Consider the following 57,195-nt stretch of genomic DNA (forward strand, 5'->3'; position numbering starts at 1 on the left):
CCCACGTCCAGCTTGTAACGGATTGAAGTGGAGGACAGGGGCCGTGCGAGTCATCCGAGAGGGGGACGCGCGCGGCCTCTGTCTTTCGCGAGCTGGGATGGCATCCGCCGGGCGATATGTACACCCGCCACGGTGCATTTCAATTGCATCACGAGATGCGAGGGAGGCGCCGCGGATGCGTTTGATTTGGACCATGGGATGGATGGCATTGCTCCTGGCGACGGGTTGCGCCGCGCAGCGGATGGATTGGAGCCTGCCGGAACGGGAGGCCATCTACGACCGGCCACTGGAAGAGGTGTGGCCGTCGGTGCGCCAGTACTTCGTGGACGCGAAGCTGAGCTTCCGTGAGGCCCCGGATGTCCGTGTCTTGCAGACGGAGTGGAGGGAGGAGTTCGGCGGCTCGAAGATCTCCGGCTACTGGCATCGGTACATGGTCATCGGCAAACGGGAGACGCCGACGAAGAGCAAGCTGTGGATCGTCCGCATCACGCGCAGCGCGAACAAGACGCTCTCCACGCCCGGCAGTCAGCTGGACTGGGGCGTGAGCCGCGGCATGGGCAACGACCTGCAGCGCCGGTTGGACCCCTTCCCCGCGCCTGGCGGTCCCGAGACGCTCGAAGGGGGCTTCGGCCTCACCGTGGAGGATGACGAGGACCGGCTGGCGATGCCGCGGGGAGAGAACGCCATCGTCGCGGAGTCCGCGCACGGCACCCGTGACCTGAGCATGGAGTGGAGGGTGTTCCGGGCCATCGCTCCGGTCCTCGCGTCGAAGGATACGGACTCCCCGGCCGCGCCCGCACGGCGGGTGCCGAACTCACCTGGGGCGAAGGATGCGCCAGCCTTCACCGAATGCGGTCAGTCCATCCTCGGACTGGAGGCGCAGGCGAAGGCGGGTGGGGTGATGCTGCTGGGAGAACTGCACGGGACGCAGCAGGTGCCGCGCTTCGTCGCGCAGGCCGCCTGCCAGCTCAGCACCGCCGGGATGCCCGTGTCGGTGGGGCTGGAGCTGCCGGTGGAGAGCGAATCCCGCATCACTGCCTTCCTCCAGAGCCAGGGGCAGGAGCTGGACTGGCTCAAGCTGATGGAGGCGCCCTTCTGGCGCAGCCCCTACCCGGATGGCCGTGGCAGCGAGGCGGTGGCGAACATGCTGGAGCAGCTGCGGCAGCTGCGGTCGCGGGGGCTGGACGTGACGGTGTTCGTCTATGACCAACCGAAGCTCACGGGGCAGCAGCGCGAGCAGGCCCTGGCCGCCACCATCCTGAAGGAGGTGGAGTCGGGGGGCGGCCGTTTCCACCTGGTGGTGAGCGGCAACATCCACCCGCGCACGGCGAAGGGCCTGCCGTGGGACACGCAGTACCGGCCCATGGGGATGCTCCTCGCCGCACGGCTGAAGCACATGGTGTCGCTGGACGTGGCCTATGACAGCGGCACGGCGTGGATCTGCGCGGCGGAAGAGAAGGGCGGGAAGCTGGAGTGCGGGGTGAAGGAGGCGAAGGGGAAGGACAATGGGGACCGCTTCTTCGTGCACGTCTGGGATTCAGCCAACAAGGAGGGGTACCACGGGGTGTTCTACGTGGGGCACGTGACGGCCTCCGCGCCCGCCATCCTCAAGGGGCTGGGGCGGCCTGGGGCGGATGACAACTCCGTGTTCCCGGCGGTCCTGGAGGAGGGTGGGGTGGCCTCCGCGCGACGCTGAGGGCGCTCCCGCGCTGGCGTCGCGGCGCGGGCAGTGGCATGGAGGTGGCCTGACTGGAGGCCGTCCCATGAGCGACACGCTGCCCGCGCTGCGGGCCACCCTGGCGGAACTGGTGGCGTTGGACACCACGTCCTCACGCCCCAACGCGCCCCTCATCGACTACGCTCAGGCGCGGCTGGAGGCCGCGGGCTTCACCGCCGAGCGTCAGCACTACACCGACGACGCGGGCGTGGCGAAGGTGAACCTGGTGGCGCGCAAGGGCGACGCCGACCGCGCCGCCCTGGCGCTGGTGGGCCACTCCGACTGCGTCCCCTACGACGTGGCCTGGAAGGACGCGCTGCGCCTCACCGAGCGCGACGGCAAGCTGTATGGCCGCGGCGCGTGCGACACCAAGGGCTTCATCGCCTGCGCGTTGCACACGGCCACGCGCAAGGACCTGCCGGCACTGCAGGCCCCCCTCCTGGTCATCCTCACCGCGGATGAAGAGGTGGGCCTGGTGGGCGCGAAGAAGCTGGTGTCCGCGGGCCTGGGCCGCGCGAAGCACGCCATCGTCGGCGAGCCCACGCGCCTCATCCCCGTGCGCGCCAACAAGGGCTACTGCCTGGCGGAGGTGGAGGTGCTGGGCAAGGAGGGGCACAGCGCGTACCCGGAGCTGGGCGCGTCCGCCATCTTCCGGGCCGGCCGCTTCCTGCACCGGCTGGAGACGCTGGCGAACACCGTGCTGCGCGAGGACCGCGACGAGGGCTTCCAGCCGCCTTTCACCACCGTGAACGTGGGCCTCATCCAGGGCGGCAAGGCGAAGAATGTCCTGCCGGGCTCCTGCCGCTTCACCGTCGAATGGCGCCCCATCCCCGGTCAGGCCGCCGAGCGTGTCCCGGAGCTGATGGAGCACATCCGGCAGGAGCTCGTGCGTGACGAACCCGCCTACGAGGCGCGCATCAACGTGCTGCGCATGGACCGCGGCGTCCACACGCGCGGCGACGCGGACGTGGTGCGCTTCCTGGAGGAGGTGAGCGGCAACGCCTCCGAAACGGTGTCCTTCGGCACGGAGGCCCCCCAGCTGACGGAGCTGGGCGCGGAGGCCGTGGTGTTCGGCCCGGGCGACATCCGCGTCGCGCACCAGACGGGGGAGTTCGTCCCCATGGAGGACCTGGTCCGCTGCGAGGCCGCGCTGACGCAAGCCGTGGCCCGCTTCTGCGCGGGCCGCTGAGGCAGGGCGTCAGGGCTGCTTCGCGTCGACGATCTCGACGTTGCGGAAGCCCTGGCAGGCCTCCTTGAAGCCGAGCACGTACTTCAGGGAGCGCAGCTCCAGCGTCAGCTTGCGCCACAGCTTGCGCAGCAGGTTCGGAGCCGGCGCGGGCACGGTGTCGACGAGCGTGCCCAGGTCGATGTAGTGCGTCGCCGTGCGGCCCATGCCCTCGAAGTCGTGCTCGAGGCTCAGGCTGAGCTGGCGCAGCGCCGGGTCCAGCTGCTCGTGCACCGTGTCGGTCATCAGGACGTACTCGGACACGGGCACGTCGTTCTTCAGCATCCGGTGCACCAGGATGACGTCCACGCCCGCCAGCTCCGTGAGGTGCTTCACCTTCTGGAAGGCCACCCCCCCGGCGTGGGCCACGAACTTGAGCGTCAGGGCGCCCACCTGCATGCACCCGTCGCACTGGCACATGCGGTCGACGACGAGCTCTTCCCGGCGGGCGAGGAAGGCGCGGCGGATGTCCGCCACCTGCCGCGCGACCGGCGTGGCGTCGTCGCTCACGGCGTAGAAGAAGGCCGCGTCGCCCTCCAGCTTGGCGAGCTTGAAGCGGCCGGAGGCGTCGATGACGGCCTCGAGCAGCCGCGCCACCGTGTCCTGCGCGTGCGCGAGGCCGAAGCGATGCTGCCGCATGAAGCGGGTGTAGCCACCGATATCCGCGATGAGCAGCAGCGCCTTCTCTATCGCCATGCGGCGTCCAGCCTAACCCAATCCGGGCTGGACGCTCCTTCCCGGCGGCGTCCTCAGTGTCGGGGCAGCGCGCAGGTGCCCAGGTCCCGCAGCATCTTGTGCGCCTCCGCCAGCAGCGCATGCCCCTTCACCTCCGGGGGGACCCGGGCGATGAGCTTCATGTCCGGTGTCAGCCGGTAGAAGCCCTTGGAGCGCTGCACCAGCCCCGCCACCTTCGCGCCGTCCAGCAGCGCGTCGCCGCCCAGCGCCAGGGACAACCGGGCGGGGCCCGCCTCCAGCGCGCGCAGGCGCAGCTCGCGCATGTCGATCTTCAGCAGCGTCACCTCGGAGAGGGCATCCACCTCGTCGGGGGCCTCGCCGTAGCGGTCCACCAGCTCCGCGCGCAGGTCCGTCACCTCGTCGGGGTGGCTGGCCTGACTGAAGCGCTTGTAGAACACCAGCCGCTGGTGCACGTCCGCCACGTAGTCGTCGGGGATGAGCGCCGGCATGGGCAGGTTGATGTCCGGCTCCACATGCACCTTGGGGGGCATGCCCTGCAGCTCCGCCACGGCCTCTTCCATCAGCTGCGCATACAGGTCGAAGCCGATCTCCGCGATGGCGCCCGACTGCTTCTCGCCCAGCAGGTTGCCCGCGCCGCGAATCTCCAGGTCATGGCTGGCGATGGAGAAGCCCGCGCCCAGCTCCGTGAAGTTCTGGAGCACCTCCAGCCGCCGCTGCGCGTCCTTCGTCACCGGACGGCGGGTGGGCACCAGCAGGTACGCGTACGCGCGCTCCTTGCTGCGGCCCACGCGCCCGCGCAGCTGGTAGAGCTGCGCGAGGCCGAACTGGTCCGCGCGGTTGACGATCATCGTGTTGGCGCTGGAGATGTCGATGCCGCTCTCGATGATGCTGGTGCACAGCAGCACCTGGAACTTGTGCTCCGTGAACTGGAGCATCACCTTCTCCAGCTGACCCTCGCCCATCTGGCCGTGCGCCACCCCGATGGAGACCTGGGGCAGCAGCTTCTTGAGCTCCTGCTCCATGGAGGGCAGGGACTCCACGCGGTTGTGCACGAAGAAGACCTGGCCTCCCCGGGCGATCTCCCGCTCCACGGCCTCCTTGATGACGGCCTCGTCGTACTTCATCACGAAGGTGCGGATGGCCCGGCGGTCCTGCGGCGGCGTGGCGATGATGCTCATGTCGCGCACGCCGGACATGCTCATGTGCAGCGTGCGGGGGATGGGCGTCGCCGTCAGCGTCAGCACGTCCACCTGCGTGCGCAGCCGCTTGAGCGCCTCCTTCTGCTTCACGCCGAAGCGCTGCTCCTCGTCCACCACCAGCAGCCCCAGGTCCCGGAAGGCCACCTCGCCCGCCAGCAGCTTGTGCGTGCCGATGACGATGTCGACCTTGCCCTCCTTGGCGCGCCGGAGGATGTCGCGGATCTCCGGGGGCTTGCGGATGCCGGAGATGACCTCCACCGTGACGGGGTAGTCCTTGAAGCGCTTCTTGAAGGAATGGAAGTGCTGCTGCGCCAGCACCGTGGTGGGCACCAGCACCGCCACCTGCTTGCGGTCCAGCGTGGCCTTGAAGGCGGCGCGCATCGCCACCTCCGTCTTGCCGTAGCCCACGTCGCCGCAGACGAGCCGGTCCATCGGCTGCGCCTTCTGCATGTCCGCGAGCACGTCCTCGATGGCCTTCGCCTGGTCCGGCGTCTCCTCGAACTCGAAGTCCGCCTCGAACTGGGCGAAGTAGCGGTCCGGCGGCTGGAACGCATAGCCGGGGTGCGCCTTGCGCGCGGCGGCCATCTGCAGCAGCTCCGCCGCCATCTTGAGCAGCTGCTCCTTGACGCGCTTCTTCGTCTTCTCCCAGCTCGTCGTGCCCAGCTTGTCCAGCTGGACCTTCTCCGGGTCCCCGCCGGTGAACTTCTGGATGAGCCGCATGCGGCCCACCGGCAGGTAGATCTTGTCCCGCCCCGCGTACTCCAGGACGAGGAAGTCCCCGGGCACGCCCTGCACCTCCATCTTCGTCAGGCCCGCGTAGCGCCCGATGCCGAAGTCGGTGTGGACGATGAGGTCGCCCTCCTTCAGGTCCTTGAAGCCCGCGGCGAACGCGTCCAGCTTCTTGCTGCGCTTGACGCGGCGGCGCGAGCGGACGCCGAAGATCTCCTCGTCCGCCAGCACCGCGAGCCGGCCCTCGGGGTCGACGAAGCCCTGGCTCACCTCGCCGGTGAACAGGTGCGCCCACACCGCGGGCTCGTAGAGCTTCGCGGCGTCCTGCATGGGTTCGGTGTGCACCTTCACCATCACCGACCGGTCCAGGAGCAGCCGCTTGAGGCGGTCCGCCTGGCTGAGCGTCCCGCACGCCACCGCGCACGCCACGCCCGTGTCGCGCCAGCGCTGGAGCCGCTCCACCAGCGGGGTGAGGGCGCCCTCCTCGCCGTGGTGCGCGAGGATGGCCTCGCGCAGGTCCTGCGTCGTGCCGAAGTTGAAGGCCACGGGCACTTCCGACTGCGTGAGCGACAGCCCCCCGCCCTCCACCACGCGCAGGGCCTGGAGCTTCGCGGCCACGCCCTCGCGCGTGAGGAAGTGGTGCTCCGGCGGATAGGTGAGGTCCTGCCGCGCGTCCGCCTCCTCCACGCCCTTCGCCAGCTCCACCCACAGCTCGTCCTGGGCGCGGTCCAGGGCCACCGGATCATCCAGGTAGACGACGGGCTCCGGGGCCCACGCGCGCAGGTAGTCGAACACCGTGGCCAGCCCGCCGTCGAAGAAGCCGGGCAGCAGGCCCTCCAGGCCGAAGCCGGGCAGGCCCTCGCGCAGCGCGTCCAGCCGCTCGCGCAGCTTGATGGTGGGCAGGTTGATGCGGTCGGCCACCGCGCGGGCGGCGGCCTCGGCGCGCGGGCGCGTGTCGTCGGTGAGCAGCAGCTCGCGCGCGGGCACCAGGTCCACGGACTTGAGCGCGTCCACCGTGCGCTGGGACTCCGGGTCGAAGACGCGGATGGATTCGATGGTGTCCCCGAAGAACTCCAGGCGCACCGGCCGCTCGTACAGCGGGCTGAAGACGTCCAGCAGGCCGCCGCGCACGCTGAAGGTGCCCTTGTCCTCCACCAGCGGGCTGTTCTGGTAGCCCATCAACGAGAGCTTCCGCGCCAGCGAGTCGCGGTCGAAGTCCTGGCCCACCTCCACGCGCTGGGCCAGTCCCTCCATCACCGCCAGCGGCAGCACGCGCCGGTGCAGCGCGCGCAGGGACAGCACCAGCGCGGGGAACGGCGTGCCGCGCGCCAGGTGGAACAGCGCGCCCAGCCGCTCGGTGATGGGGCCCGCTTCGGGCGACAGCTCATCGTAGGGCAGCACCTCGTCCGCGGGCAGGCGCAGCACCCGGGGCTCCAGCAGGCTGCCGGTGCCGCCCAGGAAGAAGGCCAGGTCGTGCGCGAGCGCGTCCGCCGCCTCCTCATCCGCGGCCACGCACACCAGGGGCACGCGAAGCTCGCGGTGCAGGCGGGCGAGCAGATGCCCGCGCGCCGCGCCCTTCACGCCTTGCGTCCGCGTGCGATGCCCGGCGCGCAGCGAGGCCAGCAGCCGGGCGAGGACATCACCCGGGGAGGAAGGGGGACTGCCCGGCCAGGACGCGCCGGAGGACTTCGGGGGAGAAGAGGTATCCATTCGAGGGCCCGGGTGGGGCCCTCGGCTAATTAGGGTGCGCCCTGTCTCAAAGCAACGCCGGATGCGGGCCCTGTCGGGTGTTCCGGAACAACGGGACGCTCGCTGGGCGGGGAGGCTCACGCGCGCCCGGGGCCAGGAAGGCCCACGGGCGTTCGCGTCTGGACATCAGGGCTTCGTGCAGGCCTGCGCCAGCCGCGTGTCCTTCCGGCTGGCGTCGGTGGTGGTCGCGGCCAGCGAGTCGCAGTCCAGCACATTGGACAGGCCCGTCAGCGGCTCCACCATCAGCACGCTCTTGGCGCGGTTCGAGGTGAACCGGAAGAGGATGGAGTTGTCCGCGGGGGCCGCCGCCGCCACGACCGCGGGCTGGCCGAGCGAGCCCCGCAGGCAGTCCATCTTGTTGAACGCCGGCCGGCCGGAGCCCGGCAGGAAGCAGAGGCCGTTCATGTCCGTGGCGCTCATGGTGGGCGGGATGATGATGTCCGGTCCCGTCTCACTGCAGCACGCGGGCGTGGTGCGGCACGTCTTGTTCACGCAGGCCGCGCTGGGGCACCTATCCACGCCCCAGTCATTATCCGGGGCGCTGAGGTCGTCTCCGCACCTCAGACGCTCCCAGCGGGCCACGGTGTGCCGTGCTCCGTCCGGCTGGAGGATGTTGTTCTCCACGACGAAGCGCACGGGTTGGTTGGTGCTGATGGCCAGCTGGCGTGCACGCATCGAGGACGACCACAGCTCGCGCGTGGCGGAGGTCTCTCGCTGCCCGCCAATGCGGCCCTGCATCCCCACCACCGCCAGGGAGACCATGATGCCCACCACCGCCACGGCGGTCATCATCTCCAACAGCGTCATGCCACGGGTGCGCTTCATCACGTCCCTCCCGCCGGATCCGCTGGCGGCCGACTCAGGCCCACCGTCATGTTGCGCGCCGTGACGATGAAGGTGTAGCGACGCCGTGTGTAGCCGTCCTTCGCGAGGCCCTCCTCATCCTGCCCTGACATGTCCGCGTCCCGGTTGGTCCGGCGGGTGCGGATGACCAGGGTCACCTCCAGCTCGCGCACCCGCTGCCGCAGGCGCCGGATGATCTCCGCCTTCACGTCGGGGTACGTGGACACGGCCGGGAGGGGAGCCCCCGTGGGGGACAACACGTCCGTCCTGCAGAAGTTACCGAGGTCGTACATCGCCTTGTCACACTCGGAGATGGCCGGAAAGGTCACGCCAGCGTTGACGCCGGGGTACCAATTCAGCACGTTCTGGTCGCTGCCGAGGTTGACGACCCCTTCGCGCACGGTCAGCTGCTCCACGTCGCGGCTCAACACGGACCAGTTCGCATCGCTCGGCGCCCGGACCTCCAGCGTGGGAATGCCCCCCCTCCAGTTCACCCGGTAGGCCGCGCCGCCCAAGCGCAGGGCCAGCCAGTTCTCCACGGTTCCCGCGGCCTTCTGCCACTGAGCGGCGTTGTTGCACGTCGGGGACGGCGCGTTCGCCCCGCCGTTGTTGACGGTGATGGAGGAAAGAGTGCCTGCCGCCCCGGGGTTGATGCCGGTGATGCTGACGGGGCATGCGAGCTTGTTCCCGCCGCTGACCAGGATGGCGGTGGCCGGGCCCGTGGGGGTGACCATGGCCGTGGAGGCCTGCGGCTTTGCGCAGAAGCGGGTGGTGTTGGCGGTGTCGCGGACGCTCGTCCCGTCACACTCCGCCAGGGTCACCATGCCATTCGTATCCCCCCAGTAGAGCTGGAGGGCGTCCGAGACCGGAAACCCGGCGGGCGGGGGCTCGAAGGTCGGATCCGCGCCCAGCGTGGTCCCGGCCCCCGTCTTCAGGTCCGGCTTGCGCCACACGGTGATGGCCGAGCGAACGTCATCGTCCTTGAAGGAGATGTGCGTGTTGCCCATGCCCATCCCCGCGCGGGACAGGTCCATGGTGAGCATCTCCTTCACGGCCCGCCCCGTGACCTGCGCGGTCATCGTCTGTTCCTCGAACAGGGCGCGCTTCTGCATCTGGGTGCCCACCACCAGACCCGTGGCGATCACGACGACCCCCAGGGAGCTGGCGATCATCACTTCGAGGAGCGTGAAGCCCCGTTCGTGCATGGAGGATGGTTTCATGGTGCCAATCGGGTCTGGAGAACCACCATCTGCCGGTCCGCGCGGACGCCGACCTCATCCCAGCTCACGGACACGCGCACGTTCACGAGGGTGCCCGGCGTGCCTCCCACCAGGTTGCGGGTAATGGCCGGCTGTCCCGCCATGCCCCCCTCGATGCTGCCGGGGATCCTGGAGTTGTCCACGTCGATGACCACCGTGTACCTGCGCGCAACGACCTTGGGATCCGCCGGGGGCACGGTCCTCTGGAACCCCTCCGCCGTCTGATACACGTCGAAGGTCCGGCTCTGCACGACATTGCAGTTCACGGAGCCCTGGCAGCCTGTCTGGAGGATGTCCTCCAGGGTCTGCTCCGCGATGATCTGCGCCTGGTTCGCGGTCAGGGTGCGGCGGTTGGAGCGGGTCGTCTGGCTCACCACGGTCATCGCCGCCGCCACGCCCACGAGCATGACGGCCATGGTGGCCATGACTTCCAGCAGGGTGACACCGCGTGAGGCGCGCTGCTTCATTGCGGCAGCCTCCCGTCGGGCAGCGGCTCCCACAACATGATCTGCGAGGTGGGCATTCCGTTCGCGCCTGCCTTGTTGTTCCACTTCTTCCCGCCCTTGACCTTCATCTTGCCCGTCGCGGTGAGCACGAAGAGGTGCTCGTCGTGAACCACCGGCGCGGAGATGGCATGGCCCTCCAGTTCGGTGGAGGTCATCGTGCCCGAGAGCTGGTTGGCCATGTAGGACTTGCCGTTCGCGTCGGCGTCCAGGTTGCAGATGTCCGCCGCCTGGCCCACCGCGGTCGCGGCATAGACGCTGTTCGAGCTGAGCGCCACGCCGCCCCACAGCTTCTGGCCCGGGGCCAGCTTCTCCACCCACAGGGGCTTGAGCTCCGCGCACCCCTTGGTCCCGCTGGGGTCCGTGTCCTCGAACGCCAGCAGGTGGTACTGGTACGTGGGGGGGCCGTTGGGGTTCGGCTCCTTGTAGCCGTCCGTGTACTTGTCCGGGCTGTCGCTCGTCCCGAAGAAGAAGCGCACCGCGGGGCCCGCGTCCGTGGTGACGAGCTTCACCGCCATGTTGGAGTAGAGCTGCTGCAGCTCCAGCTCCGTCTGGTTGGCGTTCGGGTTGTTCTTCAGCGCGGACGCCGCGTGGGCGACCATGCACTTCTTCACCTGGCTGCCCAGCTTCCGGCTGGTGCTCACGTCCTTGAGGTTGACGCGCCAGACGCTGCCGGCCGTGGTGGGCACGTACATGACGTCATAGGAGCCGTCCTGGTCCAGGTCCAGCATCGCGGTCTCCGCCGCGATGCCCGAGCCCTGCTCGAAGGTGATGACGCCCGCGTTCTTGGCGGTGCCGTACTGCATCGGCTTGCCCGTCTTCATGTCGAGGATGAACACCGCGCCCGCGCGCTTGGTCGCCGGCTCGTAGTCGGTGCCCACCACCGCCGCCCAGCGCCGGTCCTTGTCAGCCGCGGAGCCCCAGGAGATGCGGGCGATGGAGGGGGCGTGCCGCGAGCCGGTGTTGTCCGGCATCAGCACGGAGGGGTCCGCCGTCTGCGCGGAGGAGAACGCGGTCGTCACGTCCACGTCCGCGAGGCTGAACTCCCACAGCGGGAGCGGGTACCAGGAGTTGGTCGGGTCGGTGATGTCGAGCGAGAAGACCACGGGGTTGGCCTTGCCCGTCGCGGAGACGAGCACCGTCTTGGCGCCCTTCTGCTTCTCCGCCGTCGACGCCGGCTTCCAGGTGTACTTGATGCTGTCGGCCCAGTCGTTCCGGTCACCCAGGTCCACGTTGGCGATGCTGGGGGACGCGTCCATCTGGGGCCGCACGAGCGTGCCGGAGTTGCGGAAGCGCACGTACTGGTTGCGGTACTGGCTCAGCATCATGTTGGGCATGTACGCGAACGCCTCGTTGCCGGTGCCGTACTTGCGCTGGGCCGGCGTGGAGGGGGCCGGGCAGTTCTCCGGCACGAAGTAGCCGCGGTACTGGTCGTTCGGGCGGCAGCCGTCTTTCAGGGCGTTGCGGAAGTCGCCCGTGTCGAAGGAGTGGAGCACGCCGCTCATCGTGCCCACGAAGGCCCGGGTGCTCCGGGTCTCCAGGGGCTTCATGAAGTTGTTGAGGTAGTCCGTCCGCTCGGCGGCCTTCGCGTTCTGGTACCAGTTGTCCTGGTACGGGGGCACCGCCACCGCCACGGTGGAGAGGTTGATGCCGCCCATGGGCCAGGGCCGGATCTTGTTGGTGCCGGAGGCCTTGGGGTTCTCGTAGCCGTACAGCCAGTCGATGAGGAACTGCCGGTCGCTGTAGGGGGCTGGATCCGCGGCCGCGGTCACCGTGCAGACGCCGTCGTGATTCATGTCGTACAGATAGCGGCCATCAATCTCGCTGTAGGTGTTGCAGTAGGAGGCGGGAAGCAGCGTGCCGCCCACTTCGGCCACGTCCTTGACCTCCTTGCGAACCCCCGCGTCGTTCATCGTGTAGAGCTTGCGGTTGAGCGGGTTGGAGGCGGCCAGCGACAGGGCCATCACGCGCCCGGCCTCCCAGCGCTGCTTCGGGGCCGTCTCATCGGGCTTCTCCGGGTCGTAGAGCGACTGGAGGTACATCCGACCGCGGATGGTGAAGTCCTTGGCGCCGTCATAGCCGCGGATGCCCGCCGCGGGCAGGCTGCCCTCGGCGTTCCAGTTCACGCCCCAGTTCTGACCCGGCGTCTCGTTCACGCCCCAGACGGCGACGTTGCCCAGCGTGCTGGGGCTGGAGCGCGCGTAGGCGCCGGAGCGCACCGCCTGATAGCCGATGTCCACGTCGTCGATGATGGGACGGCACAGCTCGCTGGGGCTGCTGATGTCCACCTTCCAGCACAGCTGCGAGCCGGTGAGGCCCAGCGCCAGGATGTCGATCTCCACCTCCTGGTCGGGGTACGGCGGCGTGTTGTTCAGGGGCACCGGGACCCAGCCGGGGGATTCGTTCTTCTGGTACTTGCCGTTGGCGTCCAGCACGCGGCAGTCCACGGCGATGGAATAGGTGATGGTGGGCTTCACGCTGCCGGCCGTGCACGCGCCGGGGATCTCCTCCGTCCAGCAAGGAGCCTTCGTGCAGCCCGCGCGGATGTTGCTGGGAGGGGGTCCCGGGGTCGCGTAGGGCGCGACGTCGTCCTGGCGGCGGAAGCGGACCTTGGTGATGGTGAAGTTCGGGCCCAGCGCGTCGCCCACGTCGCTCATGACGTCCGAGGACACGGTGGTGGACTTGGCGCCACCGCCGTTCTCCTTGTTGATCATGAACACGATGTCGTTGAAGTCGCGGTCACCGCCGCCGTTGAGGTCCTCGAAGCCGAGGATCCACCGGAAGGGGTCCGTGGTGGGTGCGCCCACGATGACGTGGGGCATGTAGTTCATCCGGTCCACTTCCGGCTTCAGGTTCCCCGGCTCCGTGCCGGGGCGCATGATGGTCACGCCCTCCTTGGGCATCTTGAGGTTCTTGTACGCGACCGTATCCAGGCGGTTGAGCGTGTCCTGCTCCAGCCAGCCGCAGGCCTTCTTCGTGGTGCCCGTGATGAGGCAGGCGGACGCGTCCGTCGGGGAGTTGCAGCTCTCGGAGTAGCTGCAGCCGATGTTGCGCTCCGCCACCTTGTTGTCCGCGGGCGCCTTGAAGTTCTGGTCCAGGTTCCAGGTGGCCTTGGAGAAGAACACGGAGATGGACGTCTGCAGGTGCAGCAGGCACTTGCCGTCCTCGGCGGGGTCACCCGTGTAGGGCTTGCGCTTGAGGCAGGGGGCGACCGTGTCGTTGTCCGTGTTGTGGCGGGCGTCGTAGTACACGACGGCGAAGAAGACGATCTCCTTGCCTCCCTGGACCAGGCCCAGGTTGACCCGGCGGTCTCCCGTGTTGATCTGCTGGTAGTTCGTGTACTCGGGATCCGAGGGCGGGGGCTGCGGGAGCTTGATGCCGCGGAAGTCGTACTGGGAGACGTTGTAGTCCGGGATGCCGTCGTACGTGTCCATGACGTCCGCGACGGGGCCCAGGTTGCGGTGGACGGTCTTGTCGCTGTCGTCATCCACCAGCAGGAAGACCATTCTTCCCAGGCCCAGGTTGTTGTTCTCGGGCGCAGCCGGCTCCAGCAGGTTGGGGATGTGCGGGAACAGGCCCTTGTCGGACGCGTCGTCGTCCGTGAGGTTGGAGGGGTCGCCGTTGCCCTTGACGGGCATCGTCGCGCCCACCCAGTCCACCGCGATGTTGTAGAAGCTGGAGTCCGCCCGGCCCGGGCGCGCGTCCGTGACGTCGGGCTTGGCCACGTAGGTCTTGGCGCAGTTGGCCCGCAGCGCCAGCTCGGGCTCGTAGTACTTCTTGCCTCCGGACGTGAAGGTCTGGCTGCAGCGCCGCGACAGGCCCACGTACTTGACGGGCAGGACGGTGTCGTCGTCCGGCGTCATGTTGTAGATGGCTTCGTGCAGGTCGAGGATGCCGTTGTTGTTCTTGTCGACCAGGTTGCCGTTGGCGTCCGCGTAGCCGCGGGCCTTCACGTCATCCATGTACATGTAGCCGAGCGAGTGGGACGCGCCGGCGGACTCGTACACGTAGTCGATGGTGACGGTCTGGTCGAACGGGAAGGTGATGTTCTCCGAGTCCAGCTTCTTGAGGTTGGTGTTGAGCTGGAGGCGGCCGTCATCGCGCAGGATGATGGTGTTGTTGGCGACGGTGAGGCCGTCCGGGCCCAGCTTGAAGTCGCCCTGCTTGTCGTTGGCCAGGTCGTCCTGACAGAGCTGCTGCGACGCCGTCATGGCGGGCGTCGCGACTGTCAGCACCAGTGCCGTGAGGGTTCGTTGAAAGAGCGTGCGCATCACTTCTTCCCCTGGTTCTTCGGCTGGGACTTCGCCTTCGCTTCCGCCTCGGCCTTTTCACGCACTTCCCGGGCCGCCACCTGTTGCTCCATCTGCTGCCGCAGCAGCATCCGGCGCGGCGGAGCCGCGGGCACCGTCACGGTGGCCAGGAAGCTCGTCAGCGCATCCAGGTCATCCGGAGGCAGCAGGCGTGTGTCGCAGTTGGTCTTCGGGTTGATCGCGTGGGGACTCCTCACCCACGTCCGTACCTGCGTCAGGTTCTGTCTGCGGAGCACCTGATCCATGTAGGGCCCGACGGGCTCACGGGAGCCAAGCAGGCTCTTGGGCTTCTCCGTCGGGGTCTGTGCCTGGTGGCACTGCGCGCAGGCCTTGTTGAAGGCCAGTTCGCCTCGCTCCTGGGCGCTGGCGAGCGCCGGGAGCAGGAGCAGCAGGGGAGTCAGGCGTTTCATGATGGGCTCGTGGGGGGCGGCGAAGTTACGGAAGCGTGGTGGTCGTCGAATCGTCGGGCGCCTTCTGGTCCGTCGGATTGTTGTAGGTCATGTCCGGGCCGCAGCCCTTGGTGATGCAGCCCGGCGTGAAGACGGAGGTGCCGTCGGCGTTGTTGACCAGCGCCTGGGTCATCACGCGCGTCGGACGGCCGTTCGCGCTGGTCACCTCGCCCACGGAGAGGATCCACACCTGACGGTTGGCGTCGACGCTGGAGTTTTCGTCGTCGATGTCGTCCCGGACGAAGACGCGGTAGCGCACGTTGCGCTGCTCCGGGTAGACGACGCCGGCGGGGATTTCCGTCGCGTCGAGGTCGGCGACGCGGAGGCTGTATTCGTTCCAGTTGCCCGCGCCTGCTCCGGGCAGCAGCTCGTACCAGGGCGGATTGGCGGTGGCCATGCCGGGGATGTCCGTGACTGGGACGGCCCCCCCCAACGCGTTGGGCAGGTTCAGGGTGGGCTGAGGGGAGTTGGCCGCCATCATCAGGCGCACCGCCTCGCGGCCTTCCGCGAGGCCCGCCTCGGCGGCGAAGAACGCCTGCTTCCTGCGGCGGGTGTCCGCCTGGCTGTCGGCCTCGCGGCCCACCACGCTGAAGCTGAGCATCACCGCCATGGTCACGACGGCAACCACTCCCAGTGCGAGCAGGAGCGTGAAGCCGCGGGGCCGGCGGCGGAGGGTTGGGCGAAGCACCATCGGGGACTCCTTCGCATGCCCCTGGGGGGAGGCACGGCTTGGGAGCCCGGAACAGCAATCCCCGTGCCGAAAGATTCAGCACTCAACCCGCTGGAATAAGGGATGTCCGCGAGTGGGGGGGTACCGTCTGACGTCAGGGGACTGCGCAAAGTTTGCGAGCCCCCTCATTCTTGCGAGGTCGCGGCCCTCTTTCGGGCCGCGACGGTGCTAGCGCTGGCCGCCGCGAAGGGCGGCGCGCAGGCGGAGCATGTCGTCCAGGACGCCCGGATCCACCAGCTCCAGGGCGGCCTTCTGGGACAGGCCGCGTGGCTGCTGGCGGTACTCCTCTTCGTCCTCCTCGCCGCCGCCCTTTCCGCCCTTGCCGCCGTCGCCACCCTTGCCGCCGCCCTTGCCGTCGCCGCCCTTGGGCATCAGCGCCACCGGCTGCGAGATGCCCGACTCCAGGCGGGGGAAGGCATTGGCGTCGGCGCGCACCGAGGCGAAGACGCTGACCATGGACAGGCAGAACACGATGGCGACGGTGAGGGTCTTCATGGCGGCTCCAATTCTCCCAGGCTTCACGACGCCCATGCGCCAGCGGTTATTCACGCGGCCCGCTACTTCGCCTTGAAGGTGCGGATGTATCCCACCAGGGCGTCGATCTGCTCCGGGGTGAGCTTGTCCTTGTAGGCCTTCATCTTGGGGTTGTCGGAGGAGCCGTTGGCGATGACCCCGCGCAGTTCGGCGTCCGACTCCGCCTTCTGCCAGGAGGCCCGGCTCATGTCGGGGATGGACTCCTTCTTGCCCATGCGCGTCTGGGCACGGCCATCCGCGCCGTGGCACCCCTTGCAGCTCTTGTCCCAGAGCGCCGCGGTGTCGTCGGCGAAGGCAGCGGCTGGGGCGCACAGCAGGAGGGGGAACAGCAGGGACCACCGCGTCGTCATGCACCGTCTCCGGGAGAAAGGGCGCCAGTATAGCGACCCCCGCGCGCTCAGGAACCGGCGTGGGGCCAGAACGCAGGAGACGGGCGATCCGGGGGCTGGAGCCAGACGGACTCCAGGAAGCGCACCGCGTTCTGGTCCGCCCGGTCGTTCCGGGTGAACGCCGCCTGCGCGCCCCCGAGCACCGCCAGCGTCGCGAGCCCCGCCGCCCAGGCCTTGGGGGAGGCGCCGTGTCCGGACGCGTCCCGGCCCAGCGCGAGGAAGACGCATGCCGCCACGGCGAGGAGCGCCGCGAACAGCACCGCGCCCGCGAGCGCGGTGGGCAAGCCCCCGAAGGCGAGCAGGTTGGGCGGATGGTAGCCGCCCAGGAGCAGCGGCCGGGCCAGCGCGAGCACGGGGGTGGAGACGTCGTCGGGGATGTAGTTGATGAACGTGGCCAGCCCGGTCATCAGCACCGACGCCGAGCACAGCATGGCCGCCATGCCCGACAGCGCGGGCCGCCCGGCGCCGCGCAGCCGCTCCAGCACGAGCCCCGCGGGCAGCAGCAGGAAGGGCACCAGGCCCGTGAGGTGGCGTGGCCCGGTGGTCCAGCCCCACGAGTCATAGGTGAAGGACGACGTGAAGTACGTGTAGCCGGCGAGCGTCACCGCGGACATCCAGAAGAGGGCGCGCGCCTCCGGGGAGGTGCGGCCCTGACGCTGGAGCAGCCCGAGCCCAGGCAGCGCGAGCAGCAGGAAGGGCGACAGGGTGAAGAGCCCCCGGAGCGGGGAGAAGAACGACAGCGTGAAGGCGCGGGGATCCGGCGTGCGGATGCCCAGGAAGCCGCCCAGGTGCCACGGCTGGTAGGCTGCGTCGTTGAGGTGCTTGTAGCCCGTCTCCAGCGGATGCCCGAACGTCGCCTGGTGGTAGAGCATCAGCGCCGCGATGAAGGGCAGCGCGCCCAGCACGGCGAGCCCCGTGGCCCGCCCCAGCTTGCGCAGCCGGACCGCCCAGGGGTCCGGCGTCCCCAGCAGCGTGAGGCAGGCGTAGAGGATGAGGCCCAGCACGCCCAGCGCGCCGGTGTACTCCGCCGCGACGGTGGCGCCCGCGCACGCACCGGCCACGACGTAGCCCCGGTCGCGCCACTCGCCACGGGCCAGCCGCCACAGCGCGTAGAAGCCCGCGAAGAGCAGCACCGCCGTCGTCTGGTGGCTCATGAAGAGCAGCGAGTAGCTGAACGCGAGCGAGCCCAGCGCGTACGTCACCGTGACGCCGTCCGCGACGAGGGGCGACAGGAACGCGCGCAGGAAGCGGCGCACGAGCCACAGCAGGCCCAGCGTGGGCAGCACCGTGAGGAAGAGGCGGCTGAAGAAGACCAGCGGCACCTCCGGCACGGCGTAGCGGTGGCCGCCGCCCACGGCCCTCAGGGCCGCGTACACGGGCACCGCGGCGAAGGACAGCAGGGGCGCCTTGGACGGGTAGTACTTCCCGTTCATCACCGACAGGTCGCCCACCGGGCCGTAGTCGCGCAGGGCCTGGTTGATGTCGAGCGTCCCGTCCTCCACCAGCGCTCGCGTCTGCCACAGCCGGCACAGCTCGTTGGGCGAGCGCAGCCCCGGGTGGTACGGGAAGAGGACCACGTAGAGCGCCGCCACCAGGGCCCACACCGCCCTCGGCAGGCCGGTGGCGCGGGGCGCGGGCGCTCCGGTGGGGAGCGCTGGGGCCGCGTCGGGGGGCGGCGGAGTGGGGTGGGGCGCGGCGCTCACTCGGGCGTCAGACGGCGCGGGCGACGGCGAACAGGCTCATGCCCACGGGCAGCTTCACCTGGCGTTCGGCCTGGGCGAACAGGGGCGCCAGCGTGTCGTAGAGCTTGAGCTGGAGCTTGGGCACCGCGCGGCGGCGCAGGAGGCGGCTGTTGACGAACCAGCCCGGCAGGCCGACCAGGTTCATCCACTCCAGCGTGTCCACGCGGAAGCCGTTCTCCTCCAGCACCGCGCGCAGCGACTCCGGCGTGTAGCGGCGGTAGTGGCCCACCGCCTCGTCGATGGCGCCGAACAGCTGCGGCAGCGCCGGCACGAGGATGAGCACGCGGCCATCCGGCTGGAGGATCTGACGGAAGCGGCGCACCGCGGACGCGTCGTCCGGAATGTGCTCCATCACGTTGGACAGCACGATGGTGTCCAGCTTCTCCGCCTTCAGCGACTCCCAGTCCGCGAGCGCCACGTCGGACAGGTAGGGGCGCACGTGGGGCTTGCCGCGGAAGAGGTTCTTCAGGCGGTCCACGTAGAAGCGCTCCACCTCCAGCGCGACGAGCATCTCCGCGCCGGCCTCCAGCTCGCGGGTGATGGTGCCGATGCCCGCGCCAATCTCCAGCACGCGGCGGCCCATGTGCTCGCGGAAGCGGCGGCCCAGCCACTGGTTGTAGTGGGTGGCGCCGTCCATGCGCTCCAGCGTGGAGTAGCCCTCGTGCTGGTTGTCCGCGTCGTCGCGCACGGTGGCGTAGCGCACCAGCGTGCGCAGGCGGGCCAGGTGCGCGGAGGCCGGGCGGCGCGGCACGGCCTGCAGGGGCGGCAGGGACACTTCCGTGAGGCGGAAGAGCTGCGCGGCCAGCTTCACCACCAGCTCCGCGTCCACCGCGTCGTCGTCGCTGGTGAGCTGGATGGAGCGCAGCGCGTCCGTGCGGAAGGCGCGCAGGCCGGTGAGCGGATCCGCCAGGGCCACGTCGGTGACGAAGCGGGTGATGCCGCCCAGCGCGCGCTCGGCCATCATCTCCGGCGACATGCCGGGGCGGCGGCCGAAGACGCCGTCGGCGGTGTCGTCGCGCAGGGGCTGCACCAGGGCGTCGTAGGTGTCCGGCGAATAGGCGGCGTCCGGATCCTGGAGCACCGTGAGCGTGCCGGTGACGTGGGGGAGCGCGGCGCGGATCGCCGCTCCCTTGCCGCCCTGGGCGGCGAGGACGTGGACATTGGGTCCGGGCGTGACGTCCACCGGTCCTTCACCCGCGAGGACGACCTGAGCTTGACCGGACAGGGCGTTGGCGAAGTGGGCGGCGGCGGAGGCCGTCGCCGGGGTGAAGGGGAGGACCACGGAAAGAGCAGGAACCATGGCGCCGCTCCCTACCACAGGCGCATCCAGGGTGCGCGTTCCCGGACGGGACCGGATGGACGAGGAGCATCCAGGCGGCGGCGGTCTGATGGACAACCCGCCCGGCCCGTTGCACGCTCCGGAGGGTATTCCCCCAGCGCGATGTGGGTGCAGGTCGGGTCCGGAGGTTTCCGGCCAGTGGAGACCGCCCGCGGCAGCCACTTCCGGAGAGACGCGACGTGGAAGGTACGGTGTTGGATCCCGCCGGTGGGGCTCCCGGCGCGACGCCCGCGAGCGTGATGCACCGGGTGCGGGGCGTGTGGCGCCGGAAGTGGGTGATGTTGGGGGTGGCGCTGGCCATCACCGCGCTCACGGCCGCGTGGACGCTGCGGCAGCCGCGCATCTACGCGGCCAGCACCTCGCTCATCATCGACGTCACCGCGCCGCGCATCCTCGATGGCGAGGTGAAGGAGGTGATGGGGGAGGAGCGCAGCAACTACTGGTTCAACAAGGAGTACTACGCCACCCAGAGTGAGATCATCACCTCGCGCGCGGTGGCCAGCCGCGTGGTGGACCGACTGGGGCTTTCGAAGGACGCGGCCTTCCTGGGCCTGCCCGCGAACCAGGACCCGGCGGCGCGCGCGAAGGCGCTGGAGGACGCGGACGCGGTGGGCCTCCTGCGCTCGCGCATCCAGGTGGTGCCCGGCAAGGACTCGCGGGTGATGAACATCGGCGTGGAGGACGTGGACCCCGTGCGGGCGGCGCTGCTCTCCAACGAGGTGGCCGCCGCGTACATGGCGGAGAACCTGGCGCTCAAGCTGCGCACCACGGAGGAGGCCCGCACGTGGCTGGAGGGGCGGCTGGATGAGCTGGGCCGTCAGTCGAAGGCCGGTGAGATGGCCGTCTACGACCTGAAGAAGGACGCGGACATGCTGTCCACGTCGCTGGAGTCGCGGCTGAGCATCGTCAGCGAGCGGATCAACTCCTACAACCTGAAGCTCACCGAGGTGCGCACGCGCATCGCGGCGCAGCAGGCGCGCGTGGACGCCATCCACCGGCTGCGCAAGGACGCGGGCAACACCGACGAGACGTGGGCGGAGGCGGTGCCCGGCGCCAAGGACGGGCCCATCCAGGACCTGAAGCTGCGCTACGGCGAGCAGAAGGCCGCGTGCGCGGAGCTGTCCGAGCGCTACCTGCCGGAGCACCCGAAGCTGCTGGAGTGCAACCGCAAGCTGGAGGTCGTGCGCGACGACCTGCTCAAGAGCCTGACCAACGTGGTGCGCTCGGCGGAGACGCAGCTGGCGGAGGCGCAGGGCGAGGAGCGCAACCTCAACAAGCTGCTGGATGAGACCAAGGCCGAGGCCTTCCTGGTGAACAAGAAGGCCATCGAGTACGGGCGGCTCCAGCGCGAGTCGGACAACAACCAGCGGCTGTATGAGCTGGTGCTCAAGCGGCTGAAGGATATCGAGCTGTCGGGCCTGCTGCGCACCAGCAACGTGCGCGTGCTGGACGCCGCGCAGCCGGTGATGGTGCCGGTGCGGCCGCACGTGCGGCGCAACCTGATGGTGGGCTGGGTGATGGGGCTCCTCCTGGGCCTGGGCGTGGCGCTGTTCCTGGAGATGCTGGAGAACAGCGTCACCTCGCAGTCGGACGTGGAGGAGGTGCTGGGCCTGGCGTTCCTGGGCGTGGTGCCGCGCATGGAGGCGGTGCGGGAGCCGCGCGAGCGCGACCTGTACGTGCACCGCGCGCCGCGCTCGGCGGTGGCGGAGTGCTGCCGCGCCGTGCGCACCAACCTGCTGTTCATGTCGCCGGACCACCCCTGCAAGACGCTGGTGGTGACGTCCAGCGGTCCGCAGGAGGGCAAGTCCACCACCTGCATCAACCTGGGCGTGGCCATGGCCCAGAGCGGCAACCGCGTGTTGCTGCTGGACACGGACATGCGAAGGCCCCGGCTGCACCGCGCGTTCGGCGTGCCCAACGACCTGGGCATCAGCTCGCTGGTGGTGGGCGAGGGCTCGCTGGACAAGGCGGTGAAGAGCACGGAGGTGCCCAACCTCTTCGTGCTGCCGTGTGGGCCGCTGCCGCCCAACCCCGCGGAGCTGTTGCACACGCGCGCCTTCGCGGAGCTCCTGCGCACGGCGGCGGAGAAGTTCGACCGCATCATCCTGGACAGCCCGCCGCTCAACGCGGTGGTGGACGCCGCGGTGCTGGCCACGCAGGCGGACGGCGTGGTGATGGTGCTCAAGGCGGGGCGCACGGACCGCGGTGCCGCGAAGCGCGCGCTGCGCTCGCTGGCGGACGTGCAGGCCCGGATGTTCGGCGCCATCCTCAACGACGTGGACCTGCGCCAGCCGCGCTACGGCGACACGTACCTGGGCTACCAGGGCTATGGCCCGACGCAGGACGAGCCGAAGGGCGGGGTGGCGCCGTCGTGACGGGCGCGGGCCTGCGGGTGCTGCACCTGGGGAAGTTCTACCCGCCCGCCTCCGGTGGAATGGAGGCGCACGTGCGCACGCTGGCGAAGGCGCAGGCCGCGCTGGGCGCGCAGGTGGAGGTGCTGTGCGCGAACCACTCAGTGGATGGCACCGGCACCAGCCACGAGTTCCACGGCCGCAGTCCCACCCGGGAGGACTGGGATGGTCCGGTGCGCGTGGTGCGCCTGGGCCGGCTGGCGTCCGTGGCCCGCATGGATGTGATGCCGTCGCTGCCCTTCGTGCTGCGGCGTGCGCTGGCGCGGGGCGTGGACGTGGTGCACCTGCATGTGCCCAACCCGAGCATGGTGCTGGCGCTGGATGCCGTGCCGCGCCTGCCCCCGGTGGTGGTGACGCACCAGAGCGACATCATCCGCCAGAAGGTCGCGGGCGCGCTCTTCCGGCCGTTCGAGTGGATGTTGTACTCGCGCGCCGCGCGGCTGCTGGCCACGAGCGAGGCGTACGTGCGCGGCTCGTCGCTGCTCTCCACGTTCAGGTCGAAGGTGCGGGTGTTGCCGCTGGGCATCGAGCTGGAGGCATACCTGCACCCGTCCACGGAGGCCCGCGAAGCCCAGGCCCGCTGGACGGCGGAGGCCGCGGGCGGGCCGCTGTGGCTGATGGTGGGGCGGCTCGTCTACTACAAGGGACTGTTCACGGCGCTGGAGGCGCTGGTGCACGCGCCGGGCAGGCTCGTCATCGTGGGCGAGGGACCGCTGGCGGAGGAGGGACGTGCGCGGGCCCGCGCGCTGGGCATCGAGGCGCGCGTGACGTGGGCGGGCTATCTGTCGCCGGATGCGCTCGCGGGCGCGTACCGGGCCGCCACCGCGCTGTGGTTCCCGAGCAACGCGCGCAGCGAGGCGTATGGCCTGTCGCAGGTGGAGGCGCTGGCCAGTGGGCTGCCCGTCATCAACACCGCGGTCCCGGATTCGGGCGTGGCGTGGGTGAGCCTCCACGAGCGTACCGGGCTCACGGTGCCGGTGGGGGATGCGCGGGCCCTCGCGGCGGCGGCGCGCCGGCTGGTGGAGGAGCCGGGCCTTCGGGAGCGGCTGGGGCGTGGAGCGCGGGAGCGGGCGCTAGGTGAGTTCGGCCACGACGTGATGGCGTCGCGCAGCCTGGAGTTGTACGCGGAGGCGCTTGGACGTCAGCCCCTGGCGGAGGTCCGGCCGGGTGCGTCCGTCCGGCACGTCGCGGGTGGGAGCTGAAGGTCCGCCCATGCGCGTGCTGCATGTGTCCAGCGGCAACCTGTACGGCGGCGTCGAGACACTGCTGCGCACGCTCGCGCTCGCCGGGACAAACCGGCGCGGCGGCGCGGAGCACGCATTCGCGCTGTGCTTCGAGGGGCGTATCGCGGAGGAGCTTCGCGCGGCGGGCGCTTCCTTGACGTTGCTGGGCCCCGCGAAGGTGAGCCGTCCGTGGCGGGTCTGGGAGGCACGCCGCGCGCTGATGGCGCTGCTGAAGCGCGAGGCGTTCGACGCGGTGGTGTGTCACGCGGCATGGCCGCAGGCGCTCTTCGGTCCGGTGGCGCGCACGGCCGGGGTGCCGCTCGTCTTCTTCCAGCATGACGCCCTCACGGGTGAGCACTGGGCGGAGCGCTGGGCGCGCGTCACCGCTCCGGACCTGGCGCTGTGCAACAGCCGATACACCGCGAGCACCTTGCCGAGGGTGTATCCGCGCACGCCGTGGCGCGTGCTTCATCCGCCTGTCTCGGATGGGGGCGCGGGGCTCACCCCTTCCGAGCGCGCCTCGCTGCGGGGCGAGCTGGGCGCGGACGCGGAGGAGGTCGTCATCGTCCACGCCAGCCGCATGCAGGAGTGGAAGGGACAGCGGCTGCTGCTGGAGGCCCTGGGGCGGTTGCGGCAGGTGCCTCGCTGGAAGGCGTGGCTCGTGGGGGGCGCACAACGTCCGGAAGAGGTCGCGTACGAAGCGGGCTTGAAGGCGCAGGCCGTGGGCCTGGGGCTCGGTGAGCGGGTGCGCTTCCTGGGCCAGCGCTCGGATGTCCCCCGGTTGCTTCGCGCGGCGGAGGTGCATTGTCAGCCCAACACGGGGCCAGAGCCGTTCGGACTGGCGTTCGTCGAGGCGCTGTACGCAGGGCTTCCGGTGGTCACCACCTCTCTCGGGGGGCCGCTGGAGATCGTCGACGCGTCGTGCGGCGTGCTCGTGCCGCCGAAGCCCGAGGCGCTGGCCCGCGCGCTGCTCGCGTTGATTCAGGATGGGGACGTTCGGCGGACCCTGGGCGCCGGAGGGCCCGCGCGCGCCTCGAAGCTCAGCGCCCCGGCCGCGTTCCTGGAGGGACTGGAGCACGCGGTGCGCTCCGTGGCTCGGGAGCGTGCTCCGTGAAGGGAACACGCTTCGCTTCCATGCCTCGCCCCCAGCTCCGGGGACCCGGTGTGCTGCACTCGCGCTATGTGCGCCGCGCGCTGGAGCCCGTGGCTCGGGCGGAACCTACGCCCGCCTCCGCGCCCACGGGGTTGCTGGGCTCAGGCCGGCTGGTGGTGGCCTTCATCGTGCTGCTCTTCGTCTGCCAGCTCGCGCTGCTGGTGGAGGCGCTGGCGCCGGTGCGTGTGGTGTTCCGCATCCTGGCGTTCGGCACGAGCCTCGCGCTGCTGGCGCTGGCGAAGGGGCCTCGGCTCAAGCACCCGGCGAAGCCCTTCCTGCTGGCCTCCGCGGGGCTCACCGCGCTGAACTTCTTCCACCCGGGGACCAACAGTCCGCTCGCCGCGGCAGCGCAGCTCGGCATCCAGGTGTCCGTGTTCGCGCCGCTGTTCTGGGCGAGCCGCCTGCGCATCGACGCGAAGATGTTCGGGCGCGTGGTCCTGCTGCTCTTCCTGTTCAACATGGCGAGCGCCGCGCTGGGCATCCTCCAGGTGTCCTTCCCCGGCCGCTTCCAGCCCGCGCTGTCCGCCATCGTGGAGAGCCAGGGCGAAGGCTACGTGCGCAGCCTCCAGTTCGAGACCGCGAGCGGTGAGCGGGTGTTCCGCCCCATGGGGCTGACGGATGTCCCGGGCGGAGCCTCCACGGGCGCCTTCTACGCCGTGCTGCTCGGCGGCGCGCTCCTGCTCAGCCGCGAGGGATTGCTCAAGAAGGGGCTGGGCGCGGCGGGCATCGGCATCGGGTTGAGCTGCCTGTACCTGGGACAGGTCCGCGTCGCGGCCGTGACGCTGCTGGTGTGCATGGTCGCCATGGGGCTGGTGCTCACCGTGAGTGGCCGGTGGGTGCGCCTCATGGCGCTGGCCGGCGTCGTGGGCGGCTTCGCGGTGGTGGCCTTTGGTTGGGCGGTCGCCGTCGGCGGCGACGCGGTGCTCTCGCGGTGGAGCACCCTCACCGCGTCCGGGCCCTCGCAGGTGTATCAGGCCAACCGGGGCCGCTTCCTCGACAGCACCTTCGAGGAGGTCCTTCCGGAGTTCCCGCTGGGCGCGGGCCTGGGCCGCTACGGCATGGCCAACGCCTACTTCGGCGACAACAGCGACCGCGCCAACCCGCCGCTCTGGGCGGAGATTCAGTGGACGGCCTGGGCCTACGACGGCGGATGGCTGGGGCTCGTCTGCTACCCGCTCGCGCTGTTGGCGACGCTGGGGTGGGGCTTCCAGGTGGCCCGGCGCCGCGATGACTCGCAGGGCGAGTTCTGGCTCTGGGGCAGCCTCCTCTTCGCGTACGACCTGGGCGCGCTGGCCCAGACCTTCAGCTATCAATTCTTCATGAGCCAGATGGGCATGGAGTTCTGGCTGCTCAACGCGGCCTTCTTCAGTGCGTACTGGAACCGGAATGCGGCCGTACACCCTCATCGCCGGTGACTTCGTGTCCACCGGAGGCATGGACCGCGCGAACCTCGCGCTGGCGGACTGGCTCGCGCGCCAGGGCGGGTCGGTGCGGCTGGTGGCGCACCGGGTGGCGGACTCGCTCCTGCGCTACCCCAACGTGCGCTTCGTCCGCGTGCCCAAGCCCGCGAATGCGTACCTGCTGGGCGAGCCGCTGCTCGACGCGGTGGGGCGCTTCTGGGCCGCGCGCACGCTGGCGCAAGGCGGGCAGGTGGTGGCCAACGGCGGCAACTGCGAGGTGCCCGCCGCCAACTGGGTCCACTACGTCCACGGCGCGCATGCCCCCGAGCCCGTCGAGAATCCCCTGCGCCGGCTCAAGGGATACGTGAGTCACCGCGTGTTTCTGCGCCGCGAGCAACGCGCGCTGCGCCGCGCGCGCATCATCCTCGCGAACTCGGAGCGCACGCGGCAGGACCTGCTGGCCGCGACGGGCGTGGACGCCTCCCGCGTCCACGTCGTGTACCTGGGCGGCGACCCCGCGCGCTTCGCGTCCACGTCTCCCGAGCTCCGCCGCGAGGCCCGGGCGTCGCTGGGCTGGTCCGCCGAACGGCGCGTGGCGCTGTTCGTGGGCGCGCTGGGCGACCGGCGCAAGGGCTTCGACACGCTCTTCCAGGCCTGGGCGCGCCTGTGCTCGCGGCCTGAGTGGGACGTGGACTTGTGCGTGGTGGGGACGGGCGCGCAACGCGAAACCTGGGAGCGCGCCGCGCGCGAGCAGGGGCTGGACGGACGGATCCGCTTCCTGGGCTTCCGCGAAGACGTGCCTCGCCTGCTGGCCGCCGCGGATCTGCTCGTGTCACCCACGCGCTATGAGTCCTATGGGCTGGGCGTGCACGAGGCGCTGTGCGTGGGCATCCCCGCGCTGGTGAGCCGTTCGGCGGGCGTGGCGGAGCGCTATCCGCCTTCGCTCCAGGGGTTGCTGCTGGAAGACCCCGAGGACGTGGCGGAGCTGGTGCGGCGCCTGGAGTCATGGCGAGCCCAGGGCGGGGAGTGGATGCCCGGCGTGGCCGCGCTGTCGTCGGAGCTTCGGGCCTGGACGTGGGACGCCATGGCGGCGGCGGTGGTGGCGCGGCTGGAGGCGTGAGCTTCAGGTGCCCCGCTGGAGCACCTGCTCGAAGAAGTCGAGGTGCGCCCGGGCAACCACCGGCCATGCGAAGCGAGACGTCGCGCGCTCGCGGCCCCTCGCGGCCAGCTCCTGGCGCAGGGCGGGGCTCTCCAACAGCTCCGCGAGCGCGGCGGTCCACGCGTTGCCATCCGCCTCCGGAAGGATGCGACCAGCGTCCCCCACGGTGTGCGGAATCTCTCCCGAGTCACTGGCGAACACGGGCACGCCACATGCGAAGGCCTCCGCGAGCATCCGGCCGAACTGCTCCTTCCACGCGGGCGTCGTCTGGCTGGGCGCGCAGAGCACGTCCATCGCGTTGAGCGCGCGAGGGACCTCCGCGTGCTTGACGCCCGTGACGATGCGCACGGAGTCTCCGTGGCGCTCCGCCCATGCGCGCAGCTCTCCTTCCATGGGGCCGCCACCGACGAAGAGGGCACGCCACGGAGTGCGCAGGGCGTCGAGCGCGCCCATGAGCAGGCGCAGGCCCTTCTCCGGAACGAAGCGCCCCAGGCAGCCCACCACGGGAGGTCCTTCGTGCTTCCAGCCGAGGCCCTCGCGGAAGGCGCGGCCTGCTTCAGGCGCCGGCTGGAAGTGCTCCACGTCCACTCCCACGGGGATGAAGCGCGAGGGACGCAGCGCATAGCCGGGCCGGGCGAGGAGCGTGTCGTGTACGGTCTGGCCCCAGGCGATCCACCCCGCGGCGCGGCGCACCACGAAGCGCTCGGCCTGCGCGAAGGGTGGGGGATAGCGCTTGGCCAGGTTCTGGAACGTGCAGAAGACGAGCGGCACGTGGCGCGGTGTCAGCAGCGCCACCTCCAGGCCCGAGAACACATAGGGCTCCTCCCATGCGTGCACCAGATCCACGCCGTCCGACAGCCGTGCGCGCAGCTCGGGTCCGTAGACGAAGCCGTGCAGGGAGCGGCTGAAGAAGACGCGCACGGCCTCCAGGTTCACGGACTCGGTGGCGTCGCGCTGGAGCACCAGCGGGCCCAGATCCCCATGGAAGGCGCGAGGCGCCACGGCGGTGACATCCCAGCGGCCCGCTCCCACGCGGGTCATCTCGTTGGCCAGCCGCCGGTTGAGGGTGACGACATACGAGTGCGAGACGGTGACGAGCTTCCAGGGGCGCTTCATGAATGTCCTCGTGGGGAGACGAGGCCCCGGTACACCTCGAGGATGTCCCGGGTGTAGCGCTCGCGGGAGAAGCGGTAGACGGCGGTCGCGCGGGCAGAGAAGGCCAGGGTGTCTCGCAGGCCTTCGTCCTCCAACAGCCGGCGCAGCGCCGCCGCGAGCGTGTTCGCGTTTCCGGGGGCGATGGCCAGGACGTCCGCTTCGTTCCGCAGCGACTCCGCGGCGCCGCTGGACCGCGAGATGACGGCGGCACGGCCGCAGGCGAGCGCCTCCGCGATGGTGAGGCCGAAGGGTTCGCGGCGGGTGCTCGCGTGCACGAAGACGTCCAGGGCCCGGTAGACGCGGGCGGGCTCGGGCTGGAAGGGCACGAAGCCCACGCGGCCCGTCAGGCCGTGGCGCTCCACCCACTCGCGCAGCTCCGCTTCGGTGAACTGCGAGCCCGCCGTGCGGTAGAGCGGGGCGCCCACGAGATAGAAGCGCACGGGGAGGTCCGGTCGCTGACGCGTCAGCAGGGCCGCGGCCTCCAGGAAGACGTCGTGCCCCTTCCAGCGTGCGTAGGTCGCCACCAGCCCCACGCGCGGCGTCCCCGGCGGCGCGGGGGGCAGCGCCGCCAGTTCATCCAGGTGCGCGCCGTCACCAGGACCCGGGGAGAACCGCTCCACGTCCACGCCGTTGGGGACGACGTGCACGGGCACGTCCCCGAGCACGGCGCGCGCGTCTTCGCCCACGGCCTGCGAGTTCGCGATGGCGGCCGACGCCAGGAGCCGCATCCCCATGAGGGCACGGCGCACGAGGGGACGTTCACCGAGGAAGTCGTGCACGTGCCACACGAGCGGAATCGCGAGCCCGGTGGTGGCCGCGCTCAACAGGTGCGTCTTGATGCCATTCGAGTGGATCAGGTCGGGCGCCACGTCGCGCACCGCGCGCCGGAGCTCCAGGCCGTAGCGGGCCAGCATCAGCGGCGTGGGAGCCAGGTCGCGCGTGAAGCGCCAGAGGCCGGCCCGGCCCTGGCCCCTCAGTCCACTGTCGCCGAGCGCGGCCAGGGAGTCGGGAAGCGCGAGCACGCGGGTCTCCACGCCGAGGCCCCGGGCAAGCTCCACGAGTGGCCCGTCCGTGCCCGCGATGAGGTGCAGCGACAGCGCGGGCTCCATCTTGCGCAGACAGGCGAGGAGATCGACGAGCGCGCGCTCGGCGCCGCCCAGGATTCCCACGGGGTTGAGGAACAGGATGCGCACGCGGAAGCGACCGAATCAGACCCGTCCGGGCCGGTCAAGGCGATGCAGGTACGCGTCCAGCACCGTGCGCGCGTGGGCGCTCCAGGTGAAGCGTGCGGCCCGGGCTCGCCGCGTCTCCGGCTCCGGCGCGGGGCCGCGCCCGGTGAGCAATGCATCCACCGTGTCCGTCCACGCGGCCACGTCTCCCACCGGGCAGTACGTGCAGGCGTCGGCGCCCACTTCGCGCAGCACGGGCAGGTCGCTGGCCACCACGGGGACGCCACAAGCCAGGGCTTCGATGACCGGCAACCCGAAGCCTTCCGCCTCGCTGGGGACCAGCACCGCGCGCGCCTTGCGGTAGAGGCCCGCGAGCGTGGCTCGCTCCTGCCGGGGCGGCCGCAGCAGCGCATCCTCCAAGCCGAGCCGTGCGACCCGCGCCTGTTGCGCCGTGTCCAGGTCTCCGCCCTGTTGCACCAGCATGAGGTCCGGGTGCCGTGCGCGCAGCGCCGCGAAGACGTCGAAGAGCACGTCCAGGCGCTTGCGGCGGATGGCGCTTCCGACATGCAGCAGGTACGGGCGTCCGTGGAGCGGCGCGAGCACCGCGTCGCTGGCGTCTCCGGGAACAGGGGCCGGCCGGTACTCTGGTGACACGCCGTACGGAGCCCACACCAGCCGCTCGGGAGGCACCACGCCGTGCGCGAGCAGTTCCTCCCGCACCTGCTGCGTGCCGTGGAAGACGATGGCCGCGCGCTCCAGCCCCTTGAGCGTGGTGCGCGCCATCAGGCGGAACCACGCCGGCCGTGGTTCGCGGTGGGGTTCCAGGACGGAGCGGAAGGCATCCAGGTCATGGCAGAAGACGCCGGTGCGGTCCGCTGGCAACGCGTGGACGAGCTGCGCGTAGGTGTGGTCCACGACGTGGAACGCATCATGGCCGCGGCGCTCTCGCAGCAGGCGCGTGGGGTAGAGGCTGAAGCGTGTGAGCAGCCGGTCCGCGTTGAAGGCGGCCTTGCTGTTCCCCACGCTGGGCAGTCCTCGCAGGACGCGAGGGATGGATGGCCGCACACGGGCGACGTCGACCTCGGCGGGAAAGGCCGTCAGCCCCTCCGCGAGCGCTTCGCCCACCAGGTCCATGCTGGGCCAGCCCTCCTCGCGCGGATCCATCAGGACCTTCAGTCGCAAGGCACTCACGGGCTGTCCCTGAACACAGGAGGGGCCTGACGCAGCAGATGCGCGACCGTGTGCTCCAGGGCGAAGTGCTCACGGTAGACGCGGCTCGCCCGCTCACCCAGGGCCCGGCGCTCCTCTCCGTTCTCCAGCAGGTGCTCCACGAGCTCCAACAACGCACCGGGGGATGCGTCGTCCGCGAGCGCCACGGGGCGCAGCTCACGCCACAGCGGTTCGGTCAGGTGTCCGGTGTGGGTGACGATGGGGAGGCCCAGGCCCAGGCCTCCCATCGCGCTGCTGCGCCGCGCGCTGACGCCATCCGGGTACGGCTGCAACAACACCTCCGACGCGCTCAGGTGCGCGGCGACGTCCTCCGGTGACAGGCCGTCCCTCGCGTGGAGCCTGCGGGCCAGCGCTGGATGCCTCCGCGCGATGGCGTCGCACCAGCCCTGGCTGCCCCGGCCCAGCAGCAGCGCTTGCCGCCGTTCATCGCGCTGCAACAACGGGACGAGCACCGCCTCCAGTGGCTTCGCGATGGCCGCGCCATAGGTGCCGAAATGCGCCACGCACGGTGTCCCCCCCAACGCCTCGCGCACCGCTCGCACGGCCTCCCGCGAGACCTCGAGGGGTAGGGGACTGGCGATGGGACACCACCGGGCCCGCGTGCGCAGCGGCTCCGGAAGATGCTCCGCCCATGCGGGGATGGAGACGTAGGCGCGCCCCACGCCATGCGCCAGCGTGCGCAACATGACGCGTGTGACGCCCGCGAGCACCTGATGCCGCCACGGCGCACCCGCGCTCCATGGGTACACTGCTTCGTGGAGGAACAGCTCGCGCTCGTCCTGCCGCCTCGCCGCGAACCACGCGCAGAACGGCACGTTCATCGCCTTCCAGCCGAACGCATGCGGTACGTACTGGAGCAAGAGCCTCCGGGGGCCCGGATACGCATCCAGCTCCCGTGTCAGGCGCGGCAAGCCCAGCGGCGTGAAGAGGCCGGGCCAGCGGTGCACCGTGACGCCCTGCTCCTCCGTGACGGCCTCGGTCCCCGGGGTCCACACCCGCACCGTCTCCCCCGCCTTCACCAGCGCCTGGGCGATGCTCCTCGAATGGTCGGAGACTCCGCCGGGCGCGGGCGGATACTCGCCGGTCAGCAGGTGCCACGTCGGGGCCGCGGGACGGCTCACGGCGGCGCCCGCCTCGCGCGCACCTGCTGGACGAGGCCGCGCAGCTCCCCCAGCAGCGACAGGCCGCGCCGCGTGGCTTCGCGCGCGAGCACCAGCGCGGTCAGCACGCCCGCCGCCACCAGCGCCTGCACCAGCAGGCCATCCTCTCCCATCGCGAGCCGGGAGAGCCCCAGCGCCAGCGCGAGCAGCGCGCCCACCGTGAGGAACGGCTCCATCACCTCGACCTCGAGCCGCGACAGGCTCGGGTTGCGTCGCGCCACCAGCCGCGCCGTCACCCACAGCTCGGTGAGCGTGATGACCGTCGCGCTCACCCCGACGCCGACGATGCCCCACCGCATCACCGCGAGCGCCCCCAGGGCGAAGCGCGCGAGGCTGGCGGCGGTGGCGACGTACATCCGCTCCCGCGCGTGTCCGCTGGCGTGCTGTTGCGAGTGCAGCAGGCCCTGCACCGCCTGCATCGAGGCCTCGATGGTGAACCACTGCACCAGCGTGGACGCGAGGCTCCAGCGCGCTCCGAAGACCACCGGGATGAAGGGCGGCAGCGCGATGACACCGAAGGGGATGGCCAGGCACAGGACCGCGCTGACGCGCCGGATGGACGTGCGCAGGTACTCCGCCAGCGCGACCGGATCCTGCTGCATGCGGCTGTAGGCTGGATACGCGACGCGCGTGAGGACGCTGCTCAGCGCCAGCGGCACGGAGGCCAGGGCGCTCGCCCAGTTCACCAGCCCCACCGCGTCCTTGCCCTCCATGCGCCCCACCACGAGCGGAATCCAACCCTGGAGCGCGGCGGGGATGATGCCGGTGAGCTGGAACCAGATGCCGAAGGCGAGCAGCCGCTTCACGATGTCCCACCGGAACGCGCCCCTCGGCCTCCAGCCCGCCGCCGCCCAGAGCATCAACATGCCCAGGCCGCCTCGCACCAGCCCTCCGCCGATGAGCGACCACGCGCCGCAGTGCAACCACGCCAGCAGGATGGTGGCCGCCGTCTGCGCGATGCCCTCGATGAGCTCGATGCGCGCGAGCTTGGGGAAGTGGAGCTGACGCTCCAGCACCATGATGGGAATCACTCGCAGCGAGTGGAAGAACAACCCCAGCGCCATCACGCTCACCATCGACGCGCCCGAAGGGCCCAGGTCGTACGAGCGCGACAGCCACGGCGCGAGCAACAAGAGCACGCCCACGATGAGGACGGTGAACGCCTGGTGGCTCCAGAACGCGGTGCTGATCTCATCCTGGGTGGGCTCGTGCTGCTGGCGCACCAGCGAGGCGCTGAGGCCCAGGTCCCCCAGGAACGCGCCCATCGCGGCGGTGAAGGCGACGATGGCGAACGCGCCGTAGTCCCCCGGGAACAGCAGGTGCGACAGGGCGAGCGAGCTCACCACGCGCAGCCCCAGGGAGCCGAGCGTCCGCAGGCCCAGCGCGATGATGGAGCGCTGGGCGCGGACCTTCACGTCCGACGTGCCCAGCTCCGGTGCGTCGGGCGTGGAGGTGGGACGGCTGCTCATGGGAAGGCGGGGCGCTCCACGAAGGGGACTGGCGCTCAAGCCTATATGCGCCCTTGCTTCCGGCGAACAAGGGCCGGAGGAGGAGGGCGCGCGGTTCTCCTCCGAGGCGGAAGGGCCCGGATGCAGCCCCGGGGAGCGGGCGAGCGGCCCCGGGGGTTCCCGGCACGGCGGCCCCTGCGGGAACGCCACTGCGCAGATTGTGCCGCGTGCGGCCACCAGTGCGCCGCGAACCAGGGGGCGCGACATGGCCGACGCTTCAGCGAAGAACGGGCACGGAGCCACGAACGGGACACCGAAGGACGCGGCTCGCGCATGGGGAGGCATCGACCTGGGCGGCACCAAGATTGAAGCCGTCGTCGTGGACGCGAGCGGCGAGGTGCTGGGCCGGGCCCGCCACCTGACTCCCGCCGAGGGCGGCCCGGACGTGATCGTGAAGGAACTCTACGGCACGCTGGGCGAAGCGGCGAAGACGGCGGGCATCGAACCCGCGAAGCTCGCCGGGGTGGGCGTGGGCGCTCCAGGCGCGGTGGATGCCAACAGCGGCACGCTCGCGCACACGGCCAACGTGGCGGGGGGGTGGGAGGCGCCGTATCCGCTCGCCTCGGACCTGGGCGACCTCGTGGGCGGCAAGGTGGTGCTGGGCAACGACGTGCAGGTCGCGGTCGCCGCCGAGTACAAGCTGGGCGCGGGGCGCGACTACCGCTCACTGCTGGGCGTGTGGTGGGGCACGGGCGTTGGCGGCGGGCTGGTGCTCAATGGCGTGCCATGGCGGGGGCAGGGGGCCGCCGGTGAGATTGGCCACATGGTGGTGAAGCCCAACGGCGCGCGCTGTGGCTGCGGCCGGCGCGGCTGCATGGAGGCCTACGCGGGCCGGGCGTCCATGGAGCGCAAGGCGCGCAGCGCGGCGAGGAAAGGGGAGAAGACGGTCCTGTTCGACATCATGCGCGAGAAGCACCGCACGCGCCTGTCGAGCGGCGTGTGGGCGCGGGCGCTGAAGGAGAAGGATCCGCTGGCGACGCGGCTCATCGACCGGGCCATCGAGATGCTGGGCGCGACGCTCGCGTCCGTCATCAACCTGCTGGACCTGGAGGCCATCGTCATCGGAGGCGGGCTGGGGTCCCGGCTGGGGCCGGCCTACCTGGGCCGCATCCAGGACGCCATGTACCCGCACCTGTTCATCACGGAGCGCAGGCCCGCGATGCATGTGTCGACGCTGGGGGACTTGTCCGGCGCCATTGGCGCGGCGCTGCTCGCGGGCCCGCAGATGTGAGGGGCGCCTGCTATGAAGCGCGCGCATGCGCGTGCTCCTGGCCATCCACCACCCGCTGTCCCAGGACCTGGGTGCGCCCGGCGTGACGCTCGCGCTGGGCCGGGCGCTCCAGGCCCGGGGCTGCACCGTGGACTACTACAGCTACGGCGAGGCCTTCCCTGGGGAGCGGCACCACTCCGCGCTCCATAACCTCCGCTTCCCGTGGATCCTCTCCGCGCACCTCGCCCGCGCCGCAAGGAACTACGACGTGCTCGACGTCACCACCGGCGACGCCTGGCCCTGGGCCCGCGCGGGCCGCCCCGGCGCCGCCGCGCGCCACGCGCTGGTGACGCGCAGCCACGGCCTGGAGCACACCGTCTCCGAACAGCTCCGCGCCGACGCGCGCGAGGGCAAGGCGCGCCTGAGCTGGAAGTACCCGCTGTACCACGGGGGCTTCCGCCTCTGGGAAGTGGCGCAGACGCTGCGCCTCGCGGACCGCTCCGTGCTCCTCAACGAAGCGGATGCCGCCTACGCGCGTGAACGGCTGCGCGTCCCCGCGCCGAAGCTGAGCCTCATCCCCCACGGCCTCGCGGAGGCCTTCCACGGACTGCCCGCGCCCGCGCCACCTCCGGACGGACCGCTGCGCCTCGCGACCGTGGGCACCTTCATCCAGCGCAAGGGACGCGAGGACGTCATCGCCGCCGCGAGCCGGCTGCACGCCTGGGGGCTCGACTTCACCCTGACCCTGTACGGCACCGGCACCCCCGAAGCGGAGGTCCGCGGCGCCTTCCCCGCGCCCCTCCAGCCGCGCCTGCGCGTGGTGCCGCACTACGCCCACGCGACGCTGCCCGGCCTGCTCGCGCGGGAGGAGGTGCTGCTCTTCCCCAGTCACGCGGAGGGCTACGGCATGGCGCTGGTGGAGGCCATGGCCTCCGGGCTCGTGCCCGTCTCCACCCCCGTGGGCGTGGCGCCCTCCGTCGTGCACCCCGGCCGCACGGGCTTCCTCGTCCCCATCGGGGACGTGGACGCCCTGGTGCACGCGGTGCGCACGCTCGCGCGGGACACGGCCCTGCGACAGGCGCTGCGCCGCGCGGCCCAGGCTCAAGTCCAGGGACTCACCTGGCCCGACATCGCCACCCGCACCCTGTCGCTTTACGAAGAAGTCCTGCGTGTCGGCTCTCTTGGAAGCAGGTAGGCAGGCGAGTCGTTCCGCACCTGCGCCGCCGGGACGTTGACGCGTTGCATAGAGGGCCGTCACGATGTGGGGTGGACGTTCTCCCCGCATGATCACCTTCTTCGTCGCCTTCCTCGTATCGCTCGTCGTGGCGCTGGCGCTCACGTGGGGCGTGCGTGAGCGCGCGTTGGCGTGGGGCTGGTTGGATCAGGCGAACTCCAGCCGCAAGGTGCACGTGCGGCCCATCCCCCGGTTGGGCGGGATTGGCATCGTGGGGGGCTTCTTCGCGCCGCTGTGCGCGTTGTTCCTGGTGGATTCGGGCGTGGGGGACCAGTTCGTCTCGCAGACGGCGCTCATCGTGGGGCTCTTCGTCGGCGGCGGCATCATCGCGGCGCTGGGCCTCTACGACGACCTCAAGGGGGCGGGCGCGAAGCTGAAGTTCTCCGTGCAGTTCGCGGTGGCGCTGGGCCTCTACGCGCTGGGGTTCCGCATCGAGGTGCTGGCCAACCCGTTCGGCGCGGAGCTGACGCTGGGGCTGCTCAGCCTGCCCCTGACGCTGCTGTGGGTGGTGGGCGTCATCAACGCGCTCAACCTCATCGACGGGTTGGACGGGCTGGCGGGCGGGGTCGCGTTCTTCGGGGTGGGCACCCACTTCCTGCTCGCGCTGATGCGCGGGGACGTGCTGCTGTGCCTGCTGATGGCCGCGCTCGCGGGCGCCATCCTTGGGTTCCTGGTGTTCAACTTCAACCCGGCCTCCATCTTCATGGGGGACACGGGCAGCATGTTCCTGGGCTTCGTGCTCGCGGCGGTGTCCATCAAGACGTCGTCGAAGAGCGGCACCGCGGTGGCGTTGCTCGTGCCGGTGATGGCGCTGGGCCTGCCCATCATGGACACGCTGCTGGCCATGGTGCGCCGCTCGCTGCTGGGCAGACCGATGTTCAGCGCGGACAAGGAGCACATCCACCACCGGCTGATGAGCCGCCTGCTGCTCTCCCACCGCACCACCGTGCTGGTGCTCTACGCGCTGTGCACGCTCTTCATGCTCACCGCGCTGGGGCTCCACTTCGCCAACAGCACGCAGAGCGCGCTCCTGCTCTGCGGCATGGGCGTCGTCATCGTGGTGCTGATGCGCAAGCTGGGCTACCTGGACATGCGCCACGTGGGCGCCGTCCAGCAGACGCGCCAGCACAACCACGAGCTGCGCACGCTGGTGCGCTCCGTCACCGCCGCGGTGCGCGCGGCCGGTTCGTTCCAGGAGGTGTGGAACGCCGTGCGCCCGCTGTCCGGCGGCATGTCCACGTCCCAGGTGGAGCTGCGCCTGCGCCGCCCGCATGAGGAGCCGGGCGGAGGCGTCATCTTCGAGTCGAAGGATCCCGCGGCCGGCTCCGCCGCCGCGCTGGAGGTGCGCATCGACGTGAAGGACGGAGAGGCGCTGCTCGGCGTCCTGCGCCTGGTCTGGCGCGACGGGCGCTCCACCATCGACCGGGACGAGGAGCTGGCGCTGGAGGTGCTCGCGGACGTGGTGGCCGAACGCGCCGGGCAGCTGGTGGCCCTGGAGGCCGCCGAGCCCGGGCGCATCATCGCGCTGCGGCGGTGAGCGCATGACGACCTCCGTGGCCCTGTTGTCCTTGCTCCAGGCCTGGCCGGCGGCGCCCGCCGCCCCCGCGCCCACGGAGGCCGGTGCCTGTGACGCGTTGGTGAAGTCCGCTGTCCGCCACGGCCTCGCGGGCTTCGTCGAGCACGCGCTCGCCCGCGCGGACTGGCGGCTGACCCCGGACGCGCAGGCGCTGCTTCGCCGCGAGGCGCTGGCGGGCGCGGCGCGGGGCATGCGGGTGCGGGCGCTGCTCGCGAAGAGCCTCGCGGCCCTGGCGGAGGTGGGCGTGACGCCGGTGCTGCTCAAGGGCTACGGGCTCGCGCGCAGGCTCTACCCGGAGCCCCTCCAGCGGGCCACGACGGACGTGGATCTGCTCGTCGCGCGCGCCCGGGTGCTCTGCTCCGTGCACGCGCTGGAGGGGCTGGGCCTGACGACGAGGGCCGGGGACATGGACCGGGACGACACGCACCACGTCGAGCTCTCCAGCCCCGACGGGCTGGTGGAGCTGCACTACCGCGCCCTCGCGGGCTACGGACAGGCGCTGGAGGGTGACGCGTTGGTGGCGCGGGCCCGGGACGCGGAGCTGGACGGCCAGCGCGTGCGCTACCTGTGCCCCGAGGACGAGGCCGTGTACCTGGCCTTGCACGCGAGCAATCACCTGCTGCAGCGGCTGGCGTGGCTGTTCGACCTGAAGCTGCTGGCCAGGGCCCACCCCACGCTCGACTGGGACCGGGTGGTGACGCGCGCGAGGCAGAGCGGTCTGCCCCACCTGGTCTGGTACGCGTGGGACGCCGCGCACCGGCTCCTGGACGCGCCCGTGCCTCCCTGGGTGCTGAAGGCCCTGGCCCCGCCCCGGTGGCAGCGGGCGCTGGCGGTCCGGCTGTTCTCCGGGCCCCGGCTCGTGGAGGCGGAGCTCGCCCGGAGCAAGCCCGCGTGGGTCGCCGCGAAGCTCGCGCTGGCCCCCCGGGCAGGGCCCATGGTGCGGTACGCGCTGCGGCGGCTGCGGGGCTTCGGGGGCCCGCTCCGGAGCGCGCCGGAGGCAGGGGAACCCAGGCCCGTGCGCCCGCCAGGGCCACGAGCGGCCCGTCCCGGAGTGGGACGCGAGTGATGTCCAGGCCCCAGCTCCGCGTGCGCGCCGCAAGACGGTGATTGCGGCGGGCAGGCCCGGACCATTAAAGGTGCCGCACCATGGCGCCCAGCCTCCTCGATACCTTCCGGGTCCTGTCCTCCTTCGAGCCCCCGCGCGGAAAGCTCCGGGGCGCACCGTGGGAGGCCTATGTCGATTGGGCCATCTCGCAGGGGCTGGCACCGCTCGCGGCGTACAACCTGGAGTACCGGATGGGCGGGGGCGAGGCGCCGGAGTGGGCCCGCGACCGGATGATGTCCATCTACACCGGCTCCGTGAACGACAACGTCATGAAGCTGGTGCACTTCAAGCGCATCGTGGACCAGCTGGAGGGCCGCAAGCTGCTGCTCCTGGGCGGCGCCGCCTTCGCGGAGGCGCTCTATCCGCACGTGGGCTTCCGGCCCGTGCTGGACATCCAGGTGCTGGTGCGCCGCATGGACGTGGACGGCTTCGCCGGCTACCTGTCCAACCACGAGTTCGTCCCCGAAGCGGACACCACGAACAGCGGCGCCGCGCGCGTGGTGTCCGACGGCCGCACCCCCATCTACCTGTACGCGGACGTGCTGGGCGCGAGCCGACGTGAGCAGTTGGCCGGCATCTTCGACCGCGCGCGACCCATGAAGGTCTACGGGCAGTCCGTCTTCCGTCCGGAGCTGGAGGACGCGCTGCTGCTCACCGCGCTGGACCAGGCCCACCACGGCTACGACGTGCCGTGGCTGTCGTACGTGGACCTGCGGGAGCTCATCACCGGCGCCACGTGGATGGGCGGCGTGTATTCGCGTCCCCTGGACGTCCCGGCGCTGCTGACGCGCGCGGAGGCGTTCGGCCTGGAGCGCGCCCTCTACACGTCGCTCGCCATCGTCGCGCGGTTGTTCCCGGAAGCGGAGGGCGCGGCCACCGCCGCCTTCCCTCCGCTGCGCCGCGCGACCCGGGAGCTGCTGGACCGGGGGGTGGTGGGTCCGGTGAGCACCCCCGGGCGTTCTTCCGCGTTGAGAGGTGTGGACCGGCTGCGCCGCCTTCTCACGGGGCGATGAGGCTGTCCGGCCGCTCGGCGTCCATCGCCCCCGGGCTTTCTTTCGGTGCGCCTGTCGGCGTATGAGTTCATGACGCCACCTGTCGAAACCAGGACACTTCAAGAATGCGCATTGCCATTATCGGATCGGGCTACGTCGGACTCGTCGCGGGTACCTGTTTCGCGGACTCGGGCAACGACGTCGCATGCGTGGACATCGACGAGCGGAAGATCCGCATGCTCCAGGATGGGCAGGTCCCCATCTACGAGCCGGGTCTGGAGGAGCTGATCCGCAAGAACGTGAAGGAGAAGCGCCTCACGTTCACGACGAACCTGGCGGAGGGCGTGGCGAATGCCCAGGCCGTGTTCATCGCGGTGGGCACGCCGGAGGGCGAGAGCGGCGAAGCGGACCTCCAGTACGTGCTCGCGGCGGCGCAGCAGATTGGCCGCGCGATGAAGCAGTACACGGTGGTGGTGGACAAGAGCACCGTGCCGGTGGGGACCGCGGACAAGGTGCGCGACGCCATCTCCAAGGTGACGCAGGTGGAGTTCGACGTCGTGTCCAACCCGGAGTTCCTCAAGGAGGGCGCCGCGCTGGACGACTTCCTCAAGCCGGACCGCGTCGTCATTGGCGCGGACTCCGAGCGGGCCCGGCAGCTGATGGGAGAGCTCTACGCGCCGTTCGTGCGCACGGAGAACCCCATCCTGTTCATGGACACGCGCTCCGCGGAGCTGACGAAGTACGCGGCCAACGCGATGCTGGCGACGCGCATCTCCTTCATGAACGACGTGGCCGCGCTCTGCGAGAAGGTGGGCGCGGACGTGGACTTCGTGCGCAAGGGCCTGGGCGCGGACAAGCGCATCGGCTACCCGTTCCTCTTCCCGGGGGTGGGCTACGGCGGCTCCTGCTTCCCCAAGGACGTGAAGGCGCTGGTCACCACGGCGCGTGAGTACGGCCTGGAGCTGGACCTGCTGCGCGCGGTGGAGCGCACCAACGAGCGCCAGAAGAAGCTGCTGGTGAGCAAGGCCGTGAAGCACTACGGGTCGCTGGAGGGCAAGAAGTTCGGCGTCTGGGGGCTGGCGTTCAAGCCGAAGACGGACGACATGCGCGAGGCGCCGGCCATCGAGGTCATCGAAGGCCTCATCGGCAAGGGCGCGCAGGTGATCGCCCATGACCCGGTGGCCGCGCACGCGTCCAAGCGCGTCTTCGGCGACCGCATCCGCTACGCGGACGTGCCCTACGACGCGCTGGAGGGCGTGGACGGCCTGTTCGTCGTCACCGAGTGGAACGAGTTCCGCCACCCGGACTTCGCGCGCATGAAGTCGCTGATGAAGTCGCCGGTGGTCTTCGACGGCCGCAACATCTTCCAGCCCGCGCGCATGCGTGAGCAGGGCTTCACCTACTTCGGCATCGGCCGTCGATGAAGCAGCAGCCGGGTGGCGCGCTGGATGCGTTGACGGGGCTGCGCTTCCTGGCGGCCCTGCACGTGGTGCTCTTCCACTTCGGGACCGCGTGCCTGAAGGACGTGGCGCCGGAGTGGGTGGTCCACCTGGTGGGCTCCGGCTACGCCTCCGTGGGGGTGTTCTTCCTGCTGTCCGGCTTCGTGCTCGCGTACAACTACGTGGACGCGGGCGGCGGGATGGGGACCGCGCCCCGGGCCTTCTGGAGCGCGCGCGTGGCGCGCGTCTACCCGGTGTTCCTGCTGATGTTCCTGCTGTCTGCGGCGCCCACCATGGGGGCGTCGCTGGCGGTGAACTCGCTGCCGGTCGCCGCCGCGAAGCTGGGCACCGCGGGCCTCACCACGCTGGCGCTGCTCCAGGCCTGGGTGCCCCGGCTGGCGCTCTACTGGAACCCGCCGTCCTGGTCCGTGTCGGTGGAGGCCTTCTTCTACGCGGTGTTCCCCGCGCTGGCCCGGCGGCTGGCGCCCTTCCGAGGCGCGCGGATGACGGCGGCCCTGGTGGGGGTGTGGCTGCTCGGGCTGGTGCCGCCGGTGCTCTACGTGGCCCTGCGTCCGGACGGGCCGGGCACGCTGGACGTGGCGTTCACGGGCCTCTGGCTGTCGGTGGTGAAGTTCAACCCGCTGCTGCGCCTGCCGGAGTTCCTCCTGGGCGTGCTCCTGGGGCTCGTCTTCGTGCGGGAGCGGGCGGCCTCCCGCCCTCCGCGCTCCGGCGCGGTGATGGCGCTGGCGGGCGCGGCGCTGCTGCTCGCGGGGTTCTCCCAGGGTGGGTGGATCCCGTATCCGCTGATGCACAACGCGCTGCTGGCGCCCGCGTCCGCGCTGCTGGTGTACGGGCTCGCGCGGGGCGGAGGCCCCCTGGGCCGGCTGCTCGCGCGGCCGTGGCTGGTGCACCTGGGCGGGGCCAGCTACGCGCTGTACCTGCTCCAGTACCCGGTCAGCGAGTTCGTGCACTGGCTGGAGCGCTACGTGGACCTGACGTCGCCCTCGCGCTTCCTGGCCGTGCTGTTGGTGGTGCTGGTGCCGGCGTCCGTGGCGGTGCACCGGTGGGTGGAGACGCCGTGGCGCGCGAAGGTGAAGCGCGGGCTCCAGCCGTGGGTGGAGGGCGGGGACTCCGCGCGGGCGGCTCCGGCGCGGATGGCACCGGGCGCGTAGGTCCGCGGGCGGGCCCCGCGCCGTCGTCAGCGGACGGCGCTCAGCGCGCGAGACCGCAGGCCTTCTTGCCTTCCTCGGTCTCGATGGTGCGGCAGTCGCAGCCGTCGAGCTTCGCCTCGCAGGCGAGCTCATCCTCGGCGGTGGGCTCCACGCGCTTCTCTTCGTCGGCGGCGCGCTGCCGGCAGGACTGCTTCTCCACCGAGTTCAAGGCGCACTCACAGAGCTTCTCGGACAGCTCGCGGCAACTGCTCTTGCACGCGGTGAGTCCGGAGAGGGAAGCGCAGAGGACGGCGGCGGTAAGCAGGAAGCGACGCATGGGGTCGGGCGAAGATGCCAGATGGGTCCCCGGATGCAAGCGGTGTCCCGGTGGGCCCGTTCATTCGGTGGCCCTGAAGCCTCCCTGGAGGGAGGAGGCGTCCGGGCGGCGTGTCCCCTGGCTGGGAGGACGGGGCCGGGGCGCGTGACGGGCGTGACATACTCGCGCGCCTCGCATGGCTCCTGGCCCTCTCCGCGTCTCCCGGTACACGGTCCTCGCCGAAGCGGCGCTCGCGGCGCTGGTGGTCCTGGGGCCGGCGGCGCTGGGCGGAGCGGCACCCTGGGTGTCCTGGCCCCTGTGCGTGCTGTCCGGGGCCGCGGCGGTGCTGGCCTTCGTGGGCGCGCGGCGGCAGCGGGAGACGCCGCGCGTGCCGTTGCTGGCGGCGCCGCTGGTGGGGGGCGTGGTGCTGTGCGCGCTCCAGCTCGTGCCGCTGCCGCCGGGGGTGCTGAAGTACGTGAGCCCGGAGGCCTTCGCGCTGCGCGAGGACGTGCTCGTGCCGCTGGGGCTCGAGGGGCTGCGGCCGGTGTCGCTGGATCCGTCCGCCACGTGGCGCGAGCTGGCGAAGCACGCGGCGTATCTGCTGACGTTCGTCGCGGCGGCGCAGGTGTGCCGCGCGCGGGCGTCGCGGCAGCGGCTGCTCGCGGTGCTGGCCTTCACGGGCGCGGCGGTGGCGCTGGTGGGGTTGGGGCACGCGCTCTTCGGCGTGGAGACGCTGTTCGGCCTGCGGGCCTACGTGCACGCGCGACCTCCGCTGGTGACGCCGTTTGGAAATCCGAACCACCTGGCCGGGTTCCTGGGCCTGTGCGCGACGGTGGCGGTGGGGCTCGCGCTGTCGAAGCAGCCGCGCTCGCGGGCGTGGCCCTTCGCGATGGCGGCGCTCGTCTCTGGCGTGGGCGTGCTGCTGTCGCTGTCGCGCGCGGGCATCGTGTTCCTGGTCTTCGGACAGGTGCTGCTCGCGGCGTGGCTGCTGAAGCAGCGGCGCGAGGCACGCACTCCCGCGCGGCCCGCGTGGGGCCGGGGCGCGGCGGTGTTGCTGGGCCTGCTGGCGATGGTGTCCGTGGGCGTGTCCCTGGCGGCGGATCAGCTGTGGGCGGAGGCGCGCAGCTTGGACGGCGTGGAGGCCCTGGGCCGCGGCAAGATGGAGCCGTGGCCGATGATGGCCCGCGCGGCCAGCGCCTTCCCGGTGCTGGGCATGGGCCGCGGCGCGTTCGAGGCCGCCTTCCCGCGCTACCAGACCGAGCCCAACCCCAACACCTTCACGCACCCGGAGAACGGGGTGTTGCAGGTGGCGGCGGAGTGGGGCGTGCCCGGGCTGCTGCTCCTGGGGCTGGGCGTCTGGGCCTTCGTCCGGCGCGTGCGGCGCGAGGACCATGGCCCCGTGGAGCTGGCGGTGCTGTCGGGCGTGGCGGCCCTGGGACTGCACAACCTCTTCGACTTCAGCCTGGAGCTGCCGGCGTGCGCGGTGGCGGTGGCGGTGGTGCTGGGCGCGGTGGCGAGGCCTCGCGACGCGGAGCGCGGCGTGGCGCGACGGACGCGCATGGGCGCGGTGCCCACCGGTCCCGCGCTGGCCCTGGCGGCGGCGCTCACGGCGGTGATGCTCCTCGCGCTCGTGTCGGGCCGCCGGAGGATGGCGGACGCGGAGGCCCTGCTGGCGGAGCGCGTGACGGCCCATCCTGCGAGCGCGGAGGTGCGCGCGCTGGGGCTCCAGCTCATCGACGTGCACCCGGCGGACTACCTGCTGTACCGGCTGGTGGCGATGGCCTCCGTGGCGGACGGGGCGACGGGCGCGAGGGACGCGCTGACCTTCGTCAACCACGCGCTGTACCTCCGGCCGCTGGATGCGCCGTCGCACCGCGTGGCGGCGCGGGCGCTGCTACACCTGGGCCGCCGCGCGCAGGCCTTCCTGGAGTACCGCCTCGCGCACGACGCGGGTGACACGCGCGTGCTGCTCACCGAAGCGGTGCCCCTGGCGCGCACCCTGGAGGAGCTCGAGACCCTGACCCCCGAGTCCCCGGGACAGGCCTCGGAGCTGGCCGGGGCGCTGCTCGCCGAGCCCGCGCGTCGCGCCCTGGGGCTCACGTGGCTCGCCTGGGCGCGCGAGCACTTCGAGGGCCGGCCCGAGGCCACCGCGCTCTGGGTGCGCGAGGCGCGCGGCCAGCTCGCCCAGGGGAACCTCCCAGCGGCGGAGGCGGCGTGCGCGGAGGTGGAGCGGCGCGCTCCGGATGTCCTGCCCACGCACCTGTTGCGCGCGGACCTGTGGCGCGCGCAGGGCAAGCAGGCCGAAGCCCTCCAGTCCCTGGAATCGCTCGCGAAGCGCTTCCCCCAGGACGTGGAGCTGGCCTTCACCCTGTCCACACGGCAGCAGGAGGCGGGCCTCCTGCGCCGGTCCCGGGACACGCTGGCCGTGGTGGCGCCATACCTGACGGACACGCGCCAGCGCGCCCGCCTGCTGTCCCTGGAGGCGGACAGCTTCGAGCGCGAAGGCCTGCTGGCCCGTGCGCTGGAGCAGCGCCGCTCGGTCGTGGGGTTGCTGCCAGGACCGGAGAGCCACTTCGCGGTGGCTCGCTTGCAAGAGCTGCTGTCGCGCTACGACGCGGCGGCGCGCTCGGTGCACGAGGGCCTTCGGCTCATGGGGCAGGGCGACATGCGGCGCGCGGAGGCGGAGGCCTGGGCGGCGCGGCTGGAGGAGCGCGAGCGTGCGCTGGTGGACGCACGTCAGCGGGACCTGTTGGAGGCCCCGAAGGCTCAGGCGGACGCGCCCGAGTCCTCGATGGGAGCGCCGTAGGTCGCCTTCTCCACCGCGGTCGGCTGGATGAAGGACGCGACCAGCGGCCACTCCAGGCGCGCGAAGTCCTGGAAGCGCATCTCCAGGGCCTCCTCGTGCGAACCGGCGCGGAACAGCAGTCGCTCGTTGATGCTGAGCGATTCATCCAGCGCCACGGGCAGGCCGTACAGCTCTCCGAAGGGCGGCTCCGCGCCGGGCTCGCAGCCCGGAAAGTGGTCGATGAACTCGGACTCGGCGGCGAGCCGCGCGGTGCGCACATCCAGCGTGTCGCGCACCAGCCGCAGGTCCAGGGTCGCCAGCGCGGGCACGACGACGATCCAGGGCTGCCGGTTGGCCAGCACGATGACGGACTTCGCGACGCGCCAGCCCGGCACGTTGAGGACGCCCACGAGTTCCATGGCGGTCACGGCCCGTTCGTGGGCGTACCGCTCGAAGGGGACGCGGTGGCGCCTCAGGTAGTTTTGGATGGCGGTCGGAATCATGGGGGACGTCACCTCCTTGACAGTCAAGGTGTGTCCGGACGACGCGAGCGGCCATGCGGCGCGGAGCGCAGGCGGGCGGGCCTGCCCTCGGACGTCTGGCGTGACGGAGGGCAGGCAGGAGGACAGGCTCATGTCACCGCTGGAAGTCGTAGACGCTGCCCAGCTTGAGCAGGCGCGTCAGCTCGTCGAGCGCCGTCATCGTCTCGCGCGCCAGCAGCGGATCCCTCACGTCCTCCGGCTTGAGCACGTCGCGGTAGTGCCGTCGCACCCAGTCCGCGAGCGACGCGTGCAGGGCCGGGGAGTAGAAGACGTCCGCGGTGATGGCGGCCCGCTCCGCGTCCGTGAGGGAGATGCGCTGGCGCAGGCACGCCGGGCCCCCGCCGTTGTTCATGGACTGACGGACGTCCAGGTAGTGCACCGCCTTCACCGGGTTGTCCCCGGCGACGACGCGCTCCAGGAAGGCGCGCGCCGTGGGCGTCTCGCGGCTCTCGATGGGCGCGATGATGGCCATGGTGCCATCCGGCAGCGACAGCACCTGCGAGTTGAACGGATAGGCGCGCACCGCGTCCTTCACCGGCAGCTCGGCGTCCGTCGCGACCTCGAAGCGGAAGGCGTCACCCAGCTTCTCGCGCAGCGCCTGGAGCAGCTTCGGGTGCTCCACGAACGCCAGCGCGTGCAGCATGAGGAAGCGCTCGTTGCCCACCGCGAGCACGTCGGTGTGGAACGCGCCCGCGTCGATGCCGTCCGGGTGCTGCTGCGGCAGGAGCACCTGGGCCGGGTCCAGCTGGTGCAGCCGCGCCAGGGCCTGGCTGGACTCCAGCGTCTGCCGCGCGGGGAAGCGCTGCGGCCCCTTCACGTCCTGCCACGCGCTGCGCCCCCAGGCCAGCAGGTGCACGCCCCGGTGGCCCGGCGTCGCGAGGCGCGTGTGGTTCGCGGCGCCCTCGTCCGCGAAGTGCGAGCCGCCCGGCAGCGGGGCGTGGACCTGGAACTTCTGGGGGTCCGCGAAGATGGCGCGCAGCACCGAGTGCGTGGTGTCCGCCTCGATGGCGCGGTGGAACATCTGCGTGAGGTTCGCGGGCGTCAGGTGCACCCGGCCGTCCGCGGTGTCCACCGACGGCGCCACGGTGGCCGCGTTCGCCGTCCACATGGCGGAGGCGCTGGAGGTGAGGCGCAGCAGGTGCTCCGCGTCGCGGGCGGCGCGGGTGATGACCTCCTCGTCGGAGCCCGTGAAGCCCAGCGCGCGCAGCGTGCGCAGGGACGGGCGCGGCTGGGGCGGCAGCACGGCCTGCCCCACGCCCAGCTCCGACACGAAGCGCATCTTCTCCAGCCCCTGGAGCGCCGCCTCCCGGGGCTGGCTGGGCTGGCCCCCGTGGTGCTGTGACGCCAGGTTGCCGGGCGAGAGGCCGGCGTAATTGTGGGTCGGACCAATGAGGCCGTCGAAGTTGTATTCGCGCATGGGATATGGAGACGCGTCGTGGAGCGTCCCCCTTTAACAAAGCGCCTGAAGCGTTACCTGCGCTACCTGCTCATCGCCGGGATGTTGCGCCTGCTCCAGTTCCTGCCGCTGGGAATGGCCCGCACCCTGGGAATGACGCTGGGCGGCTGGGCCTATGCCCTCGCGGGCGGAGAGCGGCGCAAGGCGCTCAAGTCCCTGGCCCGCGCCTTCCCGGACCTGGGTGACGCGGAGCGTGACGCGCTCGGACGGGGGGCCTTCCGCCACCTGGCCGCCGCCGCCCTGGAGGTGGCCTCCACGCGCGCGCTGGATGCCGGACTGGAGGCGCTGGTGGCCTGGCCCGCGCAGGACCGGCAGGTGCTGGAGTCCGCGCTGGCGAAGGGGAAGGGCGTCGTCTTCGTGTCCGGGCACGTGGGCAACTGGGAGCTGCTCGCGCGGCGCGTGGCGAAGGCGGGCTACCCCAGCCAGAGCATCGCGAAGGAGACCAGCGACCCGCGCCTCACCGCGCTGGTGGAGGACTTCCGCGCGAAGGGCGGCGTCCGCAGCATCTGGCGCGGCCAGGAGGGCGCGGCCCGGGCCATGCTCCGCGCGCTGCGGAGCGGTGAAATCCTGGGCATCCTCATCGACCAGGACACCCGGGTGCAGTCCGTCTTCGTGCCCTTCTTCGGGGAGCTGGCGGCCACCCCGCGCGCGGCGGCGGACCTGGCGCTGCGCACCGGCGCGGCGGTGGTGGTGGGCTTCTGTCAGCGCGACAAGGAGGGCTACCGGCTCACGATGGAGGAGGTGCCCGCCCCGGACGCGGTGGAGCGCGAGGCGGCCGTCCAGGCCCTCACCACGGCCCTGTCACAGCGCATCGAGGCGGCCATCCGCCGGGCACCCGAACAGTGGGTGTGGATGCATCAGCGGTGGAAGACGCGTCCTCCCGGGGACGTTTCCCCGGCCCTCGCCGACACAGCGTCCGCCCCGGCGCGGTGATAAGGAGGCCCCTGTGCCGCGCCTGCTTGCCTTGAGCTTCCTGGGACTCCTCGCCACCGCCTGCGGCCCGCGTCGGTCCGCCCCAGGCGCCGCGAGCGAGCCGCTCCCGGACGTGGTGCTGGAGGGCGCGCACCTCCGCTCGTTCGAAGGCGACAGGCTCCAGGTGTCCGGCACCGCCGCGCGCGTCCTCTACCGGCGCGCGGGCGGCGAGGTGCAGGCCACCGACGTCGTCGTCCGGCTGCCCCCCGGCCCGGGCGGGCAGGGCTCGCCTCCCACCTTGTCCGACGGCACCACCATCGCCGCGCCGAATATGGACGGCAGCCTCGCGTCCAGACGGTGGGTGGGCACGGGGGGCGTCGTCGTGCGCACGGACGTGGGCATGGTGGCCAACACGCCCCGGCTCACCTACGACGCGGACGTGCGCCGGGCGCATGGCGAGGAGGGCGTGACGATGAAGGGCCCCGACTACCAGATGCGGGCGGACCGCTTCGAGCTGTCCGCGCAGGACCAGACGTTCACCTTCGACGGCACGGTCGAGGCCGTGCTGGGTGGAGCGACGGAGTGATTGAGTTCCTCGTGATGGCGCTGTTCCTGGCCCAGCCCACGTCCACGCAGGCCGCCTCGCCCGCCACTCCGGGCATGCCGGCCGTCGCGCAGGCCGCCCCCGCCGCGAAGCCCGGAGCGGGCCCGGCCGCGCAGCCCCCGGCCCCCGCCGCGGGCGCCCCCGCCGCGCCGCTGCCCGCGCCGGGCACGTCGCTGGCCCCCGCGGACCTGCGCAACCCGGTGGACCTGTCCGCGGACCACGTCACCGGCGACCGCACCCAGGCGGTGCTCACCGGCAACGTGCGGGTGAAGCACCAGACCATGGACATCCGCTGCGACAAGATGACCGGCTACTACAACGCCACCCGCCAGGTGACGCGCGTGGTGTGCGCGGGCAACGTGCGCGCCGTGGACGGCGACCGGCAGGCCCGGGGCGAGCGCGCCGACTACGACGTCCCCTCCGGCGTGCTGGTGGTGACGGGCTCCCCGGAGGCCCGCCAGGGCAACACCTACGTCACCGGCACCAAGGTGCGCCTCATCCTGGGCAACGAGCGCGTGGAGGTGGAGAACGCCCGCATCCTCGTGGAGTCCCCGGCCAGCACCGCCGTCCCCGGCGCCCGCAAGAAGGCGCCCGCGCCGAAGGCCGGGGGCACCGCCCCATGAGCGGCGGCGCGAAGCTGTTCGCGGAAGGCCTCCAGAAGACCTTCCACCGCCGTCAGGTGGTGCAGGGCGTCTCCTTCAACGTCTCCCCGGGGGAGGTCGTGGGCCTGCTGGGCCCCAACGGCGCCGGCAAGACGACCAGCTTCAACATGGTCGTGGGCCTGGTGACGCCCGACGCGGGCCGGGTGCGCGTGGGCGACGAGGACCTCACCCACCTGCCCATGCACCGCCGTGCCCGCCGCGGCGTGGGCTACCTGCCCCAGGAGGCCTCCGTCTTCCGCAAGCTCACGGTGCGCCAGAACTTCCTGGCCGTGCTGGAGCTCCAGAAGGGCCTCACCTCCCAGGACCGCCAGAAGCGCGCCGACACCCTCCTGGAGGAGTTCGGCCTCTCCCACGTCGGCGAGTCCTGGGGAGAGACCCTCTCCGGCGGCGAGCGGCGGCGGGCCGAAATCGCCCGCAGCCTCATCCCCGCCCCCCGCTTCATCCTCTTCGACGAGCCCTTCGCGGGCGTGGACCCCATCAACGTGGGCGACCTCCAGCGGCAGATCCACCTGCTGCGCGAGCGGGGCCTGGGCATCCTCATCACCGACCACAACGTCCAGGACACCCTGGGCATCTGTGACAGGGCCTACATCATCGCACAGGGGCAAATCCTGGAAGAAGGAACCCCCGCGCAGATCGCCGGCTCCGCCCGCGCGCGGGCCGTCTACCTGGGGGACCGGTTTCGCCTCCAAGCCCCCTGAAAAGCCACTCTCTCCGTGTGTCTCCAGATGCTCGGAGTGAAGTTGGCCCCGCTTTTGCGTCGACGTTTGAACATCGGCCAGGCAGGCGGGGGTTGCGACAACCTTTTGGATTTCTTGCGGATTTTTGATGGTGCAAGTCAGGAACCACGGCCCGGGGCACTGGACGTGGCCGGGGGTCCTTGTTAGGTTGGCACGGTCCTTGATGGGAACCTCCCTTCAAGTGGCACGGATGCCTTCTGGAGACGCCCCCACATGGCGATGGAACTCAAACAGAGCCTGAAGCTCGCGCAGCAGCTGGTGATGACGCCCCAGCTGCAGCAGGCCATCAAGCTCCTCCAGCTCTCGCGAATGGAGCTCCTGGACCAGGTCCGCGAGGAGATGGAGCAGAACCCGCTCCTGGAGCAGCCCGAGGAGGGCATGCCGGGCGAGGTGAGTGAGAAGGAGCCGGGCGAGGCCTCGCTCGAAGCGGACAACGCGGAAATCGCGCGGGACGTCGACCTGCCCTCGGCGACGCCGGAGACCGCCCAGGAGTTCAAGGCGGACGGGGAGGGCCCCCCGGAGATTGACTGGGAGTCCTACCTCAACAGCTACCAGTTCAACGAGCCCACCACCGCCTCCAACAAGGGCAACGTGGCCACGGACGACCTGCCGTCGTTCGAAGCCAACATGGTGAAGAAGGAGGACCTGGTCGACCACCTCCAGGAGCAGCTGGGCACGCTGCGGCTCAACGAGGCCGAGCGCCGCGTGGCGGTGCTCATCCTGGGCAACCTGGACGACGACGGCTACCTCAAGCTGCCGGACGTGGAGGGCGACCCGCTCATCCGCCTGTCCAACGAGGCGGACGTGCCCATGCACGTGGCGGAGCGCACGCTGCGCCGCATCCAGAACCTGGAGCCCCGGGGCTGCGGCGCGCGCGACCTGCAGGAGTGCCTGCTCATCCAGCTGCAGGCGATGAAGGACCCGAACGCGGCGCTGCTGGGCCTCATCATCAAGCGGCACATGAAGTACCTGGAGAGCAAGAACCTGCCGGCCATCGCCAAGGACCTCAAGGTCACGCTGGAGGAGGTCGTGTCGGCGGCGAAGCTGCTGCCCAAGCTGGATCCGCGCCCGGGCCGCAACTTCAGCGGGGATGACGCGCAGTACATCACCCCCGACGTCTTCGTCTACAAGCTGGGGGACGAGGACTACACCGTGGTCCTCAACGACGACGGCCTGTCCAAGCTGCGCATCTCCGGCATGTATCGGAACGCGCTCAAGACGGGCGCGGTGAGCCCCGGTCAGACCAAGGAGTTCATCCAGGACAAGCTGCGCAGCGCGATGTGGCTCATCCGCTCCATCCACCAGCGGCAGCGCACCATCTACAAGGTCACCGAGAGCATCGTGAAGTTCCAGCGGGACTTCCTGGACAAGGGCATCGCGCACCTCAAGCCGCTCATCCTGCGCGACGTGGCGGAGGACATCGGCATGCACGAGTCCACCGTCAGCCGCGTGACGACGAGCAAGTACGTGCACACGCCGCAGGGCATCTTCGAGCTGAAGTACTTCTTCAACTCGTCCATCGCGCGCGTGTCCGGCGAGGACACCGCCAGCGAGGCCGTGAAGCACCACATCAAGCAGCTGGTGTCGCAGGAAGACGCGCGCAACCCGTACTCGGACCAGAAGATCGTGGAGCTGCTGCGCTCGCAGGGCACGGAGATCGCCCGGCGCACGGTGGCCAAGTACCGCGAGGTGCTGGGCATCCTCCCCAGCAGCAAGCGCAAGAAGTACTTCTGAGCCGCGGGCCGGGCTGGTCCAGCCGGTTTGTCGGAACCGGCCCTGCACGCCAGGGCCGGCCCTGGGGCATGAAGTGGGGCCATGGACCCCGTGTTCCCCCATGACGTCGGCGTGCCCCGCCGCGACCCCGCGCCCCTGACCGTCCCGCCCGTCACCCTGGAGGGGGCGGCGGTGCGGCTGGTGCCCCTGTCCTCCTCCCACGTGCCCGCGCTCGCGGCGCTCTGTGAGCCGGAGCTCTTCGCGCACTTCTCACGCGTGCTGCGCACCGAAGCGGACGTGGCGGACTACGTCACCGCCGCGCTCCGGGCCGCCGCCGCGGGGACCGAACAGCCCTTCGCCATCTGCGAGCAGGCGAGCGGGGCCGTGGTGGGCACCACGCGCTTCATGGACATCTCCCGCGAGCACCGCACGCTGGAGATCGGCTCCACGTGGCTGGCCCGGCGGGTGTGGCGCTCGCGGGTGAACACGGAGTGCAAGTTCCTGCTCCTGCGCCACGCCTTCGACACGCTGGGCGTGATGCGCGTGCAGCTGAAGACGGACCAGCGCAACGCGCGCTCGCGCGCGGCCATCGAGCGCCTGGGTGCTCGCTTCGAGGGCATCCTGCGCAACCACATGCTGGTGCGGGGCGGCGTCGTGCGGGACAGCGCGTACTACGCCTTCCTCGACACCGAGTGGCCTGGCGTGCGGACACGACTCGAAGGACTGCTGGCGCGGGAGTGATAGGGTGCCGGGCCCTATGGTCCTTCCTGTCATGTCCCCCCGTCGAACCGTTGGTGCATCCCTTGCCTTGGGGGCGCTCGTCGCGCTCACCGGATGCGGCGGCGGCGAGACGAAGGTCATGTCGCTGGCGGAGATGGCGGACCGCTCGCTCACGTATGCGCTGACGGACGTGGACGACGCGGAGACGCCGGATGCGCAGGGCGCGCACCGCTTCACCGTCAGCTATTCGGTGACGGGGGACGGCCCGTGCTCGCGCTTCGCCGACGACGTCACGGCCACCCTCAACGGCGCGGCGATGACGGTGGTGCCGGGCGGCGCGTCGTCCGTGGGCGGCCGGTCGGGCGCGTGCGAGAACAGCCGCGTCTACTTCAACTACGACCCGGAGGCCTGGGGCCGCGAGCCGGTGGGGGACATCACCGTGCAGCTCCAGGACGCCACCAGCACCGTGCGCCTGGTGCTCCAGAACGCCAAGGCCAAGCGCCGCTTCGTGTTCCAGGGAGAGGGCACCCCGGACAAGCTGCGCGTGGGGCAGACGTATGAGTTCCGCTGGGAGCCCGCGACGGAGGTCCCCGGCCCCGTGGAGGCGCTGCTGCTGCGCGAAGGCGGCAGGGCGCCCGGTCAGCTCGCCGTCACGCAAGACGGCGTCAAGGTGCGCCTCCCCATCCCCGCCAACACGCCGCAGGCCAACCACACGCTCACCCTGGGCGCGGACCTGTCCGGCGTCATGAGCGAGTGCTCGGGCGTGGCGTCGTGCTCCGGCGCCATCTACCACTCGCAGGACTTCGTGCTCTCCGTCGTCCCCTGAAACCCAGGCGGGCGCTGACGGGCATGTTGCTCGAGTGAACGCAACACACCGGGAGTGGGGGACGGAGATCCGGGAAATCAGACCTGGGTCGGAATCCCTCCCGCGTGGTGGGCAGCGGACACAAGACCTGTCCTCTGGCGGTCGCTTTCGCGAGCGCGAGCCGTGGACGGGAAGTTCCAACCTGGGGGGCCGGGTTGCTTTCGGCGTGGGCTCCGTTTCTGATCTGTCACGGAGCTTACCTCTCTCCCTAGGAGGCGGCCACGCATGCAGCTCAACATCACCTTCCGTCAATTCGGAGCGTCGGATTCCCTGAAGGAGTACGCCCGTGAAAAGGTCGAACGGGTGAACCGACTGCTGGACCGGGCTGGCGAGGCCCACGTGGTGCTGTCGTTGGAGCGGCACCTGCACCACGCGGACATCACCATCCACTCCGGCGCATGGATCCTCCGGGGGCGTGAGAAGAGCGATGACATGTACGCGTCCATCGACCTGGCGATGGACAAGATCGAACGCCAGCTGCGCCGCTACCGGGACAAGCTCAAGTCGCACCACGGCAAGGAGCGGGTTCACCACGGCCAGGACCTGGTGAGGGTCCGCCACGACGTCTTCGAGGTCCACGAGCCGGAGCACGAGGCCGCCGAGGCGACCGAAGCCGCCGAGGCCGCGCCCCCCGCCCCGCGCCCCCCGGCCGCCGTGCCGGTGGCCGAGCCGGGCGTCGCCCGCCTGGTGCGCACCACCCATCTGGCCATCCAGTCGCTGTCGGTGGACGACGCGGTGATGCAGATGAACTTGATGAACAACGACTTCTACGTGTTCCAGAACCAGCAGTCGCAGGCGCTGTCCATCGTCTACCGCCGCAAGGAAGGGGGGTTCGGCGTCATCGAACCGCACCTGCCCTCCGCGCCGGTGGCCGCCACCGGCACGTGACGCGGGCCGGGGTCCGGGTCCGGGGCATGAACGCCCGGGCCCGGGTCCGGGGCTGACGCGCAGTGAGCGAAGCGCCTGTGACCGCCCAGGCGACCCTTGCGCGAATCCAGTGTGAGGAGTAATTGCCGGCCGAGGAATCATTGCCGGCCCGGAGCGCCAGTGCGGGAGCGCCATTGAGAATCGCCGATTTCCTCAGCCCCCAGGCGGTCGTCGCGGACATGCAGTCCCGCACGAAGGCGGAGGTGCTGCGCGAGCTGAGTGCCACGTTGGCCAGGGCGCACCCGACGCTGCGCGAGGACCGGCTGGTGGCGGTGCTCCAGGAACGCGAGAAGCTGGGCAGCACGGGCATTGGTGAAGGCGTGGCCATTCCGCACGGCAAGCTGGCCGGCATGGACAGCCTCCAGGCGGCCTTCTGCGTGTCGCGCGCGGGGGTGGACTTCGAATCCATCGACGGAAAGCCCACACACCTGTTCTTCGCCCTGGTGGCGCCGGAGAACAGCGCGGGGGTGCACCTGAAGGCGCTGGCGCGCATCTCGCGGCTCTTCAAGAACCCTCGCTTCCGGGCAGCCATCCTGGAAGCGCCCACGGCGTCGGACATCCACGCCCTCATCGTCCAGGAAGACGCGCGGCCCTGAGGGCCGGACAGGAAGGACGCCCCGCATGGACGTCGTCCTACGTCCCATCAACGACCGCTTCTTTCACGAGCAGGTCCTGCCCTTCTTCCAACGCGCGATGGGGGATGCCTCCGGCGCGTTGGAGTCGCTCTCCAACCAGCTGGGGGACGCGCAGGCCTTCACCCTCTGCCAGCGGCTGTCCTCGTCGGCGCTGCCGGGGGGCGTGGGCTCGGTGGACTCGGACGGGTGGATGGACCTGGTGGACCGGCTGGTGTTCCAGCCCTGGCGCGAGGCGCCCGGTGGCTGGGAGGTGGGCGGTGCCCCCGGCGGCTACGCGGACGAGTGGGACGAGGCGCTGAACCTGGCGCTGATGGTGGAGGACCCGTCCTATCCCTACTGGGACACGCGGGCGGCGCGGGCGGTGCGGGACGGCTTCCGGCGGCGTCCCCCGGGAGACCAGGGGCTGGCGTCGCTCCTGGCCGGGCAGTGGGACCCCTTCCCGGAGTTCCCTCCGGACCGCGTCTTCGTCACGCAGGGCCGGGGCGAGTACGCGGCCCGTGAGCGCTTCGCCTTCGCGGACTGGGCGTGGCGGCCGGCGAAGACGGTGGCGCACTGGCAGGTGAACCTGCCGCGCAAGCTGGAGCGGCTGCTGACGCGCGAGCAGGAGCGCATGAAGCTACCGTCGCTGCCGGAGCGCGACGAGGTGCTGGGCTACTGGTCGGGCCGCCTGCCGCAGCCGCCGCCGTTGTCCGTGCTCTTCTCCGGCCTGGGCCCGAACGCGGCCACGTGGATCCGTGAGCTGGGCGCGCTCACGCTGCACCTGCGCTCCGCGGCGCAGACGAAGCAGGGGCTGGCGGCGCTGGTGACGCGCGGGACCACCGTGCGGTTGTGATTCGCCGAGGCCCTCGCAATGGGGGCCCAGGCGCGCCGTAGGCACCGCGGGACCGCGCCCATGGGCGGTCCCGGTCCGGTCTTGTCCGCGCGCCAGCGCGCGCGGCTCCACCCCCTGAACTGGAGGAGTCCCGCCATGTCCCCCTTCTCGCGACGCTCCTCCCGGACCGCTCGTGCGCGCCCTCCCGACTCCCCGCGCGTGCTGGGGGCGCTCGGGGTCGCCGCGGCGTTGCTGCTGGGCGGCTGTGCCTCCTCGCGTGGTGCCGGACAGGCTCCAGCGGAGGCCTCCGTGTCCCCCGAGGGGACGGACGCGGCCTACGCGGTGGGGCTCGCGTCGTTGGCCGTCGAGGACACCGAGCGACACCGCTCGCTCAAGGCGGTGGTCTGGTACCCGGCGTCGCCCGGCACGCCGATGGGGGAACAGAAGACGTCCGCCGTGTTCGCGCCCTTCCTCGCCGCGAAGGACGCGCCGGTGTCGGAGGCCCAGGCGCGCTGGCCGGTGGTGCTGCTGTCCCACGGCAGCGGGGGCATGGCCATCAACATGTCCTGGTTCGGCGCGCATCTGGCGGCGCGCGGCTTCCTCGTCGTGTCGGTGAACCATCCGGGCAACACCTACGGGGACGACAACCCGGAGGGCTACGCGCGTGGCTATGAGCGGCCTCGGGACTTCACCGTCCTCCTCGACCACCTGCTGAAGGACCCGGCGTGGGGGCCGCGCATGGACTCGCGGCGCATTGGCGCGGCGGGACACTCCATGGGGGGCTACACGGCGCTGGCACTGGTGGGCGCGCGCATGAACCTGGAGTGGATCGCCCGGGTCTGCACCTCGCCCGAGACCCGGATGCATCCCGGCTGTGACGGGCTGCGCGACGTGGACTACGGCCGCATCGACATGAAGGTGTCGCGGGCTTCGTACCAGGACCCGCGCGTGAGGGCGGCCTTCGCGATGGCGCCGGGCATGGCGGGCTCCTACGAGGACCAGGACCTGGTGGACATCCACGCGCCAGTGGAGCTGGTGCTCGCGAAGGGCGACGAGCTGATGCCGCATGAGCGCATGGGCATGCGCCTGGCGGGACAGCTGCCGGCGGCGAGGACGGTGGTGCTCGACGACGCGGCGCACTTCAGCTTCCTGCCCGAGTGCACGCCGCTCGGCTTCCAGGCCACCCCCGAGCTGTGCCGGGATGCGGTCCCCGGAACGCGCGCGGCCCTGCATGCGCGCACGCTGGCGGAGGCCGTGGCCTTCTTCCGAAGCACGCTCGCCGCCCGCTGAGCAGGGGCCCGGTCGCGGCCCGGGGACCGGGCTGGGCCGTGTGCCCGTGATTTCCATCGAAGTCTGTTCCCGGCCATGCTCGGGCCCATGCACCGCGCCTTCCAGCTGAGGTCCGCAGCGCTCCTCGTCGCCGCCGTCGTGCTGACGGGAGGCTGTGCGTCGAAGAAGCCGTCCGAGGCGCCGCGCACGGACGTGGCGGCGCTCTACGGGGCGGACGCGGCCTACGCGGTGGGCGTCACGCAGTCACTGACCTTCGAGGACGCGGCCCGCCACCGCACGCTGAAGCCGCTGCTCTGGTACCCGGTGGCTCCCGGCACACCGATGGATGACCGCGCGCCGTCGGACCTGTTCAAGCCCTTCTTCGGCGCGAAGGACGCACCGCTGTCGGACGCCCAGGCGCGCTGGCCGGTGGTGCTGCTGTCGCACGGGAGCGGTGGCTCGGTCATGGACCTGTCCTGGTTCGGCGCGAACCTGGCGGCGCACGGCTTCATCGTCGTGGGGGTGAACCACCCGGGCAACACCTACGGAG

At 71.1% G+C, this 57,195-nt stretch carries 47 protein-coding genes (1 of these 47 only partly in view); 27 read left to right on the forward strand and 20 right to left on the reverse strand.

Annotated elements, in window-relative coordinates; all coding sequences use genetic code 11:
* Positions 1-202 precede the first annotated feature (202 nt).
* Positions 203-1,696: a hypothetical protein gene (locus FOF48_RS00005; protein WP_255441775.1), complete on the forward strand. Its 1,494-nt coding sequence runs from the start codon at positions 203-205 to the stop codon at positions 1,694-1,696.
* A 67-nt stretch (positions 1,697-1,763) separates the two neighbouring features.
* Complete coding sequence (gene argE / locus FOF48_RS00010) at positions 1,764-2,906, forward strand: acetylornithine deacetylase (protein WP_143897476.1); 1,143 nt, start codon at positions 1,764-1,766, stop codon at positions 2,904-2,906.
* A 9-nt stretch (positions 2,907-2,915) separates the two neighbouring features.
* Here argE and FOF48_RS00015 read toward each other — a convergent pair whose 3' ends face one another.
* The 12 genes from FOF48_RS00015 to FOF48_RS00070 form a co-directional block, all read right to left on the reverse strand.
* Positions 2,916-3,638: a DUF2652 domain-containing protein gene (locus tag FOF48_RS00015; protein WP_143897478.1), complete on the reverse strand. Its 723-nt coding sequence runs from the start codon at positions 3,636-3,638 to the stop codon at positions 2,916-2,918.
* Positions 3,639-3,691: 53 nt separating this feature from the next.
* Complete coding sequence (gene mfd / locus FOF48_RS00020) at positions 3,692-7,276, reverse strand: transcription-repair coupling factor (protein ID WP_143897480.1); 3,585 nt, start codon at positions 7,274-7,276, stop codon at positions 3,692-3,694.
* 165 nt (positions 7,277-7,441) lie between these two features.
* Entirely contained in the window at positions 7,442-8,140 is a 699-nt protein-coding gene (locus tag FOF48_RS00025) for a Tfp pilus assembly protein FimT/FimU (RefSeq protein ID WP_143897482.1), read from the reverse strand.
* Entirely contained in the window at positions 8,140-9,378 is a 1,239-nt protein-coding gene (locus tag FOF48_RS00030) for a PilW family protein (RefSeq protein ID WP_143897484.1), read from the reverse strand. The genes FOF48_RS00025 and FOF48_RS00030 overlap by 1 nt, the downstream gene beginning before the upstream one ends.
* Positions 9,375-9,884, reverse strand: coding sequence for a prepilin-type N-terminal cleavage/methylation domain-containing protein (locus FOF48_RS00035; RefSeq protein WP_143897486.1), 510 nt, complete (start codon positions 9,882-9,884; stop codon positions 9,375-9,377). Before FOF48_RS00035 ends, FOF48_RS00030 begins: the two co-directional genes overlap by 4 nt.
* Positions 9,881-14,191, reverse strand: coding sequence for a DUF4114 domain-containing protein (locus tag FOF48_RS00040; protein WP_143897488.1), 4,311 nt, complete (start codon positions 14,189-14,191; stop codon positions 9,881-9,883). Before FOF48_RS00040 ends, FOF48_RS00035 begins: the two co-directional genes overlap by 4 nt.
* On the reverse strand, positions 14,191-14,640 hold the full coding sequence (locus FOF48_RS00045; RefSeq protein ID WP_143897490.1) for a c-type cytochrome: 450 nt from the start codon (positions 14,638-14,640) through the stop codon (positions 14,191-14,193). The genes FOF48_RS00040 and FOF48_RS00045 overlap by 1 nt, the downstream gene beginning before the upstream one ends.
* 25 nt (positions 14,641-14,665) lie before the next feature.
* Entirely contained in the window at positions 14,666-15,370 is a 705-nt protein-coding gene (locus tag FOF48_RS00050; protein ID WP_143897493.1) for a hypothetical protein, read from the reverse strand.
* 207 nt (positions 15,371-15,577) lie between these two features.
* Positions 15,578-15,904, reverse strand: coding sequence for a hypothetical protein (locus tag FOF48_RS00055; RefSeq protein WP_143897494.1), 327 nt, complete (start codon positions 15,902-15,904; stop codon positions 15,578-15,580).
* 62 nt (positions 15,905-15,966) lie between these two features.
* A complete protein-coding gene (locus FOF48_RS00060) occupies positions 15,967-16,293 on the reverse strand; it encodes a cytochrome c (protein ID WP_143897496.1) in 327 nt (108 codons plus the stop codon).
* A 47-nt stretch (positions 16,294-16,340) separates the two neighbouring features.
* Positions 16,341-18,035 (reverse strand): hypothetical protein, encoded by a 1,695-nt coding sequence (locus FOF48_RS00065; RefSeq protein ID WP_143897498.1) that lies wholly within the window; start codon positions 18,033-18,035, stop codon positions 16,341-16,343.
* 7 nt (positions 18,036-18,042) lie between these two features.
* Positions 18,043-19,374, reverse strand: coding sequence for a bifunctional glycosyltransferase/class I SAM-dependent methyltransferase (locus FOF48_RS00070; protein WP_143897501.1), 1,332 nt, complete (start codon positions 19,372-19,374; stop codon positions 18,043-18,045).
* 218 nt (positions 19,375-19,592) lie between these two features.
* Between FOF48_RS00070 and FOF48_RS00075 the strand changes: the two genes are divergently transcribed.
* The 5 genes from FOF48_RS00075 to FOF48_RS00095 are packed head-to-tail and all read left to right on the forward strand — an operon-like array spanning position 19,593 to position 26,720.
* The gene (locus tag FOF48_RS00075) at positions 19,593-21,788 is read left to right on the forward strand and encodes a polysaccharide biosynthesis tyrosine autokinase (protein ID WP_143897502.1); all 2,196 of its coding nucleotides are present in this window, start codon (positions 19,593-19,595) and stop codon (positions 21,786-21,788) included.
* Complete coding sequence (locus FOF48_RS00080; protein WP_143897504.1) at positions 21,785-23,026, forward strand: glycosyltransferase; 1,242 nt, start codon at positions 21,785-21,787, stop codon at positions 23,024-23,026. Before FOF48_RS00075 ends, FOF48_RS00080 begins: the two co-directional genes overlap by 4 nt.
* Before the next feature lie 10 nt (positions 23,027-23,036).
* Complete coding sequence (locus FOF48_RS00085; protein WP_143897506.1) at positions 23,037-24,161, forward strand: glycosyltransferase; 1,125 nt, start codon at positions 23,037-23,039, stop codon at positions 24,159-24,161.
* A 20-nt stretch (positions 24,162-24,181) separates the two neighbouring features.
* Positions 24,182-25,615, forward strand: a complete 1,434-nt coding sequence (locus FOF48_RS00090; protein ID WP_143897508.1) for a hypothetical protein — start codon at positions 24,182-24,184, stop codon at positions 25,613-25,615.
* A gap of 19 nt (positions 25,616-25,634) precedes the next feature.
* Positions 25,635-26,720: a glycosyltransferase family 4 protein gene (locus FOF48_RS00095; protein WP_143899055.1), complete on the forward strand. Its 1,086-nt coding sequence runs from the start codon at positions 25,635-25,637 to the stop codon at positions 26,718-26,720.
* Positions 26,721-26,723: 3 nt separating this feature from the next.
* On the opposite strand, the gene FOF48_RS00100 is transcribed toward FOF48_RS00095, so the two are convergent.
* Genes FOF48_RS00100 through FOF48_RS00120 form a run of 5 tightly spaced genes read right to left on the reverse strand, consistent with a single transcriptional unit; the run spans position 26,724 to position 32,942 of the window.
* Positions 26,724-27,875 carry a glycosyltransferase family 4 protein gene (locus FOF48_RS00100; RefSeq protein WP_143897510.1) on the reverse strand — a complete coding sequence of 384 codons (1,152 nt, stop codon included), beginning with the start codon at positions 27,873-27,875 and terminating at the stop codon, positions 26,724-26,726.
* Positions 27,872-29,107: a glycosyltransferase family 4 protein gene (locus FOF48_RS00105; protein WP_143897512.1), complete on the reverse strand. Its 1,236-nt coding sequence runs from the start codon at positions 29,105-29,107 to the stop codon at positions 27,872-27,874. The genes FOF48_RS00100 and FOF48_RS00105 overlap by 4 nt, the downstream gene beginning before the upstream one ends.
* Before the next feature lie 15 nt (positions 29,108-29,122).
* On the reverse strand, positions 29,123-30,247 hold the full coding sequence (locus tag FOF48_RS00110; protein WP_143899056.1) for a glycosyltransferase family 1 protein: 1,125 nt from the start codon (positions 30,245-30,247) through the stop codon (positions 29,123-29,125).
* Positions 30,248-30,270: 23 nt separating this feature from the next.
* Positions 30,271-31,434: a glycosyltransferase gene (locus FOF48_RS00115; RefSeq protein ID WP_143897514.1), complete on the reverse strand. Its 1,164-nt coding sequence runs from the start codon at positions 31,432-31,434 to the stop codon at positions 30,271-30,273.
* Complete coding sequence (locus FOF48_RS00120) at positions 31,431-32,942, reverse strand: oligosaccharide flippase family protein (RefSeq protein ID WP_143897516.1); 1,512 nt, start codon at positions 32,940-32,942, stop codon at positions 31,431-31,433. The genes FOF48_RS00115 and FOF48_RS00120 overlap by 4 nt, the downstream gene beginning before the upstream one ends.
* A 244-nt stretch (positions 32,943-33,186) precedes the next feature.
* Between FOF48_RS00120 and FOF48_RS00125 the strand changes: the two genes are divergently transcribed.
* The 7 genes from FOF48_RS00125 to FOF48_RS00155 all read left to right on the forward strand — a co-directional run bounded on the left by FOF48_RS00125 (position 33,187) and on the right by FOF48_RS00155 (position 41,709).
* Positions 33,187-34,212 carry an ROK family protein gene (locus FOF48_RS00125; protein WP_143897518.1) on the forward strand — a complete coding sequence of 342 codons (1,026 nt, stop codon included), beginning with the start codon at positions 33,187-33,189 and terminating at the stop codon, positions 34,210-34,212.
* A gap of 25 nt (positions 34,213-34,237) precedes the next feature.
* Positions 34,238-35,386, forward strand: a complete 1,149-nt coding sequence (locus FOF48_RS00130) for a glycosyltransferase family 4 protein (RefSeq protein WP_143897520.1) — start codon at positions 34,238-34,240, stop codon at positions 35,384-35,386.
* A gap of 88 nt (positions 35,387-35,474) precedes the next feature.
* Positions 35,475-36,962 (forward strand): MraY family glycosyltransferase, encoded by a 1,488-nt coding sequence (locus FOF48_RS00135; RefSeq protein WP_143897522.1) that lies wholly within the window; start codon positions 35,475-35,477, stop codon positions 36,960-36,962.
* Between the two features lie 4 nt (positions 36,963-36,966).
* Entirely contained in the window at positions 36,967-38,067 is a 1,101-nt protein-coding gene (locus FOF48_RS00140; protein WP_143897524.1) for a nucleotidyltransferase family protein, read from the forward strand.
* 80 nt (positions 38,068-38,147) lie between these two features.
* The gene (locus tag FOF48_RS00145; RefSeq protein WP_143897526.1) at positions 38,148-39,119 is read left to right on the forward strand and encodes a nucleotidyltransferase family protein; all 972 of its coding nucleotides are present in this window, start codon (positions 38,148-38,150) and stop codon (positions 39,117-39,119) included.
* Between the two features lie 104 nt (positions 39,120-39,223).
* A complete protein-coding gene (locus FOF48_RS00150) occupies positions 39,224-40,522 on the forward strand; it encodes a UDP-glucose/GDP-mannose dehydrogenase family protein (protein ID WP_143897529.1) in 1,299 nt (432 codons plus the stop codon).
* Positions 40,519-41,709, forward strand: coding sequence for an acyltransferase (locus FOF48_RS00155; protein ID WP_143897531.1), 1,191 nt, complete (start codon positions 40,519-40,521; stop codon positions 41,707-41,709). Before FOF48_RS00150 ends, FOF48_RS00155 begins: the two co-directional genes overlap by 4 nt.
* Before the next feature lie 40 nt (positions 41,710-41,749).
* Here FOF48_RS00155 and FOF48_RS00160 read toward each other — a convergent pair whose 3' ends face one another.
* Positions 41,750-42,025, reverse strand: coding sequence for a hypothetical protein (locus tag FOF48_RS00160; protein ID WP_143897533.1), 276 nt, complete (start codon positions 42,023-42,025; stop codon positions 41,750-41,752).
* A 175-nt stretch (positions 42,026-42,200) separates the two neighbouring features.
* On the opposite strand from FOF48_RS00160, the gene FOF48_RS00165 reads away from it, so the two are divergent.
* Complete coding sequence (locus tag FOF48_RS00165) at positions 42,201-44,810, forward strand: O-antigen ligase family protein (protein ID WP_143897535.1); 2,610 nt, start codon at positions 42,201-42,203, stop codon at positions 44,808-44,810.
* On the opposite strand, the gene FOF48_RS00170 is transcribed toward FOF48_RS00165, so the two are convergent.
* Positions 44,771-45,292: an aminoacyl-tRNA deacylase gene (locus tag FOF48_RS00170; RefSeq protein ID WP_186001707.1), complete on the reverse strand. Its 522-nt coding sequence runs from the start codon at positions 45,290-45,292 to the stop codon at positions 44,771-44,773. The two genes, FOF48_RS00165 and FOF48_RS00170, sit on opposite strands and share 40 nt — an antisense overlap.
* Positions 45,293-45,425: 133 nt before the next feature.
* Positions 45,426-46,748, reverse strand: a complete 1,323-nt coding sequence (astB, locus tag FOF48_RS00175) for an N-succinylarginine dihydrolase (protein ID WP_143897537.1) — start codon at positions 46,746-46,748, stop codon at positions 45,426-45,428.
* 18 nt (positions 46,749-46,766) lie between these two features.
* Between astB and FOF48_RS00180 the strand changes: the two genes are divergently transcribed.
* The 12 genes from FOF48_RS00180 to FOF48_RS00235 form a co-directional block, all read left to right on the forward strand.
* Positions 46,767-47,720: a lysophospholipid acyltransferase family protein gene (locus tag FOF48_RS00180; RefSeq protein WP_143897539.1), complete on the forward strand. Its 954-nt coding sequence runs from the start codon at positions 46,767-46,769 to the stop codon at positions 47,718-47,720.
* A 13-nt stretch (positions 47,721-47,733) separates the two neighbouring features.
* On the forward strand, positions 47,734-48,285 hold the full coding sequence (locus FOF48_RS00185) for a hypothetical protein (RefSeq protein WP_143897541.1): 552 nt from the start codon (positions 47,734-47,736) through the stop codon (positions 48,283-48,285).
* The gene (locus tag FOF48_RS00190) at positions 48,282-48,926 is read left to right on the forward strand and encodes an LptA/OstA family protein (RefSeq protein ID WP_143897543.1); all 645 of its coding nucleotides are present in this window, start codon (positions 48,282-48,284) and stop codon (positions 48,924-48,926) included. The genes FOF48_RS00185 and FOF48_RS00190 overlap by 4 nt, the downstream gene beginning before the upstream one ends.
* Positions 48,923-49,666: an LPS export ABC transporter ATP-binding protein gene (gene lptB, locus FOF48_RS00195; protein WP_143897545.1), complete on the forward strand. Its 744-nt coding sequence runs from the start codon at positions 48,923-48,925 to the stop codon at positions 49,664-49,666. Before FOF48_RS00190 ends, lptB begins: the two co-directional genes overlap by 4 nt.
* A 252-nt stretch (positions 49,667-49,918) precedes the next feature.
* Complete coding sequence (rpoN, locus tag FOF48_RS00200; protein WP_143897547.1) at positions 49,919-51,439, forward strand: RNA polymerase factor sigma-54; 1,521 nt, start codon at positions 49,919-49,921, stop codon at positions 51,437-51,439.
* 81 nt (positions 51,440-51,520) lie between these two features.
* A complete protein-coding gene (locus FOF48_RS00205; protein ID WP_143897549.1) occupies positions 51,521-52,159 on the forward strand; it encodes a GNAT family N-acetyltransferase in 639 nt (212 codons plus the stop codon).
* A gap of 31 nt (positions 52,160-52,190) precedes the next feature.
* Positions 52,191-52,964 carry a hypothetical protein gene (locus tag FOF48_RS00210; protein ID WP_143897551.1) on the forward strand — a complete coding sequence of 258 codons (774 nt, stop codon included), beginning with the start codon at positions 52,191-52,193 and terminating at the stop codon, positions 52,962-52,964.
* Positions 52,965-53,228: 264 nt separating this feature from the next.
* Positions 53,229-53,891 (forward strand): ribosome hibernation-promoting factor, HPF/YfiA family, encoded by a 663-nt coding sequence (gene hpf, locus FOF48_RS00215; RefSeq protein WP_143897553.1) that lies wholly within the window; start codon positions 53,229-53,231, stop codon positions 53,889-53,891.
* 173 nt (positions 53,892-54,064) lie between these two features.
* On the forward strand, positions 54,065-54,526 hold the full coding sequence (locus tag FOF48_RS00220) for a PTS sugar transporter subunit IIA (RefSeq protein WP_143897555.1): 462 nt from the start codon (positions 54,065-54,067) through the stop codon (positions 54,524-54,526).
* Positions 54,527-54,551: 25 nt separating this feature from the next.
* Positions 54,552-55,397 carry a hypothetical protein gene (locus FOF48_RS00225; protein WP_143897557.1) on the forward strand — a complete coding sequence of 282 codons (846 nt, stop codon included), beginning with the start codon at positions 54,552-54,554 and terminating at the stop codon, positions 55,395-55,397.
* A gap of 135 nt (positions 55,398-55,532) precedes the next feature.
* Positions 55,533-56,666 carry an alpha/beta fold hydrolase gene (locus FOF48_RS00230; RefSeq protein WP_143897559.1) on the forward strand — a complete coding sequence of 378 codons (1,134 nt, stop codon included), beginning with the start codon at positions 55,533-55,535 and terminating at the stop codon, positions 56,664-56,666.
* 87 nt (positions 56,667-56,753) lie between these two features.
* On the forward strand, positions 56,754-57,195 hold the beginning of the coding sequence (locus FOF48_RS00235; RefSeq protein WP_186001708.1) for an alpha/beta fold hydrolase. The gene runs 680 nt beyond the window's last position; only the first 442 of its 1,122 coding nucleotides appear in the window; it begins with the start codon at positions 56,754-56,756; its stop codon lies off the right edge, out of view.

Source organism: Corallococcus sp. Z5C101001, assembly GCF_007352635.1.
Classification (GTDB): domain Bacteria; phylum Myxococcota; class Myxococcia; order Myxococcales; family Myxococcaceae; genus Corallococcus; species Corallococcus silvisoli.

What these genes read in the sequence shown, in the direction of transcription:
- FOF48_RS00005 (WP_255441775.1), top strand. Translation starts at nt 203, where the DNA reads ATGGCATTGCTCCTGGCGACGGGTTGCGCCGCGCAGCGGATGGATTGG.
- argE (WP_143897476.1), top strand. Translation starts at nt 1,764, where the DNA reads ATGAGCGACACGCTGCCCGCGCTGCGGGCCACCCTGGCGGAACTGGTG.
- FOF48_RS00015 (WP_143897478.1), bottom strand. Translation starts at nt 3,638, where the DNA reads ATGGCGATAGAGAAGGCGCTGCTGCTCATCGCGGATATCGGTGGCTAC.
- mfd (WP_143897480.1), bottom strand. Translation starts at nt 7,276, where the DNA reads ATGGATACCTCTTCTCCCCCGAAGTCCTCCGGCGCGTCCTGGCCGGGC.
- FOF48_RS00025 (WP_143897482.1), bottom strand. Translation starts at nt 8,140, where the DNA reads ATGAAGCGCACCCGTGGCATGACGCTGTTGGAGATGATGACCGCCGTG.
- FOF48_RS00030 (WP_143897484.1), bottom strand. Translation starts at nt 9,378, where the DNA reads ATGAAACCATCCTCCATGCACGAACGGGGCTTCACGCTCCTCGAAGTG.
- FOF48_RS00035 (WP_143897486.1), bottom strand. Translation starts at nt 9,884, where the DNA reads ATGAAGCAGCGCGCCTCACGCGGTGTCACCCTGCTGGAAGTCATGGCC.
- FOF48_RS00040 (WP_143897488.1), bottom strand. Translation starts at nt 14,191, where the DNA reads ATGCGCACGCTCTTTCAACGAACCCTCACGGCACTGGTGCTGACAGTC.
- FOF48_RS00045 (WP_143897490.1), bottom strand. Translation starts at nt 14,640, where the DNA reads ATGAAACGCCTGACTCCCCTGCTGCTCCTGCTCCCGGCGCTCGCCAGC.
- FOF48_RS00050 (WP_143897493.1), bottom strand. Translation starts at nt 15,370, where the DNA reads ATGGTGCTTCGCCCAACCCTCCGCCGCCGGCCCCGCGGCTTCACGCTC.
- FOF48_RS00055 (WP_143897494.1), bottom strand. Translation starts at nt 15,904, where the DNA reads ATGAAGACCCTCACCGTCGCCATCGTGTTCTGCCTGTCCATGGTCAGC.
- FOF48_RS00060 (WP_143897496.1), bottom strand. Translation starts at nt 16,293, where the DNA reads ATGACGACGCGGTGGTCCCTGCTGTTCCCCCTCCTGCTGTGCGCCCCA.
- FOF48_RS00070 (WP_143897501.1), bottom strand. Translation starts at nt 19,374, where the DNA reads ATGGTTCCTGCTCTTTCCGTGGTCCTCCCCTTCACCCCGGCGACGGCC.
- FOF48_RS00085 (WP_143897506.1), top strand. Translation starts at nt 23,037, where the DNA reads ATGCGCGTGCTGCATGTGTCCAGCGGCAACCTGTACGGCGGCGTCGAG.
- FOF48_RS00090 (WP_143897508.1), top strand. Translation starts at nt 24,182, where the DNA reads ATGCCTCGCCCCCAGCTCCGGGGACCCGGTGTGCTGCACTCGCGCTAT.
- FOF48_RS00095 (WP_143899055.1), top strand. Translation starts at nt 25,635, where the DNA reads ATGGACCGCGCGAACCTCGCGCTGGCGGACTGGCTCGCGCGCCAGGGC.
- FOF48_RS00100 (WP_143897510.1), bottom strand. Translation starts at nt 27,875, where the DNA reads ATGAAGCGCCCCTGGAAGCTCGTCACCGTCTCGCACTCGTATGTCGTC.
- FOF48_RS00110 (WP_143899056.1), bottom strand. Translation starts at nt 30,247, where the DNA reads ATGGATCCGCGCGAGGAGGGCTGGCCCAGCATGGACCTGGTGGGCGAA.
- FOF48_RS00120 (WP_143897516.1), bottom strand. Translation starts at nt 32,942, where the DNA reads ATGAGCAGCCGTCCCACCTCCACGCCCGACGCACCGGAGCTGGGCACG.
- FOF48_RS00125 (WP_143897518.1), top strand. Translation starts at nt 33,187, where the DNA reads ATGGCCGACGCTTCAGCGAAGAACGGGCACGGAGCCACGAACGGGACA.
- FOF48_RS00130 (WP_143897520.1), top strand. Translation starts at nt 34,238, where the DNA reads ATGCGCGTGCTCCTGGCCATCCACCACCCGCTGTCCCAGGACCTGGGT.
- FOF48_RS00135 (WP_143897522.1), top strand. Translation starts at nt 35,475, where the DNA reads ATGATCACCTTCTTCGTCGCCTTCCTCGTATCGCTCGTCGTGGCGCTG.
- FOF48_RS00140 (WP_143897524.1), top strand. Translation starts at nt 36,967, where the DNA reads ATGACGACCTCCGTGGCCCTGTTGTCCTTGCTCCAGGCCTGGCCGGCG.
- FOF48_RS00145 (WP_143897526.1), top strand. Translation starts at nt 38,148, where the DNA reads ATGGCGCCCAGCCTCCTCGATACCTTCCGGGTCCTGTCCTCCTTCGAG.
- FOF48_RS00150 (WP_143897529.1), top strand. Translation starts at nt 39,224, where the DNA reads ATGCGCATTGCCATTATCGGATCGGGCTACGTCGGACTCGTCGCGGGT.
- FOF48_RS00155 (WP_143897531.1), top strand. Translation starts at nt 40,519, where the DNA reads ATGAAGCAGCAGCCGGGTGGCGCGCTGGATGCGTTGACGGGGCTGCGC.
- FOF48_RS00160 (WP_143897533.1), bottom strand. Translation starts at nt 42,025, where the DNA reads ATGCGTCGCTTCCTGCTTACCGCCGCCGTCCTCTGCGCTTCCCTCTCC.
- FOF48_RS00165 (WP_143897535.1), top strand. Translation starts at nt 42,201, where the DNA reads ATGGCTCCTGGCCCTCTCCGCGTCTCCCGGTACACGGTCCTCGCCGAA.
- FOF48_RS00170 (WP_186001707.1), bottom strand. Translation starts at nt 45,292, where the DNA reads ATGATTCCGACCGCCATCCAAAACTACCTGAGGCGCCACCGCGTCCCC.
- astB (WP_143897537.1), bottom strand. Translation starts at nt 46,748, where the DNA reads ATGCGCGAATACAACTTCGACGGCCTCATTGGTCCGACCCACAATTAC.
- lptB (WP_143897545.1), top strand. Translation starts at nt 48,923, where the DNA reads ATGAGCGGCGGCGCGAAGCTGTTCGCGGAAGGCCTCCAGAAGACCTTC.
- rpoN (WP_143897547.1), top strand. Translation starts at nt 49,919, where the DNA reads ATGGCGATGGAACTCAAACAGAGCCTGAAGCTCGCGCAGCAGCTGGTG.
- FOF48_RS00205 (WP_143897549.1), top strand. Translation starts at nt 51,521, where the DNA reads ATGGACCCCGTGTTCCCCCATGACGTCGGCGTGCCCCGCCGCGACCCC.
- FOF48_RS00210 (WP_143897551.1), top strand. Translation starts at nt 52,191, where the DNA reads ATGTCCCCCCGTCGAACCGTTGGTGCATCCCTTGCCTTGGGGGCGCTC.
- hpf (WP_143897553.1), top strand. Translation starts at nt 53,229, where the DNA reads ATGCAGCTCAACATCACCTTCCGTCAATTCGGAGCGTCGGATTCCCTG.
- FOF48_RS00225 (WP_143897557.1), top strand. Translation starts at nt 54,552, where the DNA reads ATGGACGTCGTCCTACGTCCCATCAACGACCGCTTCTTTCACGAGCAG.
- FOF48_RS00230 (WP_143897559.1), top strand. Translation starts at nt 55,533, where the DNA reads ATGTCCCCCTTCTCGCGACGCTCCTCCCGGACCGCTCGTGCGCGCCCT.